This window comes from Vibrio sp. 10N.286.49.C3 (assembly GCF_041469545.1).
Classification (GTDB): Bacteria; Pseudomonadota; Gammaproteobacteria; order Enterobacterales; family Vibrionaceae; genus Vibrio; species Vibrio tasmaniensis_A.
On sequence record NZ_JBFRKT010000006.1, the window covers coordinates 1 to 57671 of the forward strand.

General features: G+C 44.0%; 48 protein-coding genes and 3 pseudogenes (1 of these 51 running past the window's edge). 26 read left to right on the top strand and 25 right to left on the bottom strand.

Going from position 1 to position 57671, the window contains the following annotated elements; translation table 11 throughout:
* Nucleotides 1–13 precede the first annotated feature (13 nt).
* Both AB4180_RS02340 and AB4180_RS02345 read right to left on the bottom strand, forming a co-directional pair.
* Nucleotides 14–139 (bottom strand): annotated as a pseudogene (locus AB4180_RS02340) (VOC family protein); the annotation flags it as partial.
* A 217-nt stretch (nt 140–356) separates the two neighbouring features.
* Nucleotides 357–1292, bottom strand: a complete 936-nt coding sequence (locus AB4180_RS02345; protein ID WP_012604424.1) for a LysR family transcriptional regulator — start codon at nt 1290–1292, stop codon at nt 357–359.
* A gap of 330 nt (nt 1293–1622) precedes the next feature.
* Between AB4180_RS02345 and AB4180_RS02350 the strand changes: the two genes are divergently transcribed.
* From AB4180_RS02350 to AB4180_RS02370, 5 genes and pseudogenes are all read left to right on the top strand, one after another.
* On the top strand, nt 1623–2552 hold the full coding sequence (locus AB4180_RS02350) for a hypothetical protein (RefSeq protein WP_065679598.1): 930 nt from the start codon (nt 1623–1625) through the stop codon (nt 2550–2552).
* Nucleotides 2553–3185: 633 nt separating this feature from the next.
* Entirely contained in the window at nt 3186–3827 is a 642-nt protein-coding gene (locus AB4180_RS02355) for a magnesium transporter (RefSeq protein ID WP_102249542.1), read from the top strand.
* The gene (locus tag AB4180_RS02360; protein ID WP_102249541.1) at nt 3827–4816 is read left to right on the top strand and encodes an HlyD family secretion protein; all 990 of its coding nucleotides are present in this window, start codon (nt 3827–3829) and stop codon (nt 4814–4816) included. The genes AB4180_RS02355 and AB4180_RS02360 overlap by 1 nt, the downstream gene beginning before the upstream one ends.
* Before the next feature lie 266 nt (nt 4817–5082).
* Nucleotides 5083–7058 (top strand): annotated as a pseudogene (locus AB4180_RS02365) (alkyl sulfatase dimerization domain-containing protein).
* A 168-nt stretch (nt 7059–7226) separates the two neighbouring features.
* Complete coding sequence (locus AB4180_RS02370) at nt 7227–7715, top strand: hypothetical protein (protein WP_012604429.1); 489 nt, start codon at nt 7227–7229, stop codon at nt 7713–7715.
* A 91-nt stretch (nt 7716–7806) separates the two neighbouring features.
* Here the strand turns inward: AB4180_RS02370 and AB4180_RS02375 are convergent, their stop codons facing one another.
* Together AB4180_RS02375 and AB4180_RS02380 are read right to left on the bottom strand one after the other, a co-directional pair.
* Nucleotides 7807–10905, bottom strand: coding sequence for an efflux RND transporter permease subunit (locus AB4180_RS02375; RefSeq protein WP_102249540.1), 3099 nt, complete (start codon nt 10903–10905; stop codon nt 7807–7809).
* An 8-nt stretch (nt 10906–10913) separates the two neighbouring features.
* Nucleotides 10914–12029 (bottom strand): efflux RND transporter periplasmic adaptor subunit, encoded by a 1116-nt coding sequence (locus tag AB4180_RS02380; protein WP_102249539.1) that lies wholly within the window; start codon nt 12027–12029, stop codon nt 10914–10916.
* Nucleotides 12030–12247: 218 nt separating this feature from the next.
* Between AB4180_RS02380 and AB4180_RS02385 the strand changes: the two genes are divergently transcribed.
* Nucleotides 12248–12862 (top strand): TetR/AcrR family transcriptional regulator, encoded by a 615-nt coding sequence (locus AB4180_RS02385; protein ID WP_004736309.1) that lies wholly within the window; start codon nt 12248–12250, stop codon nt 12860–12862.
* Nucleotides 12863–12905: 43 nt separating this feature from the next.
* Here the strand turns inward: AB4180_RS02385 and AB4180_RS02390 are convergent, their stop codons facing one another.
* Nucleotides 12906–13817, bottom strand: a complete 912-nt coding sequence (locus tag AB4180_RS02390) for a LysR family transcriptional regulator (RefSeq protein ID WP_102249538.1) — start codon at nt 13815–13817, stop codon at nt 12906–12908.
* Nucleotides 13818–13973: 156 nt separating this feature from the next.
* Between AB4180_RS02390 and AB4180_RS02395 the strand changes: the two genes are divergently transcribed.
* Together AB4180_RS02395 and AB4180_RS02400 are read left to right on the top strand one after the other, a co-directional pair.
* Nucleotides 13974–14279 (top strand): monooxygenase, encoded by a 306-nt coding sequence (locus tag AB4180_RS02395; protein ID WP_017101594.1) that lies wholly within the window; start codon nt 13974–13976, stop codon nt 14277–14279.
* A 70-nt stretch (nt 14280–14349) separates the two neighbouring features.
* Entirely contained in the window at nt 14350–14724 is a 375-nt protein-coding gene (locus AB4180_RS02400) for a hypothetical protein (protein WP_009847186.1), read from the top strand.
* A gap of 93 nt (nt 14725–14817) precedes the next feature.
* On the opposite strand, the gene AB4180_RS02405 is transcribed toward AB4180_RS02400, so the two are convergent.
* The gene (locus tag AB4180_RS02405) at nt 14818–15336 is read right to left on the bottom strand and encodes a lipocalin family protein (RefSeq protein ID WP_102249537.1); all 519 of its coding nucleotides are present in this window, start codon (nt 15334–15336) and stop codon (nt 14818–14820) included.
* Between the two features lie 322 nt (nt 15337–15658).
* On the opposite strand from AB4180_RS02405, the gene AB4180_RS02410 reads away from it, so the two are divergent.
* A complete protein-coding gene (locus AB4180_RS02410; RefSeq protein ID WP_102249536.1) occupies nt 15659–17374 on the top strand; it encodes an amidohydrolase in 1716 nt (571 codons plus the stop codon).
* 101 nt (nt 17375–17475) lie between these two features.
* On the opposite strand, the gene AB4180_RS02415 is transcribed toward AB4180_RS02410, so the two are convergent.
* Nucleotides 17476–18732, bottom strand: a complete 1257-nt coding sequence (locus AB4180_RS02415; RefSeq protein WP_102249535.1) for an MFS transporter — start codon at nt 18730–18732, stop codon at nt 17476–17478.
* A 101-nt stretch (nt 18733–18833) separates the two neighbouring features.
* Between AB4180_RS02415 and AB4180_RS02420 the strand changes: the two genes are divergently transcribed.
* The 5 genes from AB4180_RS02420 (at nt 18834) to AB4180_RS02440 (ending at nt 26707) form a co-directional block, all read left to right on the top strand.
* The gene (locus tag AB4180_RS02420; protein WP_017104133.1) at nt 18834–19601 is read left to right on the top strand and encodes an ABC transporter ATP-binding protein; all 768 of its coding nucleotides are present in this window, start codon (nt 18834–18836) and stop codon (nt 19599–19601) included.
* Between the two features lie 17 nt (nt 19602–19618).
* The gene (locus tag AB4180_RS02425; RefSeq protein WP_017096909.1) at nt 19619–20530 is read left to right on the top strand and encodes an iron-siderophore ABC transporter substrate-binding protein; all 912 of its coding nucleotides are present in this window, start codon (nt 19619–19621) and stop codon (nt 20528–20530) included.
* Nucleotides 20530–22527 (top strand): Fe(3+)-hydroxamate ABC transporter permease FhuB, encoded by a 1998-nt coding sequence (gene fhuB / locus AB4180_RS02430; RefSeq protein WP_102249534.1) that lies wholly within the window; start codon nt 20530–20532, stop codon nt 22525–22527. Before AB4180_RS02425 ends, fhuB begins: the two co-directional genes overlap by 1 nt.
* 465 nt (nt 22528–22992) lie before the next feature.
* On the top strand, nt 22993–23949 hold the full coding sequence (locus AB4180_RS02435; protein ID WP_102249533.1) for a GntR family transcriptional regulator: 957 nt from the start codon (nt 22993–22995) through the stop codon (nt 23947–23949).
* A 604-nt stretch (nt 23950–24553) separates the two neighbouring features.
* A complete protein-coding gene (locus tag AB4180_RS02440) occupies nt 24554–26707 on the top strand; it encodes a TonB-dependent receptor (RefSeq protein ID WP_102249532.1) in 2154 nt (717 codons plus the stop codon).
* 140 nt (nt 26708–26847) lie between these two features.
* On the opposite strand, the gene AB4180_RS02445 is transcribed toward AB4180_RS02440, so the two are convergent.
* Nucleotides 26848–27327: a hypothetical protein gene (locus AB4180_RS02445; RefSeq protein ID WP_009847195.1), complete on the bottom strand. Its 480-nt coding sequence runs from the start codon at nt 27325–27327 to the stop codon at nt 26848–26850.
* 261 nt (nt 27328–27588) lie between these two features.
* On the opposite strand from AB4180_RS02445, the gene AB4180_RS02450 reads away from it, so the two are divergent.
* Nucleotides 27589–27720 carry a hypothetical protein gene (locus tag AB4180_RS02450; RefSeq protein WP_017100407.1) on the top strand — a complete coding sequence of 44 codons (132 nt, stop codon included), beginning with the start codon at nt 27589–27591 and terminating at the stop codon, nt 27718–27720.
* A gap of 504 nt (nt 27721–28224) precedes the next feature.
* Here AB4180_RS02450 and AB4180_RS02455 read toward each other — a convergent pair.
* Genes AB4180_RS02455 through AB4180_RS02465 form a run of 3 tightly spaced genes read right to left on the bottom strand, consistent with a single transcriptional unit; the run spans nt 28225 to nt 31581 of the window.
* The gene (locus AB4180_RS02455; RefSeq protein WP_009847198.1) at nt 28225–28950 is read right to left on the bottom strand and encodes a DsbA family protein; all 726 of its coding nucleotides are present in this window, start codon (nt 28948–28950) and stop codon (nt 28225–28227) included.
* A 10-nt stretch (nt 28951–28960) separates the two neighbouring features.
* Entirely contained in the window at nt 28961–29488 is a 528-nt protein-coding gene (locus tag AB4180_RS02460) for a protein disulfide oxidoreductase (protein WP_102249531.1), read from the bottom strand.
* Complete coding sequence (locus tag AB4180_RS02465) at nt 29485–31581, bottom strand: protein-disulfide reductase DsbD (RefSeq protein ID WP_102249530.1); 2097 nt, start codon at nt 31579–31581, stop codon at nt 29485–29487. The genes AB4180_RS02460 and AB4180_RS02465 overlap by 4 nt, the downstream gene beginning before the upstream one ends.
* An 840-nt stretch (nt 31582–32421) precedes the next feature.
* On the opposite strand from AB4180_RS02465, the gene AB4180_RS02470 reads away from it, so the two are divergent.
* Complete coding sequence (locus AB4180_RS02470) at nt 32422–33693, top strand: alpha/beta fold hydrolase (RefSeq protein ID WP_102249529.1); 1272 nt, start codon at nt 32422–32424, stop codon at nt 33691–33693.
* 411 nt (nt 33694–34104) lie between these two features.
* Here AB4180_RS02470 and AB4180_RS02475 read toward each other — a convergent pair.
* From AB4180_RS02475 to AB4180_RS02485, 3 genes and pseudogenes are all read right to left on the bottom strand, one after another.
* Nucleotides 34105–34224, bottom strand: a pseudogene (locus AB4180_RS02475) (manganese-dependent inorganic pyrophosphatase); the annotation flags it as partial.
* 452 nt (nt 34225–34676) lie between these two features.
* Nucleotides 34677–35129, bottom strand: coding sequence for a septal ring lytic transglycosylase RlpA family protein (locus AB4180_RS02480; RefSeq protein WP_009847204.1), 453 nt, complete (start codon nt 35127–35129; stop codon nt 34677–34679).
* A gap of 307 nt (nt 35130–35436) precedes the next feature.
* A complete protein-coding gene (locus AB4180_RS02485) occupies nt 35437–35928 on the bottom strand; it encodes a VOC family protein (protein ID WP_029223140.1) in 492 nt (163 codons plus the stop codon).
* A gap of 478 nt (nt 35929–36406) precedes the next feature.
* Here AB4180_RS02485 and ahpC point away from each other — a divergent pair, with 478 nt between their 5' ends.
* The gene (ahpC, locus tag AB4180_RS02490; protein ID WP_004736364.1) at nt 36407–36964 is read left to right on the top strand and encodes an alkyl hydroperoxide reductase subunit C; all 558 of its coding nucleotides are present in this window, start codon (nt 36407–36409) and stop codon (nt 36962–36964) included.
* Nucleotides 36965–37191: 227 nt separating this feature from the next.
* Entirely contained in the window at nt 37192–38784 is a 1593-nt protein-coding gene (gene ahpF, locus AB4180_RS02495) for an alkyl hydroperoxide reductase subunit F (protein WP_102249527.1), read from the top strand.
* 159 nt (nt 38785–38943) lie between these two features.
* Here ahpF and AB4180_RS02500 read toward each other — a convergent pair whose 3' ends face one another.
* Nucleotides 38944–39543: a LysE family translocator gene (locus tag AB4180_RS02500; protein ID WP_012604451.1), complete on the bottom strand. Its 600-nt coding sequence runs from the start codon at nt 39541–39543 to the stop codon at nt 38944–38946.
* 122 nt (nt 39544–39665) lie between these two features.
* On the opposite strand from AB4180_RS02500, the gene AB4180_RS02505 reads away from it, so the two are divergent.
* Nucleotides 39666–40151 carry an Lrp/AsnC family transcriptional regulator gene (locus AB4180_RS02505; protein ID WP_017110015.1) on the top strand — a complete coding sequence of 162 codons (486 nt, stop codon included), beginning with the start codon at nt 39666–39668 and terminating at the stop codon, nt 40149–40151.
* Between the two features lie 135 nt (nt 40152–40286).
* Here the strand turns inward: AB4180_RS02505 and AB4180_RS02510 are convergent, their stop codons facing one another.
* Both AB4180_RS02510 and AB4180_RS02515 read right to left on the bottom strand, forming a co-directional pair.
* Nucleotides 40287–41657, bottom strand: coding sequence for an L-serine ammonia-lyase (locus tag AB4180_RS02510; RefSeq protein ID WP_102249526.1), 1371 nt, complete (start codon nt 41655–41657; stop codon nt 40287–40289).
* 26 nt (nt 41658–41683) lie between these two features.
* Complete coding sequence (locus tag AB4180_RS02515; protein WP_016788978.1) at nt 41684–43225, bottom strand: sodium:solute symporter family transporter; 1542 nt, start codon at nt 43223–43225, stop codon at nt 41684–41686.
* 347 nt (nt 43226–43572) lie between these two features.
* On the opposite strand from AB4180_RS02515, the gene AB4180_RS02520 reads away from it, so the two are divergent.
* From AB4180_RS02520 to AB4180_RS02535, 4 genes are all read left to right on the top strand, one after another.
* Complete coding sequence (locus tag AB4180_RS02520) at nt 43573–44868, top strand: MFS transporter (protein ID WP_010439698.1); 1296 nt, start codon at nt 43573–43575, stop codon at nt 44866–44868.
* A 143-nt stretch (nt 44869–45011) separates the two neighbouring features.
* Nucleotides 45012–46028: a nuclear transport factor 2 family protein gene (locus tag AB4180_RS02525; protein WP_016788980.1), complete on the top strand. Its 1017-nt coding sequence runs from the start codon at nt 45012–45014 to the stop codon at nt 46026–46028.
* Between the two features lie 248 nt (nt 46029–46276).
* Nucleotides 46277–47353, top strand: coding sequence for a porin (locus tag AB4180_RS02530; protein WP_016787964.1), 1077 nt, complete (start codon nt 46277–46279; stop codon nt 47351–47353).
* A gap of 196 nt (nt 47354–47549) precedes the next feature.
* On the top strand, nt 47550–48581 hold the full coding sequence (locus AB4180_RS02535) for a LacI family DNA-binding transcriptional regulator (protein WP_010439694.1): 1032 nt from the start codon (nt 47550–47552) through the stop codon (nt 48579–48581).
* A gap of 161 nt (nt 48582–48742) precedes the next feature.
* Here AB4180_RS02535 and AB4180_RS02540 read toward each other — a convergent pair whose 3' ends face one another.
* Together AB4180_RS02540 and AB4180_RS02545 are read right to left on the bottom strand one after the other, a co-directional pair.
* Nucleotides 48743–50245 (bottom strand): arylsulfatase, encoded by a 1503-nt coding sequence (locus tag AB4180_RS02540; RefSeq protein ID WP_102249525.1) that lies wholly within the window; start codon nt 50243–50245, stop codon nt 48743–48745.
* A gap of 9 nt (nt 50246–50254) precedes the next feature.
* Nucleotides 50255–50644 carry a DUF4345 domain-containing protein gene (locus tag AB4180_RS02545; protein ID WP_009847212.1) on the bottom strand — a complete coding sequence of 130 codons (390 nt, stop codon included), beginning with the start codon at nt 50642–50644 and terminating at the stop codon, nt 50255–50257.
* Between the two features lie 139 nt (nt 50645–50783).
* Between AB4180_RS02545 and AB4180_RS02550 the strand changes: the two genes are divergently transcribed.
* Nucleotides 50784–51551, top strand: coding sequence for a hypothetical protein (locus AB4180_RS02550; RefSeq protein WP_009847213.1), 768 nt, complete (start codon nt 50784–50786; stop codon nt 51549–51551).
* Nucleotides 51552–51918: 367 nt separating this feature from the next.
* On the top strand, nt 51919–52503 hold the full coding sequence (locus tag AB4180_RS02555) for a hypothetical protein (protein WP_017098731.1): 585 nt from the start codon (nt 51919–51921) through the stop codon (nt 52501–52503).
* 60 nt (nt 52504–52563) lie between these two features.
* Here the strand turns inward: AB4180_RS02555 and AB4180_RS02560 are convergent, their stop codons facing one another.
* The 6 genes from AB4180_RS02560 to AB4180_RS02585 all read right to left on the bottom strand — a co-directional run bounded on the left by AB4180_RS02560 (nt 52564) and on the right by AB4180_RS02585 (nt 57280).
* On the bottom strand, nt 52564–52965 hold the full coding sequence (locus AB4180_RS02560) for a globin (RefSeq protein ID WP_102249544.1): 402 nt from the start codon (nt 52963–52965) through the stop codon (nt 52564–52566).
* An 83-nt stretch (nt 52966–53048) separates the two neighbouring features.
* Nucleotides 53049–53429: a VOC family protein gene (locus tag AB4180_RS02565; RefSeq protein ID WP_009847216.1), complete on the bottom strand. Its 381-nt coding sequence runs from the start codon at nt 53427–53429 to the stop codon at nt 53049–53051.
* Between the two features lie 154 nt (nt 53430–53583).
* Nucleotides 53584–54024, bottom strand: coding sequence for a redox-sensitive transcriptional activator SoxR (gene soxR / locus AB4180_RS02570; protein ID WP_009847217.1), 441 nt, complete (start codon nt 54022–54024; stop codon nt 53584–53586).
* Nucleotides 54025–54188: 164 nt separating this feature from the next.
* On the bottom strand, nt 54189–54710 hold the full coding sequence (locus AB4180_RS02575; RefSeq protein ID WP_102249524.1) for an NADPH-dependent FMN reductase: 522 nt from the start codon (nt 54708–54710) through the stop codon (nt 54189–54191).
* Between the two features lie 247 nt (nt 54711–54957).
* Nucleotides 54958–56520, bottom strand: a complete 1563-nt coding sequence (locus AB4180_RS02580; RefSeq protein WP_102249523.1) for a glutamate synthase-related protein — start codon at nt 56518–56520, stop codon at nt 54958–54960.
* 202 nt (nt 56521–56722) lie between these two features.
* Nucleotides 56723–57280, bottom strand: coding sequence for a DUF1439 domain-containing protein (locus AB4180_RS02585; protein ID WP_102249522.1), 558 nt, complete (start codon nt 57278–57280; stop codon nt 56723–56725).
* Between the two features lie 285 nt (nt 57281–57565).
* Here AB4180_RS02585 and AB4180_RS02590 point away from each other — a divergent pair, with 285 nt between their 5' ends.
* Nucleotides 57566–57671 carry the 5' portion of a sigma-54-dependent Fis family transcriptional regulator gene (locus tag AB4180_RS02590; protein WP_102249521.1) on the top strand. It continues 1232 nt past the right edge of the window, so only the first 106 of its 1338 coding nucleotides appear in the window; the start codon lies at nt 57566–57568; its stop codon lies beyond the right edge, outside the window.

The window sequence follows — 57671 nt, forward strand, 5'->3', positions numbered from 1 at the left end:
CTTAAGTGAACGGCATTAATGTGTAGCGGTAGTCTTTGTTTTCATGGCGTTCAAGTTCCTTCATTCCCAATACCTTGGTGTAGAACTCGATAGACTTGTCTAAATCAGCAACTCGGATCATTGTGTGTAGGAATTTCATATTTCACCCTTATTGGCACCACAAGCATGGCGCCGTTATGATTTTGAGTGGAGGTTATCCACTAATCTCTGAGTGAAATAATACGATTCATCGAGGAATCAAGGAAATTATCAAAAATTCTCAATGTGATAATTTTTTGTTATGAAATTTATGACTAGCACGAACTCAATGACACAAAAAAGGGAAGCCAATGCTTCCCTTCGAGTTAGACTCTCAATTAAAACCGCAAACGCCTATCTTTAAGCGTCTTCGACATCGCATCTGATGTACTGATGACTTGTTCTCGGAACCATTTATGAGCAGGGTCATTATTCTGCTTCTTTAACCAAATCAAATAGTGAGATATAGGCTGATATTCAAAAGGTGGCTTAAACAACTGTAAACCTAGCCTTTCTTGAAACTGCACAGCCATAGATAAAGGCACTACGGTGATGTAATCCGATTGGCTACATAGCAAGATATTACTGAACAGTGATCGGCCGTGAAACACGATTTTACGCTTAGATAAATCCAATGATGTGTAGTGATTTAAACTGCGAACTTTACGCCGTGTTCTATCTAATACGGCATGCTTTTCATTCATGAATTGCGCTTCGCTGATTTCACCTTGGATTCTCGGGTGATCCTCTCTACACACGATCACAAACTCGCCTTCATATAGAGTTTCACTAACGATGCTTGGGTGTTCAGGTACCACAATATCGATCATTGCATCGAACTCTTGAGTCAAAAGGTCTTCGTAAATACGCTCATCACTGTCTGGTTGGTCAAAGACTTCTAGCGATAGATTTTGATTAGGAAGCGCAGCAAAACTATTGAGTAAAATCCACTGTAAGTGCTCAGGTGAAGAAATCACAAACTTACGTTCAGAGGATTGCTCATCAAAATTAGCCATCGACTGAAATACATCATTCAATTCATGAATCGGCGTTTTGATTTGTTCATACAAACTTTGAGCATAAGAAGTAGGCGTAACACCTCTTCCTTTACGAACAAAAAGCTCTTGGCCAATCTCTTTTTTTAGGCGGGCTAACGCGGTACTGATGGTCGATTGGTTGGTACTGAGTTGATCCGCAGCCTTACTTAAACTGCCCTGCTCCATCACCGCAGAAAACACAGCAAGTAGGTTGAAATTGGGGATTTCGTTGCTCATATATCATTACTCGTTAGGCGACCATAAACACCATGCTATCGTAAAAACGATTAAATATCGTCAATAAAAACATTTATTAAAGGTATAACGCATCGATTATTTTGCTAATAAATAGCATATTAACCAGACTTTACTCACACTCATCAACCCTCAATAAATCTTCATATATTGAGACAATAAAGCCCTCCCTTCTCCGTAAGCCCTTTAATAATGGGGCGTACTTCATGCAACGCGCTTTGAAACCACAACATTGTCTCAAATTACATGACACTGAGTTTCCGTTCGGTACATATACATTCCTTTTGTGAATACTACAATGGCACCAAAATAATGACCCTCGGTATCAATATGAAAAACACTAAAATAATTTCCCTACTCTTAAGCGGTGCGGCTATCGCTTACTCTGGTTCTGCGCTGGCTGAAAAGGAACAACTCTCAGTTCAAGAAGCGGCAAAAAAATCAGCAAACCCAGTATCAGATGTATGGATGCTAATTACTCAAAATGATTACACTTTTCTAGAAAAAGAAGATGGTCACCATGAGATGCAAAACCGCTTCAGCTTTCAACCAGTAATGCCGGTTCCTATAATGGATGGTGAATGGAACTTGGTGAACCGTTTGGTTGCCAACCACTACAGTTCACCAGGCGATCGTGAAAACGGTGATTTCTTTGAAGGACGTACAAACGGTATGGGAGACACTGTCTTTCTATCAATGGCAGCGCCTAACCGTGATGACGGCTGGATTTGGGGTGTTGGTCCAACGGTGATCATGCCAACTGGTACTGATGGTTTAACCCAAGATAAATGGCAAGTAGGCCCTGCGGCAATGGTCGCTCGCCTTGGTAAAGAAACCGGTAACCCAGCAAGTATTGAAAGCTGGAACGTTGGTTTCTTAGCTCAGCAATGGTGGGATGTAGGCGGTAGCGACAGCGTTACTGAATCAACCAATCAAGCGGACATCCAGTACTTCTTAAACTATCGTGTCAGCAACACCGCGTTAATTGGTATGACGCCTAATATTCAAATTGATTGGACAAAAGATGGTTCCGACCAATTTACTGTACCTGTCGGGTTAGGCTATATCGATATGTTTAAGATTGGACCGATGCCTGTTCGTTGGGGTGTAGAACTTCAATATTACGTAATGAAACCAGACGCAAATGTTAATACGACCAATCCAGCTGAGTATGTGCCATATGCACCAGATTGGAACCTAAAATTCTTTATTGCTCCTGTTACATTAAACCCGTTCAAATAATCGATTAAAATCCTCCCTAGAGCTGGTCTAATTTATTCAATATTTTAGGCCAGTCTTTTTAGTACTTTTCATCGACTTCTATGATCCAAACCAAGTTAATGAACAATGTTTTCTATCTGTATATGAGCCTTTTCAAATAAATCACTTTACCGATTTAGAGTTATAACTACTAATCGTAATTACGATATTATCAAATCGTAATTCTGGGTAGATACTGGTCAAAACTCTTCCTATTATCCTGCTAACAAATCAATCACCAGCCCAAATAGAAAACTGACAAATGTTTTACTTTGGTATGTCAATTGTCATGGAAGAGCCCCTCGATTGTCGAGGTAATACACGTAATAAAAACAGTCGCTAGAAAGCCGCGCGAATATTAATTCGAACGCTTCATAGCCATTTCATTTACGTCTGCTGACAAATAATAAAGATTGATTTGTAGAGAAGCATATTCGCTTCTTGATACCGAGAATCGGTTGTCTGGACTGTGCAATATCATTTTAAATATCATCTATTACTTTTGTTTATTATGGGCACTAATCTACCCACATAATAGACATCTACTTTTTAAGATGTCATTAAAGGTGACTTCTAGGCTGCAAATTCTCTCTTCTTATTGATGTAGGTTGAGATATGAACTTTATAAAAATCATTTTCCAGAAAATCTGGGCCGTTGTGATGGTCTTGATTAAATTCTGCCTGTTTATGGCGGTAATGTTTGCTGGTGCATGGGCTCTTGCACCGTTAGGCACTATCCATTCTAAAGACATCGACATGTCTCAATTCAACAATCATCCTAATGAAATGATGATGAACTTCTTCCAGATGGAGTACTTCTCTGGTTACTTGTTCTCGGTGACCATTGCTGTGGTATTAGCCGGTGTTTACGGCATGTGGCAGTTGCATGAACTGGGTGTGCATAAAGCAAAAGAACACAAAAGCGCTCACGTACAGATCGTGTTTGCACTGTCACTTTGCGGGCTCTTCATCAGCAAAACATTCTGGGTTATCGCCTTGGTTATCGCGCTAGCGAACTGGAAACATATTGGTCAATCACTGAGTGATGTCATTCGCCGTGGTGTGCAGCCTAAACAAGACGCGACCAATTCAGAGGCAGCCGCAGTCCACGTATCACCTGAAAAATCGGCAACAGAGCCGTCTCAAACACAACAGTCTCCAGTAGAACCGTCTTCAGAAGCTCAGCCTTCAAAAGAACAGGCTTCAGAAGAAAAGACTCCAAAAAAACCATCCTCTACAGAAAAAGAGGTCGCATAATGAAAGAGATGATGATTCCATACATCCTAATTGTATGGTCACTGTTTGCGACAGGCGCACTGAAGAAGAACTTCAAAAACTACACTTGGGCTGCCATTGGCGGCGTAACGATTCTTGCGGTATTGGCGGTTATCTCTCGCTTGTGGGCACCCGTTGATTTAACCAACTCAACCACAGTGAAAGCACCACACGCGGTGATGTCACCAATCTTTGGCCAGCAGATCGACCAAGTGCTTGTTGAGCACAACCAAATGGTTAAAGAAGGCGACGTAATTTACACACTCGTCGACATTGACTCAGCCGCAGACAAAGCAAAGATCGAATCTTCAATTGTTCAGAAAGAAGAAGAAATCAAGCAAATGACTCGCGACTTAGAGCGTGCTGAAACGTCACCAGAAATCTTCAATATGCGTGACGTAGAAAAATACGACTCTGATCTTCGAGTGCTGCACGCTGAACTTGTGTCGTTAAAAGCTGATCTACAAAAAGTGAACTGGGCGCAAGAGAAGAAAACCATTAGGGCTGAATTTGATGGTCAGGTTTCGATAGTGAATATTGCTGAAGGTTCTGTAATGGGTAACATGCACCTCTACAACACCAACAAAAAGTTCCTTGAGATGCGCATTTCAGACCAAACTTACGGCTATGTTCAAGTAGGAGACTTCGCTGAGTTCTTCGTTGATGCATACCCAGGCCACGTGTTCCGAGCAAAAGTACACAGCTTTAACGCAGGTACCGGTGAGTCGAGTATTTCTCCACTTCAGGGGCCACAAAGTGTCGGTCAACACGTAGTAAGAAACGGTAATGCTTTAGGTCGTACTATCGTTCTTGAGATCATCGAACCAGAAGGTTACAACATCCCTATTGGTTCAACTGGCGCGGCTTGGATCTCGGCTGAGAAGCCGCATCCGTTCTGGGGCTTCATCGATGTAATCGGCGCAGCAACGGTTCGCCTACAATCTTACAAGTCTTACTTAGGTGCTTGGTAAGTACTCAGATTCTCGGTAAACACTTATATAACAGCCATTAGTTCCAAATTAGATGCCCTGAATTTCAGGGCATTCTTGTGTCTATCACAAGCCCCACTTACTAATTGATTTAGATCAAGATAAATCGCCAATACAATCATTAAATAAATAAATCATTGAAAAAACGATATATCGATATCCTATTAGCGCGTAGATAGCGATCTCTCCCACCTCTATTATTTGACTCAAGAAATCCAATTCCTGTATCCAAACATAAGGTCACGACCATGACTAATACATTCAAAAAAATGGCGCTTCCTGTTGCTATCGCGAGCGCTCTATTTGCTTCTGGTTTTGCATCTGCAACGCCAACTGTAGAAGCGACATCGAAAGTAGGCCAAGAACTTCAGACAGCAAATGCTGCGCAATACCAAAACATTGACCTTGATGCTCGCTACAAGAGCGAGGTTCTATTCGAACACAAGTCAAACATGTTCTGGGGCAAAGGCGAGCGCATCCAAGTTGTTTCGAAAACGGGCGACTCACTGGCTTACACTGAAGAATCTGATCACGTTCATCCAATCCTCACCAAGCATGGTCGTAAAATGGACCAAGCAATCATTAAAGTGGATGACAACGTTTACCTTGGTTACGGTTTCGGCCTAGATACACCAGTAATGATCGAAGGTACGGACGGCATCATCATTGTTGATCCAGGCGAGTCGGTAGAAATGGCTCAATCGGTTAAAGAGCAGTTCCGTCAAATCACAGACAAACCGGTTAAAGCAATCATCTACTCTCACAACCACATCGACCACATCTCTGGCGTGCGTGCATGGGTTACTGACGAAGAAGTAGCATCAGGTGAAGTAAAAATCATCGCTGAAGAAGGCCTAACAGCTGCAGTGGCTAACTGGCTTCAAACCTAGGTACTCTATTTGGTCACCGCACTTCTTACACAGGTGCTAAGCACGTAGAAGAAGGTGAGCACGGTACAGTAAATGACGGCCTTGGCCCACGCTTCATGCAAGGTGCAATTTCGTTCATCGAACCAAACCTGCTTGTACCAAGTCAAAGCCACATCGAAATCGAAATCGCTGGCGTGAAAATGCACATTGAGAACGTGCCATCTGAAACGAAAGATGAGTTAGTGGTTTACTTCCCAGATCAGAAAATCCTGCACGCTGCGGAAGTACTTCAAGGAGAGAACTTCCCTAATCTTCACACTATTCGTGGTACTAAATTCCGTGACCCATCAATGTGGTTCAAGGGCATCGACGTAATGCGTAAGTTCGACACTGAGATCATGATTAACTCTCACGGTCGTCCAGTTGAAGGTAAAGAAGCGGTAGCTGACGTACTAACGGCTTACCGTGATGCGATTCAATACACGCATGACCAAACTATCCGTTACATGAACAAAGGTATGACGCCGGACGAGCTAGTTGAAGTCGTTAAACTTCCTAAGCACCTTGCTGAGCACCCTTGGTTAGGAGAGCACTACGGTACCGTTGCACATGCTGTTCGTCAGATCTACGTTGGTTACAACGGTTTCTTCGAAGCAGATCCATGGCAATTAGAGCCAATGGCTTACGAGCAACGTGCTAAAGCGTTCGTAGAGATCATGGGCGGCCGTGAGAACATCCTTACGACTGCACAAGCAGCAATTAAGGCTGAAAACTACACATTTGCAGCAGAAATTCTTTCTTACCCAATCACGGTAAACAAGCAAGATATGGAAGCTCGCGAGATGAAAGCACAAGCTTACAAAGCATGGGCTGCAGACCAAGTGAACATCAACTGGCGTAACTGGGCGCTTAACGCGGCGGCTGAACTAGAGAACAAACGTGACTTCTCTAACATGATCAGCTTCGCTTCTGTTGACGTGCTTACTGCGCTACCAAGTAAGCAGATCTTCGACATGATGACTTCAACGCTTATCGCAGAAAACTCGTTAGACGTGAACATGATGCTAACGTACAACTTCTCTGATACGAACGAAGCATTCACTATCGAAATCCGTAACGGTATTGCTCAGTTACACGAAGAAGCAGTAAAAGGCGCAGACGTTCAAATCGACACCACTCGTGCAGTACTGAACCAAATCTTGATTGCGGGTCCAAACGCTCAACAAGTGATTGGTAGCAACCTACAGTCTGGTACATTCAAGTTCTCGAACGGCGACATCAAAGGCTTCGGTCAATTCATGAGCTACTTCGATAAGCCAATGACTCCAGAAGAGATCATGCTAATCGTTCGTTAATTAGATATACACCAAGCAAAGGCATGCTAAGGATGGCGAGCCGATAACTTAGGGACCTATTATGGTCCCTTTATCGTTTATTTATTGGTACAGTTCGCAACCTTCACTCAACAATCTCGATCTATTGTTGAAGTAAGAAAACTGCCCTAGTTCGTTTAAGGTTCACACATGCTAAAACGATTTGCTCTCATTCTTTCACTCACATCTTCCCTAACTTTCGCTTGTGGTCTTCACCAAGATACAGGATTTAGTTTAGTGACAGAGCCCGGTTCACTAGAAGTCTTTGGCAACGTCATCACAGCCAGACAAGACGATGAATTCAACAACCTCAATAAACCGGATCATTTTCGACTCTTTGCCATCAAGGCTGCGCTTGCGAAACCCCACCCAAGCAAAATTGAGTTCAACTTATTCGAAGCAATTAAAGGTCATTACAGCCAAGTTAAACTTGAGAAAGGTGTCGATGTGTCAGGTCGAGATACTTTGCCTACAGAGGAAGATCTATTACTGATTACGGAACTCGATGTGTTCGATGCGCTAGCTACTGGCACCATATCTTGGGATCACGCGACACTAAACGGTTTGGTGATCATCAATGGCCCACAAGATAAACGAGAGCAACTTGAAGATTGGCTTAGTGATATTTTTGAAGGGTAGTTGGAATGAATTTAGTGAGAGAACAACGCCATAATCGAACCAGATACGGCTCGATTATGGGTAATTGAAGAGCAGTTAAATTGAAAAACAGTTACGCAGCTTGAGTCACTATGTTTTTACGCTGATTTTTAGTCATTAAGTGATAAACCACAGGCACAAAGTAGAAAGAAATAAGCGTGGTTAATACCGTTCCGCCAACAATCGCGACCGCGAACGGAGGCCAAAAACCGCCACCAGCAATAATCAATGGCATAAAGCCACCAACGGTTGTAATCGTTGTCGAGCTGATATGGCGAGTACACGACATCACTGCCTCAACGACCGCGTCCACATTGCCTGATGAGGCTTGCTTATCGAGTTTCAATTCCGTCAGAATCACAATGGCCGCGTTAATCGCTAAGCCTGCAATCCCAAGCATGGCGATGATCACCGTAAAGCCGAACGGATAACCGAAGATCCACACCGATAACAGCCCTAGCCCACCAGCCAATCCTGCTACCATGAAGATAATGCTACTCATTCGGAACGAGTTGAACGACATCACCACCACCAACACCATCAATACCACCACAACGGCGACATTCGAGATAAGGCTGTTGACTGAATTATCTCGTTCAGCGGATTCACCACCAAAACCAATCGTGTAACCCGATGGCATCTGATAGCTTTCTAGGCGTTTTTGGAATTCATTGAGCACCGTTTGAGGCAAGACACCCGCTTCAATGTAGCCCTCAATGGTATTCACACGTTGCCCATTTCGGCGGGTTATCGCGCCGCGACTGGTCGTCAATTCAAGTTCGGCCAGTGTCGATACGTTAATACCTGTCGAGTAGACATCTGAACTGATTGGCAAACGAATATTGCTTAAGTGAGCCAAGTTTTCACGCGCCTCATCTGCCACACGAACACGGATTGGTACCGACTCACTGCCTTCAATCACAGAACCACTTTCACGACCTGTCAGCGTAGTTTGCAGCATACCTGCGAACTGGTTCAATGAAATACCATTCAGCTTTGCGGTGTCTTCATCAACCTTCAACCACACCTTCGGCGTACCTGGTTGCAGCGTTTCCCTTGTGTGCGTCACATGAGGAACACCCGCCAAAATCAATCGCACATCCTCACCAATCGCTTTTAACGTATCGAGGTTTTCACCATACACCCGCAGTTCAACGGGCGCGGTAAATGGAGGCCCTTGATTAAGCTTACGTACCAAGATTTGTGCTTCCGGCACCTCTTCATCCAACACCTTTTGCAACTGTGGAATTAGCGCATTGGCTTGGTCAAAGTTCTCTGTTTTCACCATGGCTTGCGAGAAGTATGGCGCATTATTTTGCCTTGCTTGCAGGTTGTAATAGAAGGATGGGAAGTTTGCACCCACGAGCCAATCGATACGCTCCACTTCAGGGTAACGATGAATGATATCGTCGATTTTTTCAGAGGTGTTTTTAGTGGCATAAATGCTCGCTTGCGGCGGCATATAAACCTGAATCTCAAACATGTCTCGGTCTGATGGCGGGAAGAATTGCTCAGTCAGCTGAGACATACTCCAGTAACCGGTAAACGGAACCAACAACACCAAAGCAATCGTGATGATTGGATGCGTGACACCAAAGCGGACAGAAGATGAGAACCAGCGCGTCAAAGCCGGGATTCTCAAACCCGTCATGTACCAATGGTGCTGTCCTTTCTTGTCGACATCACTGAGTTGCTTGGGCAGTAGCTTGGTCGCCAATCCTGCGATTAAGGTGTGCGAGATAATGTAAGAGCCGATCAATGAGAAAGAAACGGTAATCGCAATTCCCCCCACAAACTCACCCGATGCACCCGGCATCAAGATAATCGGAGCAAACGCCAACACGGTAGTTAAGGTTGAGCCTAATAACGGCACCCATAAATGCTTCAATGCATTCATGGTCGCTTCAGCGCGCTGTTGTCCTTTCAAGCGATAAGCTTGAATGGTATCGACCATCACCACCGCATTATCAACCATGATACCGAGCGCCACAATTAGGCCTGTCACCGACATTTGGTTAATCGGTACACCAGTCATTTTCATGATCGACAGGGTCAATAATGAGGTTAACGGCAGAGAAATGGCGACTAAGATCGCGGCACGTACGCCTAAAGTGACAAACAGCACAATCAAAATCAGACCGAAACCGATCATCAAGCTTTTGCCTAAATCGTCTAAGCGAGTCTCGGTATAACCTTGCTGATTAAACAGCACTGTCACCTTAACGTTACTTGGTAACTCTTGCTCAAATTTACCAATCAGAGCATTAGCTCGCGACGTCCAATTATCAACTCGCAGATCAGGATGCATTCTTGCCGCTACAATCACACCCGGCTCACCATCAATAATGGCAATCTGGTCTTGCGGGGTTTTCTCACCACGCCTCACAGAAGCAATGTCTTCCATACGGATGATGTGACCTTTGCTATCAGTGGCTATTGGCACTTGCTTAATACGTTCAATAGAATCGAGTTCAGATTTAATTTCTAAGCCAAAGCGAGAATAAGCACTCACTAACTCGCCGGCGGAGTTCTTGGCGTCTGCCCCTTCGAGCGACTCAGCAATATTGGCACTTGAACGCCCTAAGGCAGCGGCATCGGCCGTACGTAAACTGATTTGAATCTCTTCTTGTGGCATCCCGTATTCATCAACGAATTCAGTACCCGACAAAGTTCTTAGTCGCTTAGCAAGTTCTTTGGCATAGCGCCCGAGTGTTAATCGGTCAGGTTCACCTGCACCAGACCAGGTTAGAGATGCGATAGTTGTGAAAGCATAGGTATGATCACTGTCGAGATCGGGAGAATGAGAGCCCGCAGGCAAAATGGATTCGATGTCAGATAGCTTGTCGCGAGCTTGAGACCAAACTGGCTCAGGCTCGGTGATGGTGTCATTCAATTCTAAGGTGACAATAGACACGCCCGGCCTTGAGGTTGAGCTCACGAGTTTAACTTCACTCAGCTCACGCAGCTTGTTCTCGATAACTTCTGTTACCAAGGTTTCAACACGCTCGGCACTGGCTCCGGGGAAACTGGTTGTGATGTTCGCGTAACGGTTGATGATTACTGGGTCTTCTGCACGTGGCAACGTCATGAACGCAGAAATACCACTCACCATCAGCAGTGCTGTCATTAAGATAAGCAGTCGAGTGTTGGAAATAGTCTCTATGATTTTCATGCTATTTCCTATTCAGCAGTCACGCTTGCTGGCTTCACGGTTTGTCCAGGAACTAAACGATGTAAGCCACTGGCAATCACTTGTTCACCGTCTTCAATCGCCCCACTCACGTACGCTTGTTGATTGTTGGCAAACAACACCTGAACACTTCGGCGCTCAACTTTGTTGTCTTCACCAATCACAAAGATGTTCCACACACCGCGCAATCCATCAATCAAACCCGTTAATGGCACCCAGTAGCCTTGGTCATCAATCTGCTCATCAAATTTCAAATAGGCAAGTTGCCCTTCTAACACCGACGATTGTTCAGGAAACAAGTAACGCAAACCGACACTGCGAGACTGTGTGTCGACCATTGCGCCCGGATTCAACAGGCTCACAGCGAATTCATCTCGCCCGACGCGAATACTTGGGGCGGAAAGTGAAGTAACCTTTTTCATTTGATGGGCAGGAATACCGATCAAGGCTTCTTTCCCTTCAGAGGCAAGCAGTGTAAGAGTTGGATTCCCTACATTCACTACATCTCCAAGCGAGACAAAGCGTGTTGCGATGGTCCCTGAATATGGCGCACGAACTGTCGATTTCACCAGCTTCAATTGATTGCCTTTTACCGAGGCATCAATACGCAGCAAGTTCGCCTGCAATACGCGTTGCTCACTGGTCAACGAATCAATCTCAGCTTCGGCACTGAAGCCTTTCGCTTTCAATGAACGTTGACGTTTAAGGTTCGCTGCTACCAAACTCAATTGGGCTTTGACTTCTTCAGCCTGCGCTTTCAGTTGGCTAGACTCGGTTTCCAAAAGTTGGTTATCCAGTCTGATCAACGGCTGACCCGTTGTGACTGTGTCACCGACATCCACCAGAATCTCGTTTACTTTTCCCGCCAGTTCGAAACCTAAATTAGCCTGCTGACCCGCCTTAACCACACCCACATATTCACGCTGCACTGCATAAGAGGAAGAGAGCGCCAAGGCCATCGTTTCCACGGTTAAAATGGTTTGGACGCTCGATGCCGTTTCAGCGGTTGAATCAACCCACTCTTGGGCTTGTTCCTTTTCGCCACATCCAACAAGAAAAGCCGACAACGCCACTGCCACTGCGCTTCCCTTCATCAATTTATACATACGTACTGTTCCTATGCGGTACTCAATTATGTTCTTTTTTTAGACTAACCAAATCAAACTAGACTGTCTAGTTTGATTGTGTTAAAAATAAGTTTCATCGTTAATGATTGATAAAAGCATCACAAAAAGCATAATGCTTAGCGTAAAACGAGACACATAGAACTGAGCACCAACAGGCGCTAAGCAACGAGACAAACTAGGTAACGAGAAGCAAGCACGTGACTAAAATCATCAAGAGTGAACAGAAGAGATCGCAGATCTTAACCGCAGCCAGCCAACTTTTCTCTGAACATGGCTTCAAGATCAATATGGATCAGATAGCCAAAGCAGCGAACGTTTCTAAGCAAACGGTCTACTCTCACTTTAAAAACAAAGACGAACTTTTCGAAACCTGCATGCAAACCAAGTGTGCGGAGCGAGAACTCAGTCCTGCAGCCTTTGATATGGATGCTGCGGTGGGTGATGAGTTGGTGAAGTTTGGTGTGAAGTTTCAGGATTTATTACTTGATGAACAATCTAGACAAACCTTTCAAAATGCCATTAGCCAAGCGAATACGCATCCAGAGATCGCCTCTATCTATTTAGAAACTGGGCCTCAGAAAACCACCAAATTACTTGCTGATTATTTGCAGTCGAAAATAGATTCTGGTGATCTCACACTGTCGACATCAAGCTCGCCAGTTATTGCAGCACGCCAACTGTTGCTGATGTTTCACGGCAAATCGGCATATTGGGGATTCTTCGGACACGATAGCGGAGAATCTGAAGAAGAAAGACTTCACTACACTCGCGAATGTGTCGCGCTGTTCTTAAACGGCAATCAGCCTCGTTAATCGTTCAAGGCCCCTAGTTAATCGTTCAAGGTTCATGTCGCCGTTAGCTCACATTAGAAGCTGACTCAAGAAGTAACTCATAGAAACGTTTAGCAGCTGGGCCTGTCTTGGCTCCTTTTGGTAAAGTCAGGTGCAGCGGAACGTGATACCCACTGCCATTTTCGACATTCAACACGGTGAGCTTGTCACTTCCTCGGCTTTCAACAATGTGCTTTGGTAGTCGACAATACCCGACTCCCTGCTCTACCGCGCCAAACGCATGGTCGAAATTGTCCACCGTAATACGCTGACTCGACTTCAACCAGCCCACATCCTGTTTGTTCCCTTGCTTTTTGCTGCCTTGACTAGTTTGAGCACCTAAATCTCGCACCACAATTTGCGGCAAAGACGACAGTTGATTCAACGACACTGAAACGGCACTTGCTAACGGATGTGAGCTAGCAACTACTGGCTCCATCATCGTAAAACCAAAGGCTTCGGCTGAGTAATTAGTAATAGGCAAGTTGATGATAGCCACATCAGCCAGTTCTTGAGTCACCAGTTCGGTTGTTTTAGACAGAGACGTTTCAATCACTTGTATCGATGTGGTGTTGTTCTCCGTCAAAAATGCAGCCATCGGTTGATAAAGGCGTTCAAGGCAGCACAAGTGATCAACAGCAACCACAATTTCAGACTCAACACCTTTCGCTAGCTGTTCACTGATCAACTCTAGCTCGCGAGCTTGTTCCAACATACTGCTTGCACGCCGCAACAGTGATTTCCCATCCTCCGACAATACCGCCCGACGCCCTTCAACCTGCACTAAAGTCACGCCTAATTGGTCCTCCAATTTTCTCAGCGCATAAATCAGCGTGGTATGGCTCTTGTTCAATTGCACTGCCGCCGCCTGAATGCTGCCTGCACGGTCAATTTCGTAAAGCGTTTGCCATTGGTCGAGGGTGGTTTTCAATCTCATCGGTCTAAAATCCTGACAGTTAATAACTATATTATGAACTTTTCTGTCTGTTTTTTACAGGTAATATCTATTTCAACAGGCAATCAAGCCTCCTATGTTTTGCGAAATGACCATGAGTCTCAGCGCAATACCAAGTAACTGTTTGGAGAAATAACCATGAAATTATTACAAGTCGATTTTGAATTTAGCGGCCCATTTGGTGAAGAGATGTCAAACGCACTCGTTGACCTAGCAAAGTCTATTAACAACGAACCGGGCATGATCTGGAAAATTTGGACAGAGAACGAAGCAGAAAAACTGGGCGGTGGTGTCTACCTTTTTGAAGACCAACTCAGTGCAGAGACGTACCTAGCGATGCATAGCGCTCGCTTAAAAGAGATGGGGGTTGAAGAAGTGCGTGGTGTGATTTTTGACGTCAATCAGCCATTAACTACCATTAATAAAGGCCCAATCAACGGTTAATCAAACTTGTTCATTCGCTGAATGACAACAAAGATACTGAATAGCTAAGTAATAAATAGAGAGATACGTAATGAACAACAAAACTTTTCTTAGCCTACACGGCATTATTTACGCAGGGTTTGCCATCGCACTGTTTTTTATCCCAACGGTAATGTGGCCCATGTACGGCGTAGAGATCAATGATAAGTACGCGTACTTTCTCTCTCAACACACCAGTATATTTTTGGGTGGTATCGCTGCAATAAGCTGGCTGCTTAGAGACATTGAACCTGGCTTGTCCGCTAAAAAGCTCATCCAAGGCTTGGTGGTTACAAATATGCTCGGCGCCATCATCACATTGTATGCGGCATTTACAGGAATATTTGTTGGCTTCGGCTGGAGTGATCCGGCGTTCTTCCTTTCACTATCGGTGCTCAGCGTGTTGCAGGTTCGTCGACAAGGCTAGTTCATACAAAACCAAACCAATAAAAAAGGAACAGATGCACTCATCATCTGTTCCTTTTTCTCAATCAACTGTCGTTAACCTAGCGCGCTCAGCTTATTTACCGTGCTCAACGTAAATCAATTCATCAGTATTGAAGCCACGCTCTTTAGACATCGCTTTGAACTTCTCCATCACTCCTGGTGCAACCTCTGGTGTTCTTGAAAGTAACCACAAGTAGTCGGTATCTGGGCCCGAAACAAACGCGTATTGGTAATTCTCTTTGTCCAACTCAAACACCACATAAGCGCCGTAGAAAGGGCCAAAGAAAGACACTTTCAAATAGCCTTGTTCGCTGCCTTCAACAAAGTACGCCTTGCCTTCCGCTTCGTTCCATTCGCCATCTTCCGCCGAATAGCCGCGGTTAATCACCTTAACGCCACCATCATCACGCAAGCTGTATTCCGCGCTGATGTTATCTAAGCCACGCTCAAACGAGTGGTCTAAACGAGCCACTTCGTACCATTTCCCTAAGTATCTATCCAACTCGAACTGTTGAACGGGCTTAACCGTTTCGGGCATGCCGACACAACCACCCAATAAGATCACGCTAAGCAGCAATAATATTTTTTTCATCCTAACCTCGACTTGTTTTTATTAGTAATGCGAGTAAACCTTGTGAAAACATAAACTTACATCCTTGGTAATACGTTAAATCCATTTTTAAAGTTCACCTAACTGTAATTTATTCAGAATCTTATGTGAATTGTTTAGTCTGCGAATGAATCAATGGTGTTTCATTGATGTTCGATATTGAGTCGGAGTCACCACAAAATATACGGCAAGTTAACTTAATCAGGAGAGCAACTATGGACACTTTATTATTAAAAATCCGCGATATGATTCTTACCACTCGCTTTCTATACTTACTAAACAGTGGAACATGGAATAAATAACAATGAACAATAAGCTCACTTTGCCACGCACTGCATGGATTGCATTATTCGCTAGCCTAGTCTCTGTGCCATCGGCTTTTTCTCAAAGCCTAACCGCAGACCAGATCTTTACCAATGCCGACATATATGGGCATCGCGAGTCAGACTCGATCGTTACCCATAAAGGCAAGATCATCTTCATCGGTGACCACGCTCAGGCGCAATCTTTTCAAGGTCAGAGTACCGATGTCATCGACTTGGAGAATGCCTTTGTTTTGCCGGGGTTCATTGATAATCATAACCATGTGTTTGAAGCCGCCTCAGAGCTGGGTGGCAATTGCGAACTAGACTCTGAAGCCACATTAGAAGAGCAAATCCATTACTTAGAAGCGTGTAAAATCAATGCCGAAACCAATGGTCGAGGCTGGCTGATGGGTTATGGCTTTTCTTTGGAATCGACACTCGACAGCGACTCTGAATACACACCACTTGAGATCATCGACAGCATCTTCCCTGATCGCCCCGTGGTGTTTATGGAGCAAACTTCTCACTCGATGTGGGTCAACTCGAAAGCCTTAAAAATAGCCAGAATCAGCCAACAATCTCCTGACCCACAAGGTGGCGCTTATTTAAAAGACCAAGACAGCGGCAAGCTCAATGGCATCTTATTAGATAACGCTGGCGACCAAATTATGGAGATGGCGTGGAACAGCCAAAGCGAGCTCTTTGAACAAAGCTACCAAGGGTTAATGTTCGGTCTTGAAGAAGCCGCTGCGCACGGCATTACCACCATTGGTGACGGCCGGATGTATTGGAAACGAGGTTGGTACGACGTTTGGCTAGAAGCGGAACAAAACCAAGATTTGACGGCTCGCGTGTCATTACGCCCTTGGGTTTACCCATCAATGGCGATACCCTCTCAATTAGAAGTCTTCGAGAAGATGTATTCCGATGATAAAAGCCGTCTGTTGCTCGTTGATCAGGTAAAAATGTACAGCGATGGCATCTTCATTAACGGTACAGCAAAAACACTCGCGCCCTATTTAGATACCTATCTGCCACAGTCTCCCAATGGCCTAAACTATATTCCACCAGCACAGATGAAAGAGTGGCTAACCGCGCTCGATAAAATCGGTTTTAGTGCGCACATTCATGCGATTGGTGATGGTGCCGTTCGTGAATCTCTTGATGCGATAGAAAGCGTGCGTAAACAAGGTTCGCAAAAGCCTTATACCCTAACTCACATAGAGTTAATCAATGATGAAGACGTTCCCCGCTTCAAGCAGCTCAATGCCTCGGCGGACTTCCAAGTCGGTTCCGATGACGTAGCCAAACATCAACACCAATGGGCCGAAGCTTTCCTTGGTGCTCGCCGCGCCAAAGCCATGATGAACTTAGACGCGATACTTAAGACTGATGCCAATATCACCTTGAGCAGTGACTGGAACGTACACGACATCAACCCTCTAGTTGGAATCGCAAATAGCTTAATCATGGGTAAAACAGGCCTAACTGATATCTACACAGCTATCGACGCTTACACGCTCAATGCAGCAAAGAGCCTTGGTATCGAAGACGTCACGGGGTCTATTGAGGTTGGGAAATCAGCGGACTTCGCGATTCTCAACAAAGACATCACTACAGTATCGGCAAGACAAATAGCCAAGACTCAGGTGTTGATGACAGTGTTAAGAGGGGATGTGGTTTTCGAAGACGCTGCTTTCAAAGACATAAATTAGCAAACCAACGTTCGACACAAAGCCGTTTGCTACCAGTTAATTTGCTATCCGTTAGCTCACTTCCAATTGATTCACTAAAAAGTATCAGGGGAAATATAAGATTAAGCTTGCTCAGCGAGCTTGGTATTTCCCTTTATTTTTACAACATAAGTCGTCGCGAAAATCAGTAGAGAAAATAGCCCACATAAGTAGATGGGATACTGAGGGTTCAAGGTTGAAGTAAACGCAAGTAATGAAGCGACGCCATAGCCTAGAGTATGAGACATAGCGATGTACCCTGCGGCTGCGCCCAGAGCCTCACTTTGCTTTTCGGTGGCGAATAACGTGTAAGCAGGAACAAGCAACGCTGCGCCAATCGCTGTCAGTACCATCGCCACAGCTAACGCCCACATACTGGGAATCAAGAACACTCCAAAGCCGACAAGCAAACCCAATGCCCCCCAACGGTACATAACAAACGGTGTCAGCTTTTCTTTTTTGATAACCAAGAGTTGAGTAGCAAAAGTACAGGCAGCACTGATAGTCAAAAGAATCCCGATCGTGTCACTTATTTGATCGGTAGGCCAACGGGTGATCGAATAGATCAGTGGAGAAAAACTGTATTGCAACAACGCGACTGCGGCACACAACAACATCCCGCAAGATAAAAAAGGCAGTAATGTTTTATTCGGTAACCAAGGTGCTTGCCCTATTCCTTCTGCCTTCCGAGTTTCTTCTTTAGGGGTTGGTAACAACATCGTGACAAGTAAAGCAACACACGGCAAAAAGATCATCACGATCAGGGGAGCAAAAGGCGATAACTTTAACGCTAAAATGGAGACCAAAGGCCCAATTAATCGACCAACACTTAGGCCAAGACTCACCGAAGTAATAGCCTGTAAACGGTTTCTCTCACCACACAACAATATCGCCCAATGTTGACTCGCGGGCACCATTCCAGACACCGTACAACCATAAATTATTCGCGCCACCACCAGTCCGATCAAACAAAACACTAGCGCCTTTTCTTGGTCACTATTCATCGCAAAAAAACACAAAAAAGCAAAGCTGACGGCCATGCCTACCAATGCCTGAATGACGACTTGTTTAGGTCCATATTTGTCGCTCTGCCTTCCCCAAAAAGGCGCAGACGGCAGAAATAATATGCTTCCTATTGCGATAAGAATCGACCACGTAGGCAAGCTGAATGCAGACTGTTCCACAAGAAAAGGCAGGGAAACGAGTAAGCCGTTTTGCCCAATTCCCATAAGAGCCGAAGCAAGACCAATAGCCAATAGTTGAAATTTTTTATTTTGTATCACAGACATAATATCGAAGGCGCTAGATAAGGTTGGTAGGTTCGTAGTGGGCACGAGCATATTACAATGATAAATAGATTGATTTAGCGAATAATTATCATTTTGATTTCACTGTGTTACATTAGCGGCTAGCAGCCCATAACTCAACTTCATATTGCATTATGTACACACTTACCAATGCCTCGTTCGAAATCGACGGTAAGAAAATCCTTTCGCCAACGACTTTGACCTTTGAACCAAAGAAGATCACCACCTTGCTTGGTCATAATGGATGTGGCAAATCGACACTAATTAAACTGTTAAGTCGACAAAATACGCCAACAGAAGGTGACGTTTTCTTCAATGAGCAACCACTCGCCTCATACAGTAACCTTGAATTTGCACACCAAGTCGCCTACCTGCCGCAGCACCCACCGATTACTGATGGCGTAACCGTTCGTGAACTGGTTTGCTTTGGCCGTTACCCATGGAAAGGCGCATTTGGACGTTACAGCAAAGATGATTATGCCATCGTAGACGAAGCGATTGAGAAAGTTGGCCTTAACGCCTTTTCTGACCGATTTGTCGCAACACTTTCCGGCGGAGAAAGACAAAGAGCTTGGGTCGCCATGCTACTTGCTCAGCAAAGCCAATGTATTTTGCTTGATGAACCAACCTCAGCACTCGATGTCGCGCACCAGCATGAATTGCTCGCTTTAATCAGAGAGCTTAATCAGTCACTCGGCTTAACCGTGATCATGGTGCTTCATGATGTGAACATGGCCGCCAAATTCAGTGATCATTTGATTGCGCTTCATTCTGGGAAAGTGATTGCTTCCGGTTCGCCTAAAGATTTGATGACGCCAGAAACACTAATGCAAATCTACGGAATGGAGCTTGCGCTCTTTAAACACCCTGAGACAGGGCAACCTATCAGCTACATCCCTTAAATCAAAAGGAACCTGTTGTGAAAAAGTTCATCACCATGCTGTTCACAGTATTAGCTTTCAACGCCCTTGCTCTAGAGAGCGTTCACGCACTAGAAATCAAACATGAAATGGGCAGTGTCTCTTTCGATGCTACACCTAAAAAAGTGGTGGCTTTAGATTGGGCACTCACCGAAACCGTATTAAGCCTAGGCGTTGAGTTGCAAGGTGTGGCAGACGCACAAGGTTATCAGCAATGGGTGGTAAAACCTGCGTTAAATGCAGACGTGACAGATGTGGGATCTCGAAGAGAACCAAACCTAGAGCTACTAACAGAACTCAAACCTGACGTCATTTTAATCAGTGAGCATATGGCGGCGGCCTACCACCAGCTCAATAAAATCGCACCTGTCTTGGTTTACAGTGTCTACAGCAAAAAGAAACAACCTCTTGAATCCGCAACTTCGGTTACCCTCTCTTTAGGCAAGCTATTTAACAAAGCACAACGCGCCCAACAAGTGATTGATGAGACAAACAAGAGATTAAGCGATAATGGTGAAAAAATACGTGCCGCAGGCAACTCAGACAAACCACTGATTTTTGCACGCTTTATCAACGACAAAACCTTACGCATTCATAGCCAAGGTTCATTAGCGCAAGCCACCATAAGCAGCATGGGTCTTAAAAACGACTGGCAAGAGCAGACAAACCTCTGGGGTTTTACCACTACAGGTACTGAAAGGCTCGCTGAACACCAACAGACGAATGTGATGATCTTTGGCCCGCTAACGGAAGAAGAGCATAAGAAACTGACTCAATCCCCTCTTTGGCAAGCGATGGCGTTTACGCGTACAGACTCCGTTTACGAACTTCCTACCATCTGGACCTTCGGTGGGCTAATCGCCGCTCAAAGGTTTAGTGACCACATTACCGAACTGCTTATCCAAAAATAATGGCTACCGCAAAGATCGAAAAAACCGTCACCGGGCGATTCAGTATCAAGGCAGCGGCACTACCTGTCGCTGCTGTTTTGTTGATCAGCTCGCTACTGCAAATTACCGCTCCTTACTCGCAAGGGGTTGGCTTGATTTGGGATACGCTGTTTCACTTTGATTCTTCAAATTATCAGCATCTGATTACTCACCTCACCTATTTACCTAGGCTTACCGTCGCTCTCATTTGTGGTTTTGCACTGGCAGTCGCTGGGTGTGTGATGCAATTTGTACTGCGTAACCCCATTGCCTCACCTACCACATTGGGTGTTGCTGCGGGCGCAGAACTCGGCATGGTATTAGGGATCCTTTTAATTCCTGCTAACCTAGCTATCCCAGGGTTTATTCCCGCTTTCATTGGGGGCTGCCTTGCAACAGGCTTAGTTTTTACCTTAAGTTCTGCACGAGGCTTTTCACCATTACACATGGTGTTAGCCGGTATGGTGGTCAGCCTATTTTTAGGCTCACTCAACACCATGTTGCTCATGCTGCATGAACAACGGCTTACCAGTATTTTTGTTTGGGGTGCAGGTGTACTGAATCAGAATGATTGGTCGAGCGTGCAGGTTCTCATACCTTTAGTCTCGATCCCGACGCTGTTATTACTGGTTTTACAGCGTCCATTATCAGCGCTGCAATTTGGCGATAATGTCGCCACTTCGCTTGGTGTAAACATCAAACAAATCAAATTGCTTTGCTTATCGTTGGCGATCTTTATTACTGCAGCCGTAGTCAGTGAAGTAGGCTTAATCGGATTCGTTGGCATTGTGGCTCCTGCTATCGCTAGGCTTATCGGTGTAAGAGCACTCGCGAAACAGATTCTGGTCAGCGGGTTGGTAGGCAGCTTCATTCTATTGATTGTGGATTTAGTGATTCAGCCCTTCTCTGGCTTCGGTGGCGAACTGCTCCCTACCGGCGCAATGACGGCGCTACTGGGTGCTCCTTTCTTATTGTGGTTACTGCAACGTACCAAGCTGCAGTCCGATCTCAAAAACCGCAGTGAAACCATTGAGCACTACAAATTCGTCAGTACGCGTAAAGTACTGGCCGCGATGTCAGTACTATTGATGGCAATGTGTGTTCTTGCCCTTACAGTAGGTAAAAACCAGTTCGGTTGGAATGTTGAACTCAACCCATCGCTATTCGATCTACGTCTACCGCGTGTATTAGTCGCGCTATTGGCAGGGATCGGGCTTGCGTTTGCAGGCACGATTATTCAACGCATCTCAAACAACCCAATGGCGAGCCCCGAAGTATTGGGGATCAGCTCAGGGGCTGCTCTGGCGTTAGTGCTCGGCACACTATTTGGCACTGCAGTCGGCCGAGAAGAGCAAATGCTGCTTGGTACACTCGGTGCAACTTCAGTGACTGCCGTGGTTTGGTTAATGGGAAGAAAACACAATTTCGCCCCAACGCAAACCTTGTTAACAGGCATCGCGCTAAGTGCAGGGCTCGACGCTCTATTGCGCATCACAATGAGCTCGGGTAATGAGAATGCAACCGCGCTCCTCACTTGGCTTTCAGGCTCGACTTATTTAGTCGCTAATCAAGATGTCATTTTGCTCGCCGTTGGGGTTGCCATCATCAGTGCAGTGGCGCTGTCTTTGAATCGCTGGATAGAGCTGATTAACTTAGGCGACGTCACCACAAGCAGCCTAGGTATGAACACAACCGCTGTTCGATTGGCTTTGCTTTTGCTAGTCGCGGCACTAACAACTCTGTGCACCATCGTCATTGGGCCATTAAGTTTCATTGGATTATTGGCGCCACACATGGCGCGTTCGCTTCACCAATATCGCGCGATTCCTCAAATGCTCACAGCAGCATTATTAGGCGCTATCATCATGGTGGCTGCAGACTGGATTGGTCGTACGCTATGGTTCCCTTGGCAGTTCCCGGCAGGTCTATTAGCCTCTCTGATTGGTGGCGGCTACTTCCTCTATCTAATGAGAAAATAAGCACACACGAGAAGTCACTTTCTCCGGTTAAAGCCCCCGTTTGAAGCCTCCATTTGCAGTCGAGGCTTTAAGCGGGCTCTCTTCTTACCCACTCATTAATACCAATCGTAGTAAATAACTGGTCACCCTAGCTGGTTAAAACGCTCGATAACTGTGTTAGAATTTTTGATTGTAGAATAACTACTTATCGAAACTTCTTGTCGAAAAGAGCAGCCTTGCTCTCAAGCCTTTTTCCTGCGCTATTTTTGAACACTTACTTACTGTGATTGGTATGGCACACTTGCCAACAAAGCTATCAATAACCGCCAACCATTCAATTCCCAACGAACCGCTAAATTACCAACCAACCTATCCATTGCAACAGGTCGATTAACATTGTCTTTTGGTTACAAAAACACAATTTATGGTATTTAAGCCTTTTTGTGTTTACCATGGAATCAAGATTAAACACATACTCTGAGCGTCATGGACATAACGACAATTACAAAGCTCCAACAAAATTTGTTATTCAAGGTCATCGCGAGGCTAAAAGCCGACAACGCGAAAGCGGGAAGCAGCCTAAACGAATCATCTTTGGCGCAGCAATTCGAAGTATCAAGAAGCCCTATTCGAGCGGTATTAAAGCACTTGTCAGCGCAAGGCATCACTAAAGTCGTCCCTTATAAAGGGTCTGTATTACAAACCGATGCGGCAGATATCGAAATTTCAGGCCAAGACAACGACCAACAACCTCGCCAAGAACAATTATACCTGCGCGTACTCATGGATTTATTTTTTAGTGAGTTAGGTCAGTCGTTTTCCGAGAAAGACCTGCAACAACGTTATGATGCCAACCGTGGTGAGATGCAAAGCGTACTGCGTCTGTTAGAAAGCGATGGTATTTTTCGTCGCAGTCCAGGATACAAATGGCAGCTTGATGGTGTGTTGAACACCCTAGAAAGACACACCGAAAGTTATCGCTGTCGACTCATTTTCGAGCCTGCTGGCCTACTCGAACCAACATGGACACTTGATAACAGTGCAATTGAAAGCTGCCGAGATCGCCATGCTCAAGCGATTAACGCCCCAGAATCTGTCAACGCCAGTCAACTCTTTAGCCTCAGTGCTGAGTTTCACGAGCAACTTGCCGCATGTTCAGGAAATCGCTTCTTATTGAGCACCATGCAACAACATAATCGCCTACGTAAAGCGACCGATCTCGTCTCGATGCACATTCAATCTTCGGTCACTAAATCGTGCCAGCGTCGCCTAGAGATCATCGAATTGGTGCTCGAAGGTGACAACCAAACGGCCTCGACAAAATTAGCTCTGCTACTGGAAAATGACATTCGAGTCATGAAACGCACCTACAACGACGTAATGACGGTCTCTATGGAGCAGCGAGAAAGCTTAATCAACAGCATCATGGCAAAAAACAGTTAACTACGTGAGCAGTCAAATCATGGCTGCCCTTATCGTGTCCTTCTACCATCGAAAATACCATTCTGACTTCACGAACACACGAGGGCCTGTTTACCTTTCGTTGTTAAATTTTGTTCAAAAGATCAACAGGCCCTAATACCTGCACTTTCACACCTTCTGAATTATATGGTTCACACCCGCTTAAACACTTGCGGAACAAGGCACTGGCTCTGTTCAGCCCGAGTGACTAACCCCCTCGGCAAACAAGTGTTTCCAAATCTATAAAATAAAATTGCATTTTCACATTGTATTTTCGCAACAAAAACACAATAATAATGATTCTTATTTAGAATTGATAAAGTAAACGATAATACTTCGTACTTTAACTATAGAAGTAGTAACCGCTTAGGTGGCGTGAATGCGAACGTATACAAGCTTGAAAGATATCGAGATGAGTATGTTTGGGGCCATAAGTAAGTGACCACTGTTAACCTCTTTTCTAATTTAGGAGGCTTCATTTATTACTAACCAGTAAAGATGAACGCTTGTTTACTTATAAAAAACAAAGTCATCGCACAAATATGAGTCTTTGTGCAGCCTTTTATTGATCAAGATTGAGAACAAAATGAAAACCGAAAAAGGAAGTTTCAAGCTTTCCACCGTTACGCTAGCGATTGTCGCAGCAAGCACAGTGTTTACAGCCCAAGCACAAGAATACACAACCGAAGAAAACATGGTGGTTGTCGCAAGCCGAACGCCTAAAGCGATCAGCGATATTCCGGGAACAGTTTGGTACATCGACGCAGATAAAATCGAACAGGAATACCGTGGCGGTAAATCATTAGGTGAAATTCTATCGGCGAGCATTCCCTCTTTAGATGTAAGCAGCGGCGCTCGTACTAACTATGGTCAGAATCTACGTGGCCGTAAGATGCTCGTTATGATCGATGGCGTATCACTGCAATCCTCTCGCCAAATCAGCCGCCACTTAGATTCAATCGACCCATTTAACATTGATCGCATCGAAGTGTTATCGGGTGCAACATCTATCTACGGTGCCGGTGCTTCTGGTGGTGTCATCAACATCATCACCAAAAAAGCACAAGGTGAAGAATTAGAATTCGAATCTTATGTCGGTGGTTCATCGGGCTTTAATTCAGGTGAAGATTTCGATTACAAAGTCGGTCAATCTATCTCTGGCGGTAACGACAAAGTTCAAGCTCGCTCTTCTGTGGTTTACACCGAGACACAAGGTGTATTCGATGCAGATGGCGATATTGTTACTCCTGACATTTCACAAGGCTCACTGCAGTTCAACAAGACGGTAGATTTCCTGACAACTGTCGGCGTGAACCTGTCTGAGACCAAAAAGCTCAACTTCCTAGCACAATATTACGATAGCCAGCAAAACTCTCCTTACGGTCTATACATCACCGGGCGCGATTTTGTTGACGTACGTAAAGGGTTTTACTCGGATCGCGAACACGGAACTGAGCGCATCATGCTGAGTGCCTCTTACGTCGATGATCAATTCCTTGGGCATCAGTTTATTGCTGAAGCTTCATACCGTAAAGAAGACCAAACTTACACGCCTTACTTCCAATCTTCTGGTCAACAAATTACCGATGTTATTTCATTAAAAACAGCACTGGCTAAGAGCTTCAATAAGTTCAATATTGTTTATGGTATCGATGCGTATCAAGATCAGCTTGATAGCAATCAAGCGCTTTACGATCGCACCATTGCGAACAATTCAGGCAACTTAGTCAACAAGACCTATGCACAAGTGGGTCGCTATGCAGGTGTTAAAGTCAGCTCTATCGCAGGCTTTATACAATCTGACTATGCGATCACCGATGATTGGACGGTGGAAGGTGGATTCCGCTACCAATACATCTCTAACAAGATTGATGATTTTGTCGGCTACAGCCAGCAGAAGAAAATTGCTGCTGGTAAAGGCAAAACAGCAGACGCAGTACCAGGTGGTGAAACTGATTACGGTGTTGGCTTATTTAACCTAGGTACGATCTACCACCTTAATAACGAGTCTCAAGTTTGGGCAAACTTCTCGCAAGGTTTCGACCTTGCAGACCCAGCTAAATACTACGGACAAGGCAGCTACAAGCTCGTTGGTGATCACTGGAAACTCAACGACAGCATCAACGTTAATGACTCAAAAATGTCTGGTATCAAAACCAACAGTTTCGAGTTAGGTTACCGCCTTGATACTGGCGAGCTAAGCTTGCAAACCGCGGCTTATTACTCACAATCTGACAAATCAGTGAAGTACAACAGAAAGACATTGCTGATTGAAAACATCAATGACAAAAAGCGAGTGTACGGGCTAGAGGCGATGGCTTCTTACTGGGTACATGACAACATTCAACTGGGCGCTTCTGGTCACTACGTCACCTCTGAAGTGAAAGGTAACGACGGTTGGAAAGATGTATCTGCAGGAAGTGCAAGTACTTCTAAAGCAAGTGCTTGGGCAGGTTGGTATGACACAGACCTATCTGTAAAAGTACAAAGCCAAACTATGTTTGATTACGAAGACGACAAAAACAAACTTGATGGCTACACCGTGTTTGATCTAGTGAGTACGTATCAGCTTCCTGTCGGTAGTCTAGGTTTTGGTATTCAAAACTTACTGAACAAAGACTACACCACTGTTTGGGGTCAACGTGCTCAAATCCTTTACTCGTCTCATTACGACTCAGCAGCGTATGACTACAAAGGCCGCGGCCGTACTTACACTCTGAACTACCAAGTTAAGTACTAATTAATCGGTCTGCATAAGCTGAATTAGTCGCTTACTCTAAAGTGTGGGATAGCTAAAAGACAAAAAGGGTTGGCAAACATGCCAACCCTTTTCAATTGAGGGTTCATTCCGAACTCCCCTATGTTTAACTCTACTTATGCTTAAGCTGTCTTTTCTTTCAAGTTTGATTCTTGTTTATCATCAAGCGCAAAGTAGATCTTCGATACAATTACTTCAGCAATGAGAATCGTAAATACCACGGCGAAGAACGCCACTACACCATTCCAAGGGCCTGTAAAGCTCACCTTCTCGCCGAACAATAAGTTAATCGCTTCTAGCATCACGAACTTTGAACCCACCAAGATGATGTAAGTAGTGATGGCGCGATAAACCTTAGGCCCGGTACCCGGTTTACTTTTGAAGTGCTCAGCAATCTTGTGCTCTAAGCCAATAGAGAGCTTCAACAATAACTGCAGTAATAACGCTGCTATCAAAGAAATAGTGAAAGACTCAATGTTGACGAAGTCCCAGTACTCATCGAAAAAGTTAAGTACCACTAAGTCCACCAGCACAGCTAACGTGTAACCTACAAATAGACGTTGTGGTGTGTTGAACCCGTAAACTTTGTCTGATTTAGTCATTCTGTCTCTCTCTAATTTGATAAGTCGCCTTGATTTGAAATACATCTTAGCGCTCGAAAAGGAGCAAAACTTACCATTTTGTGACACCACCAATAATCATTATTCAAATTAATGATTCGACAGAAATCCCCCTTCCTTCTCTTATAGCAATAGCAAAAACACACCCAATTCATCACTGTCACCAAATGGCCATTCTTCAAATGCTGCCCCCATATGATGACTCCATCAGCGACACACACTCATTTCCAAAAGGTGCAGACTATGAAAAAGCTAATCACTAACGTGAACGTATTTAACGGTGTTGATAACAACTTAATCGAGAGCGTATCAGTCCTCATCGAGGATAACTTGATCACCCAGATTAGAGAAATTAACTTCCATTCTACGAGTTAGTTTCCGTTTTTCGAGTTAATTCCCACTCTATGAATTAATTTACATTCACGTATTACCCACCCAAATAACAACCACACAAGAAATAAAATAGAATAGCAACCTGTAAAAATTAAACATAAACAACCTCTAATTACTTTGTAAAAAACACAGAGTAAAGGGAATTATTTCAGCATGGGAAACTCTAACTAAATGTTAAATGATAATTTATCTGGAGGTGCTATTTTAATATAACCTTGTCAACCCCTCGCCCTTAAATTGCACATAAGACAATTTATAAAGTAAATACTATTAATCATTTTTTGTAATCAGGAATTAACAATGAGACTGTTGTTGTACTCGACATGTGGTGTTCTGAGTTTTCTAGGCATATTTGGACTAGCTGCGTTGTATATTGTTTATTAATTTGCAATCTACTTTTACAATTAATATTTAAATGATAGAAAGCCCTAATCAATAGGGCTTTTTATCCATCAAAGATAATAATTAAGTTATCGTAAATTTATTCTATTTACTTTTCTCTTCTAGCTTAGCCTTTACTATTGGATATAGTTTTTCGTATGGCAAGTAGCCGGGGAGCAATGTTCCATCAATTAGCATCGCTGGTGTACCCCGAACACCCAGCCTCGTAAATAAGTTATAGTTTTCAGCAACTTCAATCGCTATTTCACTGTCTGAAGAAACATAATCGGTGGCTTTGTTCTTCTTCGCTACTTTCATTATCGAACGAACGTTGTGAATACCAGGCTTACTGATCAACATCTCTTCAACTGCTTTGTATTTTTCTTTGTCATTGTTCCAGACATTGAGTCCAAAAGTTGCTGAGTTCAATGGCGAATCTCTCTCCTTTAGAGGGATATAAATATTTATCACCTTGATGTCATTAGGGAACTCATCCGCTATTTTTCGAAGAACAGGGTCTAATTTTTTACACCACGGGCAACTAAAATCAGTCATATTTACGATCGTCAGTTTTGGATGTTCGGAACCATACCAAGGGTGATGTGGGTTGTTATAAATAAAGTCATGACTCTCAACTAACGTTTTATCAAAGCTACTTTGTTGATCTATGTAAGCAGCTAGACTGTCGTGAACTGAATCGATAATACCTTCGTTCGTTTCTAGCATTTGCGTTATCTCGGCAATTTTTTCTTGTTTTGTCATTGCGAAAGTGACGGGTGAGAAAGCCAGAGTAACCAATAGTGTGATGATGCTTTTTGTAATGAATTTCATATTTTTCCCATTAATACTTAGCTAACCAAAGTCGGGCTGCGATACCTATTGGCGTAGTAATTCCTGAAGTAACACTTGTTACTTTTCCATCATTAATAACAATGAGTGTTGGCGTTAAGGAGATTCCCCAATCGCGTGCAATTTTACCTTGAGTGTCATTAATGTTGTCGTAGCTATACCCTTTAGCATTCATATAGCGTTGAACTCTTTCATCTTTACCCGAAGTCAGTGATACACCAACGACGGGATAGCTTGATGAAAACCAATCAACCACTGGCGTCACAAATTTGCAGGCGACGCACCATGTCGTCCAAAAATAAACTAATACCGGCTCTTTCTTACTCATCTCTATTACATCTATCGGTTTACCGGATAACGACATCCCAACCATTGGCGGAACGTTCTGCATTGGAACGTCTTTTGTACGCCAATAATCAACACCAAAGACCACGACCAATGCAAACAAGGTATACAGTAATGCCGATCTCAACTTCTGCTTTTTGGCCTGAGGTTTTGCCTTAGCTTTTTTTCTCATCATTCGTCACCACCTTTTGCTTTCTCAATGGCTTCCATAACCGCATCACTGGTTAAGATGACAGGAAGCTCAATACCTTCCGGAGCGTTAGGGCCATAAACCATATTGAACGGAACACCGAAACGGTTGTGATCTTGTAGGTATGACGTGACGCTATCACTCGGTACAGTCCAATCGCCCTCCATCGGCACTACATCACCTTCAGTCAATACGCTGTAAACAGGATCTTGTAAGAGAACCCCGATCTTGTTTGCTTTACAAGTCACGCACCAATCAGCGGTAACATCAACGAAAACTACTTTGTCGTTAGCAACATGATCATCAATGGCTACGGTCGACAAAGCTTCCCACTCAGGTTCTGGTGGCAGAATTTTGGATGTTGCCTTCTCGACAAATAACGAGGCAGAGATAACACTCAACAGCAGCAAGGCAACAGCACCCGCAGTCTTGATTCCATGCACTTGAACCAACCTGACAAGCAATAGGCAAACACTGACCGCCAGTATTGCGTATAGCCACAATTGAGGGACATGAGGTCGAAGCAAGCTAAAGAGCCAAACGCTAGTGATTAGCATCATTCCGCCGAACAGGTATTTAACACGGTTCATCCATGCTCCTGGTTTAGGCAGCGCCAAAGCTATCGATGGGAATGCAGCAACGATGATCCATGGAAGTGCCATACCAACGGCAAGTGCGGTGAAAATACCAAACATCGTCGGGATAGTCGTGGCAAGAGCAAATGCAACGGCTGTCCCAAGAAATGGAGCAGAACATGGCGTAGCCAATAGCGTTGCGAACATGCCTTGAGTAAAGTGTCCGACGTAACTACTGTCTCCCTTGGTTGCCATCCACGTACTTGTATTCGATGAAAGACGGATCTCGAAAAGCCCTAACATGTTGGCGCTGAAAAGGGCTGTGACGATAAACATCCCACCGATAAACCAACCATTTTGGAACTGAATTCCCCAACCGATAACGCTGCCTGATATTTTTAACACAGCCAAGAAAGTGGCGATTAACCAGAAGGATGCGAGGATGCCACTCGCAGATGCAAGGAATTGGAACCTAACCTGTTTTCTTGCCATGCCTTGAGCAGAAATAACCCCACTCAGTTTCATTCCAAGTACAGGGAATACACAGGGCATGATATTGAGAATCAACCCTCCTAATAGCGCCAAAAGCACCATACTTATCATAGAGCTATTACCCACTATGCCGTTGGTAACGGTGGCTGGGTATTCTGTGATGAAGTCTTTGTCTTTGATGCTTACACGAATGTGTTGGTTGTTGAGATCGGGTGTGCCCATCCAGCTGCTTACGTCATAAGTCGCAATGGCTTGGTTACCTTCAATTTCAATGTGAGGAATACCAAATTCAGCATCTTGAATTTCATCTGAATCACCATCCACGATTATATCGGGTGCAGTCCAACCAATTTGATGTGTAGCAATAACTTGAAGTTGCGACTTGTGAGCATCCCAAATCGTAGATGTGCCCTCTACAAGCGGTGAGTCTTTCGGCACTTCGCTCATTGCTTTTGCGTAGACAAGCATCGCGTCGTTATTCACGGTCATCTCACTTGGGTTAAACACCAAGTTGATGTCAAAATCCGTGAGAATACATATGGTGGTGCATGAAGACATCGTCAGCACTGCATGGAGCTCAACAGGTTTGTTCATATCATCAATATGAAGATTCATCGGAAAGATGATGTTGTGCTTGTAGCCCAGCGTATCTATGCCGAGCAAGTTGAAGCGTTGAGGAAACTTCCAAAACCATTGCAGTTGCGAAACGTTCTTAGAGTCGGCCCATTTAATTTTGGGCGCAATGCCTCCTTCGCCAGGACTTCTCCAGTAAGTTTTCCATTCATCAGAAAGGTTCACTTCCAGATAACCCGCCGCGGTTTTATCTTCTTTATTAATTTGTCCTGTCATGACAAAACGCGTTTCTACATACGGATGTAACTTGTCTTGCATCCAACCCGTTGTAACAGGAGTCATCGATTCGCTCGCACTTGCGTTCACAGTGAATGTTGAACACAGCGCAACGAATAGCCAAAGCACAACAAAGCGCAATGACATTTTGCTTTTAGGCATGTCTAATTTTTCCTTAAAAAATGAATAATATGAGTGTTAGTTAAACGCTCTTATTCTCATTCTTTAAAGACACAGACCTTGAGATGGATGCGCCTACCTTTGTGGAGGATTAGCTCAGTGAAGGGAGGGAAATACGGGACAGTACTTAGCAGCCACAATACGACGACAACGAGTATGAAGTACGTGAATATTGCTTGATCATTGACTTGGTGGTGATCAAAATTTATCAGATGTTCTGATAACTCACATTTTTGGACGGATTGGCCGTCTTGGGATTGAGATGCCCCATCAATAAAAACGCCACCATCGCTAATCTTGTTTGCCTGCACGGCAGTAGAAATAGCAGAATCACTGTTGTCATAATTTACTTTGCAGCCTTGGATAAAACTCATATTACTGGCGAGACAGAAACAGATAACCCAACCCACTAATAATAGTGCGCTACGAGTTAGCTGATGTGTGTTTCGACTTGAGATCATATCTAAACTGCAGATGTCTTGTTATGGTAAACGTAGCAATACGACTTAACTAAAATAATAAAGTTCAATTTTTTTCTTAATGTCGATAATTTTCATGAATAAAAGCGATTGAGAATCGTAAAAATCATATACCAACAATCAGGGTCGGAAAGACAATCAGTATCGAAAAGACAATCGACATCAGCCATACCGCGGTCGAGCAGCGTGAACTAAGTAAACTCGGACCAAGACAATACATGCTCAAGAACAACGTATGACCTAACTCTCTGTTTTCTTGCTAGTATTAAACTCATGCTGTTTGTTTATGTATAAAAATTATTGATTGAATGACGAAGCTTGTTGATATGGGGATGAAATTAGAATGAGGCGATTACTTACTGCAATATTTTTCAGTTCAGCATTGTTACTCAGTTCAGTGCTATCAGGGTGCAGTAATTTTAGAAATCTATCTAACGAGATAAACGCAATTGATGCCTATACCGATCAGTACCAAATCATTTTGACCGAACCAGCGTCGGGCTCAGCCGTCGTTATTCAACAGATAAAAGATATCAATAAAAGCGAAGTTGATGGCTACGACGGCATAATAGATAGCGACAGTATTCAATTGCAGCTATCTAGAAAAATACACTACCTACTTGTCTTTGATGATAAAAACCAAGATTTAACCCTACAAGCTGACGAACCATTCAGTGTCGTTAATCTGCACGATCACCAAGACAATTCTACAGTAAGAATTTCACTCGCCATTGACGAAAACAAAGCGCCCAGAGCCTTTGTTAATCACTCACTGTCCTCTTTACTGAAAGTGGAATTGGATCTTGTCGATATAGGCACTGTTGTGAGTTTAACGGATCCGCCCTTTAAGCGAGAAAACGCTAAGCTCGGCATGTGGCAGCCAGTAACATTCTTTTTTGAAGGGAATGCTGGACTCTACTTTTTGTCGGAATACGACCCAACTAAAATCCCTATCCTATTTGTACATGGTATCAACGCAACCGCTTTAGATTTTGCTCCATTAATCGAAAAAATCGATCAATCTAAATACCAAATATGGGTATTCAACTACCCTTCTGGCTTATCTCTGGTTTTAAGTTCGAAAGGCTTAAATAACCTGCTGCATACCATAGTGACGGAATACAAGATCCAACAATTACACGTGGTGGCACACAGCATGGGTGGGCTTATCGTGACAAACAGTGTTCGTCAGTGCCAAATCGGGCAGTTGTGCAATTTTGTCAGTAGCATCACCACCATATCTTCCCCGTTTGGGGGTGTGGCATCCGCCAAGCAAGGAGTTGAATACTCCCCTATCGTGATGCCAGCCTGGGTAGATTTAAATCCAGACGGAAAATTTATCGCCGAGTTATTTGGTAGTAAAACTAAAAACCATACCCCGCACTTTTTAGCGTTTGGATACAATTCAGGGGAGTTATTTAATACCAACAGTAATGATGGCGTCATTGACCTATCAAGCCAGCTTTCGCGTCCAGCTCAATTAAACGCCGACCAAATTTTCGGGTACGACGAAAATCATTTAAGTATCTTAGACAACGACGACCTATTTGAAGATCTTTCTGAGTTTTGGTTGAGAACCGAACAAGGCTATAATTCTAATGGAAATAATTTTTAAGATTAATTGACTATTGGTTGTCCACTATTGATATTGTTTATTTAGACACCACTACCACAGTAAATACTAACTCCTGTAGGAATGCAGACAGCACCGTTGGTTGCACAGCCAGATATATAAAGACAAAGAGCGGTTATTATTAGTTTTCTCATACAGAATAAAATCCTTTAGGTAGAAACATTGTGTGTTTTGGACAACAGAAAATGCATTTCTACTCAAATAAAAAGAAATTTTTATTTATACACTTCATATAAACAACCAAACTCTACTTTTTACCATATTTATACAATGCGAGTATTAGTATTTTGCCAACGAAAACACTGGTGAATTTAGTCCTAAAGTCCAAGTTAATTAGCTTATCAAAAAAAGGGGGGGTTCTCTACCAATCCCTTTCCCAAACTCTCTTTCTACTTACAAGCTCTCAATTGCCTTTTGCACTGCAGGGCCAATCTGGCGCTTACGAGAAGTGACGCCTTCCAGAGTTAACATGTCGCTTGTTGGTTCAGCATTGAAAGCCGATTTTTTAATCTCCTTCATTCACCTAAGTTCACTTATTCTTAGTCCTAATCATCCTCATCCTATATGTAGATTTTCGACGGAAGAATATAGACATAGCGAATCAACTCATGCCTCCAACGCACTTGTCAATTGCATTAAAACCGAACATATATGAACACTGAGTGATATTGCTAGGTAATGCTTGGTTTGGCGGTTTTAAAGGGATGGACCGTATTGATGCAGGCTCACAATCCAAAAGAAATACAGCTCTTGAAATGAGAGGCAATTCGCAAGGCCTACCTGGCGGAGCGACTCAATTCTATATTCCCAACTTAACCGTCGGCCATTTTATGTCTCACAAGTTTAGTAAGATGTGAGCCTGCTTAACGAATACAATTTCACTTTTGATTACTAACCAGTACCGGCCTAGCTCTTAGCACCGTTTATAGTAGTGGTTGACAATTCAAAGGAATACTTGAAGTTGGTTAGTGCTTATACCTAAAGGTATTACTGTCATCAACTATCTCGATTTTGACAGGCACAGTACCTTGCTTAACGTTACCTATTTGTGCAAATGCCTTGTGCGAAAGGTCGATAACTCGGCCTTTTACGTAAGGGCCTCGATCGTTAATTTTCACATCGACCGACTTGCCATTGTCTGTATTGGTCACTCTCACGATCGTCCCAAAGGGCAAGGTTTTATGAGCCGCTGTGTAGGCATTCATGTTGTATGTCTCACCACTTGCTGTGAGTTTTCCATGGAATTTATCGCCATACCAAGAAGCTTTACCCACAAGAGCATGTGACTTGGCATAGTCCTTTGTTTTAGAACTGCCGACAGCCGACGTTGAGGTGCATCCAGCTAATATCATAAGAATAAGAGCGGTAAAGATGATATGTCGTTTTTTCATGTGATTTGGGAACGCTAATCTCTGCATGTTTCTCTATTTTCGTTGTTGTTGGTTAGCAATATTGTGCTGAGTATAGTCACAACTCAATCAAGGCTACCATTCGGTATGATGGCGCAATGTTTTCATGAACAACGCTTTATTCCGTCATATTCATGAAAGGTTTTATCTTCAAAACGTCAACTTTAACAACGCCTTAAATCTGTACCTTTCTTAATCACTTCATATAGATAAGTCACTCAACCAAACATCCAAACACAAAAAAAGGATTGGTATCTCTACCAATCCTCTTTAGGGGTGTTTCGGTTTTCTACCTTATGACAGGCAGGTAACGCGATTACTCGTAATCAGTCGCGTACGTGTCTTCGTATGTGTGCGAGTAGAATTCGAATAGGTTGCCAAACGGGTCTTCTAGATAAACCATTTGCGCTTGTTTTAGTTCGTCTTCTGGGTGGTAACGCATGATGTCCATACGAACCTTACCGCCATACTCTTCAACACGCTTAATCGCTGAATGAAACTGCTCTTTTGGAAGTTGCAGACAGAAGTGGAAGATACCTAGGCGAGAGAAATCAACTTCGTGACGCTCTTGGCGATCTTTCATTTCGAACAGCTCAACACCAATACCATCAGAAGTTACTAGGTGTGCAATGTTGAAGCCTTTAAAGCCTTCACCGAACACAGCGATACACATACGGCCGATTGCTGATTCGCGCTCTTCCATCACTTTAGTGTTGTTCATTACGATTCTTAGACCCAGCGCTTTCGTGTAAAACTCGACTGCTTGATCCATGTCACCCACCATGATGCCTACGTGATTCATTTTCATAACTTACTCCAAATTCGTTTTTAATTCTGTGCGTTTCGAAGACTGGCTTCGATGTTTCGTTTCGATGGAGAGAGTATATGGAGATGTAACGATTAACTGAAATTATCATTAATTATATTAATGATAATTTTTTGTTATTTAAAGATTTAGCATCAAATCCCAGCTCGCTTAAAGAAGCCACGCCTGCCCTTGCCTACTTAGATACTTACCTACTACTTAGATACATAGATACTTACGTGGATAGAGATAAGCCGAAATAGAGCACAACCTAAAGAGCATAGCTACCCAAATAAAACGTAGCCCTAGTTTGATAACTTTTATCGATAGCTTTTGTCGATAGTTCTCTTCTTACGAAGATAGGATTTGCCTATTGAATCTATAGAAATGTCCGATTTCACTAATTTCCGGTGCGAATGCAATATAGCTCCATCGACGCGGGATAGCGTTAAACACTACAAATTAGAAAGAGAGTCGAATCATGATCAACACAGAAATCAAACCATTCAACGCAACAGCATTCAAAAACGGCGAATTCGTAGAAATCACTGAGCAAGACGTTAAAGGCAAGTGGGCTGTATTCTTCTTCTACCCAGCAGACTTCACGTTTGTATGTCCAACTGAGCTAGTTGACCTACAAGACAAATACGCAGAGCTTCAATCTCGCGGCGTAGAAGTTTTCTCAGTATCAACTGACACGCACTTCTCTCACAAAGCATGGCACGATACTTCTGACAAAATCGGCACTATCGAATACTTCATGGTCGGCGACCAAACAGGCAACATCACAAACAACTTCAACGTTATGCGTGAAGGTCAAGGCCTTGCAGACCGTGCAACGTTCCTAATCGACCCTGAAGGCGTTATCCAAGCAATGGAAATCACAGCTGAAGGCATCGGCCGTGACGCTGAAGACCTACTACGCAAGGTTAAAGCAGCACAATACGTAGCCGCTCACCCAGGTGAAGTTTGCCCAGCTAAATGGAAAGAAGGCGAAGAGACTCTAGCGCCATCTCTAGACCTAGTAGGCAAGATTTAATCTAAGCCTAGCTAAACAAGAATAGCCAAGAAAGAACGAGTAAAACAGAACAGTTAAACGGTTCTACAGGCGCGCTTCGGCCCCCCTCCTAAAGGGCAGTCGCGCGCCACCCTTTCAAAACATCAACACCACAATATTTGCCGACTTGCGCCCCCTTTTTATTTCCCTTTTTCAGCAAGAAGGTATTGGTCAATACCAAGACACCGAATTTAAGAGCAGGCACGATTATGTTAGATCAAGCAATGAAGCAGCAGCTAAAAGCATACCTAGAAAACCTAAAAACCAATGTTCAGTTAGTGCTGAGCCTTGATAGCAGCGACACCGCAAACAAACTTCAAGATCTGGCGAATGACATCGCGTCTTTAACCGACAAAATTGAAGTAACTCGTGATGATAGCGCAAGCACGCGCAGCCCAATCATGCAGGTAGTGAACCAAGAGAAAGGCACAGCGATCGGTTTTGCCGGTTTGCCAATGGGTCACGAATTTACGTCACTGGTTCTAGCACTGCTTCATAGCGGTGGTCACCCTATCAAGCTTGAAGCGGACGTAATCGAGCAAATTAAAGAACTCGATCAAGAGCTTAATGTAGAGATTTTTATCTCGCTCTCATGCCAAAACTGTCCAGAAGTGGTTCAGGCATTCAACATGATGTCGGCGATTAACCCTCTGGTTAAGACAACCATGATTGATGGCGCAGCATTCCAAGATGAAGTGAAGTCTCGCGACATCATGGCAGTACCAAGCGTATTCGTTAATGGTGAGCTATTTGGTCAAGGCCGTATGTCACTGGCAGAGATCCTTAACAAAGTTGATTCAGGCGCTGCAGAAAAGAAAGCGGCAAACCTAAACCAACAAGCACCGTTTGATGTATTGGTTGTCGGCGGTGGCCCAGCAGGTTCTTCAGCAGCAATTTATGCGGCACGTAAAGGCATTCGCACTGGTGTGGTTGCTGACCGATTCGGTGGCCAAGTGATGGATACGATGGCGATTGAAAACTTTATCTCTGTGAAAGCGACAACTGGCCCTAAGTTAGTGGCAAGCCTTGAAGAGCACGTAAAAGAGTACGGTGTTGAAGTAATGACTGAGCAGCGCGCGGCTAACATCATTGCGGCTGAAGATACAGAAGACGGTTACATCCACGTTGAGCTAGAGAGCGGCGCAACATTACGATCTCGCACGGTCATCACAAGTACTGGTGCTCGCTGGCGTGAAATGAACGTTCCGGGTGAGCAAGACTACCGCAACAAAGGCGTCGCTTACTGCCCACACTGTGACGGCCCTTTATTCAAAGGTAAGAAAACAGCGGTTATTGGTGGCGGTAACTCCGGTATCGAAGCGGCGATTGATTTAGCGGGTCTTGTTGAACACGTAACCGTACTTGAATTTGCAGACACACTGCGTGCCGACCAAGTGCTTATCGACAAAGCAAACGCAACACCAAACATCGAAATCATCAAGATGGCACAAACAACGCAGGTGATTGGTGATGGCAACCGTGTAACCGGTTTGGAATACAAAGACCGCAACACCGATGAACTTAAACAGATTGAACTAGCAGGTATCTTTGTTCAAATCGGCCTGATGCCAAACAGCGAATGGTTGAAGGGTTCGAAGGTAGAGCTTTCACCACGCGGTGAAATTGAAATTAACGCTCATGGCGCAACATCGATGAAAGGTGTATTCGCAGCGGGTGACGTAACAACCGTACCTTACAAACAGATCATCATTGCAATGGGTGAAGGTGCAAAAGCAAGCTTAGGTGCATTTGACCACCTAATCCGTAACTCAGCTCCAGTTAAAGAGGCTGAAACGGCTTAATCTTTAAACTTAAAACTTAAAACTTAAAAGCTTCTAGGCATAAAAGCTTTTAGCTCAAGTTCCTTAAATATTTGTTAACTTATTTCTTTACTGTTAACGACTTAGTCGACATTTAGACACCACTCCTATGGATTTAGGAGTGGTTTTTTTCTTTGTGATTTATGCCGGTTGATAAAGCATAAAGGCAACCACCATCGCTAAGCTTCCACCCAAGCAACGGTTCACAAACATCATCTGTTTTGGTGATTGCAGTAATTTCTTCAGCATGGTGCCGCAATACGCCCACACCAACATGCACGGCACACCGGTAATAACCATACCCGCGATAATAGTCACTACTTGGATCAAGTAATCTGCATTCGGGGTGATGAACTGCGAAAACACGGTTAATGAAGCAATCCAACCTTTAGGGTTCAACACCTGCACTAACACGCCTGACATAAAGCCCGAGCGATTATCAGTCGTGCTTTCTTCGATTTGCATGTTCGCAATCGACCACGCCATAAACAGCAAGTAAGCCGCACCCGCGTATTTCAAAATGTTATAAAGATCTGGGTAAAGGGTAAATAGACTCACCAATCCGACACTGGATCCTGCCAGTACGATGATGATGCCAACAGCGTTCCCAGAGATAAAAGGTAAAGTCGCAGCAAATCCATAACGACTTGAAATCCCAAGTAATGCGATATTGCCTGCCCCAGGTGTAATTGCAATTGATGTTGAAAATAGCAAGAACGCCAGCATTAATTGAGAGCTCATTTCCTCTCACTCCTAATAAGTAAAGTATTTATACGGAGAGAGTTTACAGATTCGACTAGGAATTAAATTGCTATATAGGCTAATATTAATGCAAATTTGAGCAAGACTTTCCTAAAAACACCATGAAACAGAAAGAATCCACCAAAGAAGTGTTAGATGACACAGATATCGCCATCTTAGAACATATCCAACAAGACGGACGCATGAGCAACAGCAAGCTCGCGGAAAAAGTTAACCTCAGCGAAACCCCATGCTGGCGCCGTTGGAAACGCATGGAAGAAACTGGCTATATCGATGGTTACGCCGCTAAGCTGAATCGCAAGAAATTAGGCTTTCATGTTGCAGGCTTTACGCTAGTGACACTGGGCAACCACGAGGTTGAAAACACGGAACCGTTTGAAGAGTTTGTCGAAGTAACCGATTGGATTCCTATGTGTCACTGTATTGCAGGCGGCGCCGACTATATGATTCAAGTGCTAGCGAAAGATTTAGAAGAGTACTTTGAGCGTATTAGCTCGATCAGACGAGTAAAAGGTGTAAGTGCGATTCAGTCGAATATCTCGGTTAAAGAGTTGAAAAACAGCTATAAGCTCCCTCTTGGAGAATAATCTTGCTCTCAGTTAATAAGCAGTCGTCTTGCAACAAAAAATGATACTTAAAAGCCCAGCCACCTTAAAATCTTAAAATCTTAAAATCTAACGATGCTGGGCTTTGATATTGAGCCTAATTGATCTGTTTGATAGCTACTCACATGGCGCTGCAAGGTGAATTAGGGCAAGGCCACCGAGTGAGGTTTCTCGGTATTTCTTGTTCATGTCTTTGCCCGTTTGATACATGGTCGCAATAACCTTATCTAACGAGATCAAAGATTTACTATTACGCTTCAAAGCCATGCGTGATGCGTTGATAGCTTTCATCGCGCCCATCGCATTTCGCTCGATACACGGCACTTGAACTAAGCCGCCAATCGGGTCACAGGTCATACCCAACGAATGTTCCATCGCGATTTCCGCCGCGATACAGATCTGCTCGTTACTGCCACCGCGTAGTGCCGTTAATCCCGCAGCCGCCATAGAAGACGACACGCCTACTTCACCTTGGCACCCTACTTCCGCGCCGGAAATAGAAGCGTTGGTTTTGTATAAAATACCAATCGCGCCCGATACGGCTAAAAAGTCTTTTAATTGCTTAGTATCGAGCTCTTTAATAAAGCGATGGTAATACATCAACACGGCAGGAATAACACCCGCCGCCCCATTGGTTGGTGATGTTACCACTTGGCCACCAGCCGCATTTTCTTCACTCACCGCAAAGGCGAACAAGTTAATCCAATCCATGATTTCCATTGGATCGTTTTCAACCGCCGCATTCGCTTCAAGCTTCTTCAACAAGTTTGGAGCACGACGAGTGACGTTCAAGCCACCATCAAGAATGCCCTCAGTTTCAAAGCCTCGTTCCATGCAACGACTCATCACTCGCCAGATTTGATCCGCTTTCTCTGAAATAATGTCAGATCCTTCGAACTGCGCTTCATTTCTTAGAATCATGCCACCCAAGCTCATCCCACTATTATCGGCTTGTTGCAGCATTTCATCGGCATTTTTAAATGGAAAAGGGACTTCTACTGCTTGGATTTGAGTGCCATTTTGCAGTTCGTCAGCAGTTGCGATAAAACCACCGCCAATCGAATAATAAGTTTCATCAACGATTACGTTTCCAGTCTGATCGAATGCAGTAATCATCATGCCATTTTCATGTAAAGGCAGGTTGTCTTCGTGGAATAACATGTCGGTTTGGTAGTTGAAGACAATACGCTTCGTGCCCGCAAGATCCATCTCACCATTATCCACTGCATGACGCATAGCTTGGTTGGCACTGGTAATTTTGATGGTGTCTGGCTTATTACCGAGCAACCCCAAGATGGTTGCTCTATCTGTGTGGTGACCTATGCCAGTCAATGACAAAGAACCGTATAAATCCACCTGAACACGCGTCACTTCTGCGATTTCATCAGCGATTAACTGTGTGAAATGGAAACCCGCAATCATTGGGCCGTTGGTGTGAGAGCTCGATGGCCCCACACCAATTTTGTAGATATCAAAGATCGATAACATAGATATACCAGTAAAAAATCGGTCAATTAAGAAAGAGCGGCATAAAGCCAATCAGGGATAACAGTACAAGCAGCAATCGTCACAACAGCGAACACCAACAAGCCGTAATGACTCGCGGTAGGCTTTGCAAACAAATGCTTTTGCTTGGCTATAAATTCATTCTGTTGCTCGGTTACCTCTCCCCAGAAGCGACTGACGACAACGCCTAACACTAAGAAAACCACGGTGCCAATCAAGGCAAACCAAGGCCAAGCTATTCCACTGTATTTAGCGATGAATACGACGGCCACACTGCCAATACTGCCCGCAATCACCCCTTTCTCGTTCGCTTGTTTGAAGAACAAACCAAGAATGAAAGAACCAAGGCGAATACCAACAAAAATGGAGGTCAGGCTAGCAATGGTTTTAAGTACGGATTCATTTGAAACCGCAAGCAGTGCAGGAACAACAACCGACGCCGCTGCAACAAGGCTCATTTTTCTAGCAACCGATTCATAGTGCGCGTCAGAGGCTTTCTTACGGAAAAAGCGCTTGTAGAAATCGAACGTTGCCACAGTCGCCATTGAGTTATAAGTGGAATCCAATGTCGACATTGCCGCTGCAGATAAAGCCGAGATCACCAAACCAACAATGATCGGGTTAGTATGATTAAACACAAAATCGAGAATTACTTCATTGCTGTTTTCAAAACTGCTGTCCTGATAAAAGACACTTAACAGCACCCCCATCACAGCAAAAAACAGATAAACAAAGAATGCGCCGTAACCACAAAGCAACATCGACTTTTGCGCTGTTTTAACACACTTAGTTGCTAATGTTCGCTGAATAATCAATTGATTAGTTCCATACACACTCAGGTGCAGGAAGCTCACAGCCACTACGCCTGCCCACAATGTGGTATCAACGCCTAAGTCAAAATCAAGGTTGATGATATTCAGATGTTCAGGAGACAACACCTCGCCCGCATCAATTTTCATCAACAATAAAACAAAGATCGCAATGCTGCCGATAATCAACACTGCTGACTGCAGCATATCAGTCCATATTACTGTCGAGATACCGCCCGCATAGGTGTACAACGCGGTAAATAAGCTGATGTAGATGATCGCCTCAGAGATACTGACCGGCAGCACTTGCACTAAGATCAGAGCAACCGCATACAAAATAACTCCTGCCGAAATACACTGAACCACAATAAACACGATGGAATTGATCGTGCGAGCAACAACGCCAAAGCGGTGCTCCAAGTATTCATAGATCGAAGTTAAGCCGAGCTTGTAAAACACCGGAACAAAGAAAATCACAGTGAAAAAGATCACAACTGGGTAGTTCAGGTGAACACTCATCGCTTCCATGCCCGAGCTGTAAACCCAACCCGGCATGCCCACGAACGTCATTGCACTGATGTAGGTCGCAAGAATCGACACACCTGCCGTAAACCAACCAAACTGTTTACCACCAGTCGAAAAGTCGCCACCAACGCTATAGCGTCTATTAACTAAGTAGCTGATAAATAGGGTAGTTAGCACATAAAGAGCAATAACCAAAAAACTTGAGTACGTAACCATTTCTAGATTCCGTTTATTATATTGTGCAATCAATTCGCCGCTAATATTACTCAAAAATGGATAACTTCCCTCAAAAACCCATAGTAAGTGTGAGTATTGTCACTAATATAGATGATTAAACGCTCAAAACGCTTTCAAAAGCGCAAAAATACGATCTAATGAGATCAAGATCACTAAAACACACAAAATGGGTACGCACTCATTTTAAAGTTGACTTTGATCACGGATCTAATAACCACAAAAATTCTATCATCTCTCCCGAAATGAAGACTGTGTGATGAAGATTGATAATCACCACACAAAAATCAAAACTACAAACACCCTATAAAAATAAAGGTTTATCGGTCATGACTACTAAAAAACACATGAGCGAAGTTCCTATGATTCAAAGGGTAGCTGCTTATCTTGCAATTCTAGTTGGCTACTTTTTCTATTGTTATAACTTTGTAATTATTGACTACGTACGCCCATATATCGTTGATGCGTATGATGGTATTAACTTGGCGGATACCGCTCAGTTCTATACATGGCAGTCGGTTGGTGCACTTATTGGTGCTCTAAGCTGTGCATGGGTGGCATCAAACTTTGGTAAGAAATCAACTCTTATTGTCATCACGGCACTGAACGGCGGCGCAACCATCATCAATATGATGTTTACTGACTACGCAATGTGGGCAGCGATGCGTTTCATTATCGGTATATCTTTGGGTGGTTACTTCACAGTAGCGGTAAGCCTGATGATCGGTCTCTTCACACCAAGCGTTCGCGGTAAGTTAACCGCATTCGCTTCTTCTATGTTCTCGGTTGCCCTAATGGCAATGGGTGCATACGCAGCGTTCATTTCTAGCATCGATGCACCTTGGCAGAGCCTAATGTGGGTAGGTGGTATTCCTCCTCTAGTCGCTGCTGCACTGATGATCTTTATCCTGCCTAGCGACAAAAAAGTGATCGCCTACGGGGAAGAAGATCAAGCCGCGGCTGAAGCATCTAACGCACCAGCAAAGAAAGGTTCTTGGGGTGAAATGCTAAGCGCGCCTTACCGCAAACTCACCATCACTTGTCTATTACTGGCTGGCCTTAACTTCTACGGCTACCAATTCTTCTCAGGCTTCGTGACAACGTACCTGAAAGAAGTTCGCCAATTTGACGGTTCAACTATCGGTATCATCTTCTCTATCTCAGCATTCGGTTCTCTATTCGGTGCTTGGGTATGGGGTGCAATCGCCGACAAATACGGCCGTAAAGTGAACGCGTTTGGTTTCATCCTTGCAGGTGTCATGGCTTCAGTATTCTTCGTGGCACCAAGCGACGTGATGATCGGCAGCCTAAACATGCTGGCTATCCTAGGCCTTATCTACAACTTCGGCCTCTCTGCTTCTGCGGTATGGGGTGGTTACTTCTCTGAGTTGTTCCCTGCTCACCTACGTAGCTTCGGTGCAGCACTATTCCACGGCGGTCGTATCATCGGTATGTGGGCACCAATGGTGTTGGTATTCATCCAAGAGCGCAGCGACCTTGCAACAGCAATGTGGGGTTCACCAATCGTATGGATTCTGGCTGGTCTACTGTGGCTATCTCTACCAGAAACATTGAAAGGCGGCATTTTCGACAAGAGTAAAAAAGCGGAAACAGCAAAAGCTTAATCCCCTTTAGTTAAAACCTCTAAAAGTTGAAACCTCTAAAGGCACGAAATAAACATCAATCCGGCTGAGAAGTCAGCCGGTAACAAAATCCAAATCGAGTCCTGTTCCGAATGTTGGCTCGACAACACAAAAGAGAATTTACTATGTCTAAATATCAAGAAGCTAAACGCATTGTTCGTGACTACTTTGACGCAATGGAAAACGCTACCCACGAAAACGTTGCTGAAGTTTTAAAAGCACACACTTCTGAAGATTACTTGTGGCGTGGTGTTTACCCATTCCGTGAGCAAGAAGGCGCACAAGCAGCGGCTGACGTATTCTGGGCACCAATGATGAAATCAATGACACGCATGCAGCGTCGTCAAGATATCTTCATCGGTGGTAACAACGAAGTTAACCCAGATGAAATTTGGGTAATGAGCATGGGTCACTTCATGGGTCTGTTCGACGCTGAATACCTAGGCATGCGCCCTACTGGCAAGATCATGAACGTTCGCTACGCAGAGTTTAACTGTGTTGTTGATGGCAAAATCACTAAGACAGGCCTGTTCCTAGACCTACTAGGCATGATGGATCAAGCGGGTTGCTACCCACTTCCACCATCAACTGGTAAGCACTTCGTATACCCTGGTCCACGTAACCACGATGGTCTGTTGTTTGAAGATGCAGCTCCAGAAGAAGGCGTTGCGACACTTGCTCTAGTGAACAAGATGGTTGATGACCTTTCTGCACTTAACGACAGCGGCGCAATGGGTTGCCCACCAGAAGTACTCGCGAAGAGCTGGTCAAAAGACATGATTTGGTACGGTCCTTGTGGTATCGGCGCGTCTTACACGATTCCTCGTTACCAACAACAGCACCAACTTCCTTTCCGTAACAACTTGAAAGACAAGAAATTTAACGGCCATGTTTGTCGTTTCGCTGAAGGTAACTTCTCTTGTTTCTTCGGTTGGCCAAACCTATCAAACACACCAACGGGTGGCTTCCTAGGTATGACTGGCGGCGAAGTACGCGCAAACATGCAAGTGGTTGACGTGTACTACCGTGACGGTGACAAGCTATCTGAGAACTGGGTTCTTATCGACCTTCCTTACTGGCTACAACAGCAAGGTCTAGACGTGTTCGAACGCACTTCAACCATCATGAACCCAACACTGTAATCGAAACGCTTTAATCCAAAAGATTGAAACGAAATAGTGGCAACCTAAATAGACATCTGATTTAGGTTTCCACGCTTGCTGGGAGATCCTTCTCGCTCCTAGTAGGTGCTCCAACCAATTCATTATTGCTCCACTAATAACTGAATCTACTAGTGCCTCATGGATGGGGTACACCCTGCCAAACCATTACCAATATAACGGGCTTGAAAGCACGGTGGCTTTCTACGGCCTGAATAAAGAGAATTACAATGAAAAAGTCGATTCTTTCTGCAGTGATCCTGACAGCACTTACCTCGGGTTCTGCTTTTGCTGCACACACTTTCACCAATGACGCGGGCGATAGCCTTACTTTAGACGGTCGTTTCGACGTTCGTTACCAAGATAAAGGCGGCGACCACAACGGTGAGTGGAACAGCGGTAGCTCTCGTTTCGGCCTAAAAGGCCAAATGGGATTTGATAACGGCTGGACTGGCTTTGGCCATGCTGAATGGGGTTACAACTCGGGTGCTAACGGCGACAATATTTACGACCGACTTCTATACGCAGGCGTAGAGCACGACAAATATGGCAAGATTGCTGCCGGTACTAAGCAGTGGTCTACCTTCTACGATGTGGCTTGGTTTACCGATATGGGTCGTGTATTTGGTTCGCGTGGTTCAGGCTACTACAATTTATCTGACTGGGGTATTGCGTCTGGTACAGGCCGAGCTGAGAATTCGATTACTTACCGCAACAGCATTAACGACAGCTGGAAATACGGCTTCACTTACCAAACTACCCGTGAAGATGTTGGCCTTGCTGACGGTTTAACAGCAACGCTGAAAAACGGTATGGGCGCATCAACGCTGTACACGGTTATGGATGGCCTAACAATTGGTTTAGCTTACCACCAGAATGAGTTTGATGATGTCGATGCGGGCGTTAAAAACATCAAAGATGGTGATACACAACGTATTGGTTTATTGGGTGTGAACTACACCAATAATAGCCTATTCGTTGGTTTCACTTACAGCCAAGGCTCAAATTGGGAAACCACCAGCAAAGCAGAATTTTACGACCACCGTGGTGCTGAATTCTTCACTTACTACCACTTTGAAAATGGTTTGCGTCCAACCTTTAACGTTAACTACTTAATAGACACAGACGACAACGCTAATGGCTACGATCGTCAGTTGATTATCCCTGGCCTTGAATACCACTTTAAGAAGAACAAGTTCTTAGTATGGACTGAATACCAATTTGATAATGGCAACGACAAATCTGTTGGTAACCATTATGAAAATAGCGATGACCAATTCGCTGCGGGTATCCGTTACTACTTCTAACGCCCAGTTAGTCGAGTCATAAATTCGCTAAACAAAGCTCTGCTATTAATGCAGAGCTTTTTGGGTCGTACCCAGAATAATATCCAACATTCTCTATTACCCCTTATTTTCATCCTATCATGGCATATTGTATTTTTGAGTACGTACCTAATTATGTTACTCTATGCACAATCAATTTGGTTCAAAAGTATGGTCTATGAACTCTCCAAAACACTCTTCGCTGTCCAAAACAACCGTAACATCTAAAGATGTCGCTAGACTTGCTGGCGTTTCTCAATCAACTGTATCTCGCGTATTTGTACCGGGAAGTTCAGTGTCTGAAAAGACCAAGCAGAAAGTGTTCGATGCCGCGAAATCGTTGAATTATCGTCCCAATGCTTTTGCCCGTAGCCTTACGACAAATGAATCAAAATTGATTGGCTTAGTTTTCCCTGATGCCGACTACCCTATTCACATGAAAACGCTGCAGCTTATCTCCACTGAACTACAAAAACAGGGATATTCTGCGGTATTGATCCCTTGGCAAGTTGATGGCAACGATAACCACTCAATTCCCAATATCTTCCAATACCGAGTTGATGGCGTGATTGCTGCTTCTGCGACCTTTAACAAGTCGCTTTATGAAGAGTGTGAAGAATTCGACATTCCTATCGTTCAGTTCGCACGTGTTGTTGAAGGGACTAAGAGTAGCCATGTGGTGAGCGACAACTACGCCGCTGGCCAAGTTGCCGCTCAGCATTTGCATAGCGTAGGGACAAAGTCAGCGGTTTACCTGACAGGTAATGTTCCAACCTACACTAACGGCGAACGTGAAGCAGGGTTCTGCTCAGAATTTGAAGAACTTACCGGTGAACAAGCTCGAGTTATTGAAGCCGACTATGACTACCTTGATGCACTAGAAACCATTAGGACTCTGTTTTCTGAACCCACACATCCTCAAGCTATTTTCTGCGCGACAGATAACCTAGCGATGGCCGTCATGGATGTGGCGCGCTTAGAGTTCAATCTGCGTATTCCTGAAGATCTTCAAGTGATTGGTTTTGATGATATTCCACAAACTCAGTGGTTGAACTATCAACTCACTACCTTTAAGCAAGATTTCAGACGCCTTGCACGTGAGTCTGTGAAAATTGTGGTTAGTCAGATTCAAGAGCAAGACACGAGCTTGGTCAAGTTGATGGTGCCAGTGAAGTTCATTGAAAGAAACACCACGTTGAAAGCGAAATAGTGTTGTTTTTCAGCCTTTTTTGAATGATTAAAATACGCTTTTAAACGACCAAAATACAAAAATCCCGTTCGGCGCCTTATATCAAGAATATATAAGATGTCTAACGGGATTTTTTCTACTAGTTTTTATTTTGTCTCTAGATGTTTTTTATTAGTTGCCAACTAATTACCCACACCACCTACTTTCTCTGCTGGTGTTTCAGGCGTTATTGGAGGCCATTCTTGGAATGTCGCTAAGTGTTGTTGAATAGCAGCTTGTGCAGGCCCAAATGCCCACATTTTTTCGCCCATCCATTTCAAGTACATACCTGACTCTTCTGCCGCTCTTTCATAAGGGTCACGACGTAGATTGAAGAGTAACGGCGCATTCAATTCATCTTTCGGACCACCCCATCCGCGATTTTGTACAATGAAGTGAGCCTTCCAATCGCCTACGCGAACAGCTTGTAGTTTATCTCGTTCATAATAGTAAATTTCGTTACGATTAGATTCGCCTTTTTCCGTCAGCATATCGACTTGATTGTAACCATCTAGGTGTGCTTTAAAGCCATCGTGGCCCTTGAGCATTTTCTCTTTTAAATCTGTTGGACCACCTGCGGCTGCAACCAATGTTGGTAACCAATCCATACCATCGAAGATGCCATTACCGACACTACCCGCAGGGATTTTACCCGGCCAGCTAACCAGTGCAGGAGCTCTAACTCCCCCTTCCCATGTTGTCCCTTTCTCACCGTGGAATGGTGTCATACCACCATCTGGCCACGTCATAATTTCAGGGCCGTTGTCGGACGTGAAAATAATAATCGTGTTATCGGCGATGCCAAGTTCATCTATTTTCGCCAACATTTCACCGACATGATCATCCAGATCTTTCATCACGACTTCTTGAAGCCCCCAACCATTTTGGCCAAGCATTGCCTCATATTCAGGAGAAAGGTGCGTCCACACATGCCCTCTAGATGGACAGTACCAAGTAAAGAACGGTTTATCCGCTTCTACGGCTCGTTCAATGAAGTTAATCGCATGTTTGTTTACTTCATCATCTAGTGTTCTCATACGCTCGATATTCAGCGCACCATCGTCTTCAATGCTTTGGCCACCTTTACCATCAGATTTAGAGTAAATCACGTTTCGAGGAGCAAAGGCATCTAACGATCCATCTTTCGGCCAATCTGGATCTTCGGTGTATTCCATGGCATTCAAGTGATATAACCAACCCCAATATTCATCAAAACCATGCATCGTTGGCAAATACTCATCTCGGTCACCCAAATGATTTTTGCCAAATTGCCCAGTCACGTAGCCCATGGTTTTTAATACCTCGGGAAGTGTTGGTGTATCTGCGCTTAAACCCACAGGGCCACCCGGCAGTCCAACCGTATGCATTCCGGTTCTAACTGGTAATTGCCCGGTTAAGAAAGCTGAACGACCCGCGGTACAAGATGGCTGCGCATAGTAGTCTGTCAGAAGCATTCCCTTCTCAGCAATACTATCAATGTTTGGTGTTTGGCTACTCATCACGCCATTGTGATAAGCACTCAAGTTTGAGATCCCAATATCATCAGTAAAAATAACAAATATATTAGGTTGTTCTTGTGCAGACCATGCTGATAGCGAAAAGCTACTCAACACACTCATCACAACAAGGTGGAAAATCCTTTTCATAGAATGTCCTTATACTGTTTCAGATTGCTCTTTGTGAACCATTTTTATTCCTACCAAACCAAAGCCAAGCTCCAATAGTAGATAGACGACAAGTAGCCAGTGAGGCATGCCATCTATCAACAAGCTAATGACTCGGCCGGCAGCCAAACCCAACATGAAGACCACCAAACTGTAGAGTGCTGGCAGTCGGTATTTCTTTAGTAACGCCCCTACTATCCAAAACAGAGCCAACGCTAAGTACAACCCCATCACAGCACGAAAGATATGAGTGACATTGATAGGGCTAGCATCAATTCCGAAAAGATAATCAAGGGAGACAACGGGGGCATAACCGTACGACAACGCAATCGGTGTTAAACCCAAAACAGCAACGAACAAAAAAATGCTTTGTGGCTTCATATCCTTACTCTTTTAATTTGGCTCTTTTCAAAAAACATAGTCTACAATCAGCAATATACAAGTTGCATATGTGAAAGATGGATAGTTAAAACACACATTCACATTCGTGCTATTTCACATCGAAGATAAGGATATCAATATGGCTAAATGGCATTACCTACTCGCATCAGCGTTGGCTGTTAGTTCAACCGTAAATGCACAAGAAGCAAGTTCACAATCGGACACGAAAAAGTGGCAACACAGCATAGAAATTTATGCGCTTGCTTTAAATATCCGTGGTAATACAACAATTGGTGATATTTCTAGCGATGTTGATGTCGACCCTGCATTCATCATGGGTCATTTGGATATGGGAGCGATGCTTCGACTAGAGGGGATCTATAACAATCAGTGGGGTTATTACGTTGACTACAGCTACATGAAACTGAGCGGAAAGTCAGATTCAATCATCGGCAACACAGGTATTCTTAATGGCAAGCTTGAGATCAGACAAGGCGTTTTAGAAGCAAAAGGCTTTAAACGCTACCAATACGACATTGGTGCCATTGATTATATGGTTGGATTACGCTGGTGGGATAACGATATTGATTCCAAACTCTATACAAACAGCGGGACAACCCTGAATTCAAGATCTTTAGAAGAAGATTGGATTGATTATCTGATAGGCGTTCGTTGGACCAAGGAACTCAACAAAAATTGGACTGTGCACACGAGCTTAGATATGGGCCTTGGAAGCGATACCGACTTTACCTCATCTCTGTTAACCGGCGCACGCTATCAAATTAACGACTGGTCGGATTTAAATCTGGCGTATAAATCCACTTGGGTTGATTACGAAAACAAAGGTACCTTTGAATACGATACCGCATCGCAAGGGTTCCTGATTGGTTGGGCTGCTCACTTTTAATCCGATTATCGTAACGTGTTAGAACCCTCGGCCAATCCAATGCCAACCCAACATTGGTCATTTGGATTTAATTTCAATTAAAACGTAAGCCTCGAATGATTCTTATTTCTGGTGATGACCTCCGTCGCCAGAGGTTTTTCTGCGTGAAACATGCACCGCCCTCCCTCATAGAAAACCCATTAAATCATAGACTAACTCTCGCACACCGCGCATTTGATCCATCTAAAAAATTGTAATTTTAGGTCATGGAAATACAGGCTTATGTTTTGAGATATTTAATCTTACCACCGCCCATTCGAACAGTGTTTTTTATTTTGAAAATGCCGCTAAAATCCTCTCCCGAAATTTACAAACCAGAGTAAAAACAATGAAAAAATTAGTCTTAGCGGCTCTTACGATTGCCTCAGTTACGGGGATCGCATCAACTTCAGCTTTCGCATCAAACGAAATGTACACATTAGGTGGTGTAGGTATGGATAGCGGTGACGTTGGCGCTCAATTCACGTTAGGTAGCCAGATCGTTCAAAGCAATTGGTATATTGAATCGACGTTACTTGTTATCAGCACTGACGATAAGTCTACTAGCTATAATGGTGACAAGGTGCTTCAAACAGAGCAAGAGTTCGATTCTTTAATGCTCTCATTAACACCTATGTATAAGCACAGCTTCAGCGAAAACTTCGCTGTTTATGGTAAGGCGGGCGCGTTTTACGCACACTCAGATACCAAATTGGTGTTCCGATCTAGCGATAATAATGAAGTCCACAAAGGGTCCCATGGTGATTTTGGCTTAACTTACGGCATCGGCGCAGAATACAAGTCACTAAAACCAGTTTTCGGCCACTCCAAGTTTGTGACTCGAGCTGGATTTGATTGGTATGAGTTCGGCGGAAGTACTGGTTGGTATACCGCTGAGTCGGTACTGAGTATCCAAGCAGGCTTTACCTTTTAATTGAGTCGATAAAAAAGTAAGCCTCTTGTTGTGTGGGGCTTACTTTGTACATTTTTTGATTCAGACTACACACTCTTTCTTCATGATAGCAAGTCCTGTTTCCAAGGTATGTGCCCAAGCTTGTTCGACATTTTCATCATAAAGTGGATCGTATTTTTTAACCGTATTGAGCAAGGAATTAAACCACTCGTTGAGCTCTTGCTCAGAAATATCCATGCCTAAATCTTTATGTCGCTTCCCAAGCTTTCTCACCGAGTTTCGTACGCTCGGCAGACCTGCAGAGTTATAGATAAGGATGATTGAAGCTTTAAGCATCTTGGTTTGTTGCTCTAACCCTATGTTTTCAAATCGCTCTGAAAACCTAGGGTTGTGTTCGCAGAAGTCCGCCAAAAATGTTTCTAGAAATTCTTCATCGATCCTGCAACGCTCAAAGCTTTCATAAAACAGTTCATTAGGTGTCATTTTGTTGGTTCTTCGCATTCGCCAGCGATCCTTAACAGTCCATGTCATCTAAGTATAAGCCATTATGGTATAAGTATACGCCACTATGGCATAAAGTGAGTTGCACAGATCTTGTTTCCATCAGGATCTCGCAAATAAGCCATGTACAAGCGACGCTCGTCAGAACCTCTCGCTCCGGGGCCATTTTCAATACTGGTACCGCCATTTTCGACGCCAACACGATGCCACTCATCTACAACTTCTGGGGAGGATGCAAGAAAACCCACCGTCATACCGTTGCCGTGAGTCGCAGGCTGACCATCAATCGGCTTCGTTAAACCCAACACACCCGTTTGGCTAACGTAAACACAGCGCCCTTTGGGATCAACAGAACCTTCGCTATAACCAAGCACTTTCATGATTGGGTCATAAAAAGCCTTCGCGCGTTCAATATCTTTGGTACCGAGAAAAACATGGCTGAACATAACTAACCTCTTCTTTTATTGAAAGAACCACATAAACTAGACCTATAATTCGTGATTGTCTAGGCACGCTATTCGGCCACAACTGTTGCTTAACCCATTGAGTAAAAGCTAAAACTTAGCCCGTTGCTCCATGTCTTTCAGGAACTCAGTTAGTCTAATCAACAATGCGTTGTGCGCCCTGTCCTTGGTCATGCAGAATATCTTCAGGGTTCAACAATTGGCATTTCTGCATACTCAAACACCCGCAACCAATACAACCAGTTAGGTTTTCTTGTAGCGATTTAATCTGCGCCATCTTGCTGTCCAGTTGCCCCTGCCATTTCTTCGCAACGCGTTCCCAATCTCGCTTAGTCGCGGTATGGTTCATTGGCAGTGTTGATAACTCTTCGGTGATCTCTTCGAGCGTGAAGCCTATCGACTGCGCGACTTGTATCAACGCAATTCGTCTCAACATCGCCGACTGATACCGGCGTTGATTTCCGTTAGTACGAATCGAAGCAATCAACCCTTTGGTTTCATAAAAGCGCAGCGCTGAAGGTGCCACACCACTTCGCTCCGCCAATTGGCCTATGGTGAGATATACGATGTTTCTCATTGTTACACTATCCTTGAGATCATAAATATTTAAAGCTTACTTTAACTTTAGAATAACGACCTATTGTTACCTTAACCAGTTAATGTCCTTAAACTTTGACAACGGGCGCAATGAAAAGAAACCACGCAAATTGCTGCTTTGTTTTATTGTCGTGTTCTCGCTCTCTAAATCTGACTCATGATCGATTTCAAGTTCTCGGCCATCTCGGCATTGATGATCTCACCCGTTTCTACATTAAAGTTGTCGTAGAAACTTGGCACCGACATCGACCCCTTCACATCAGCATCAAAGTAAGGTGCAGAATGTACCGCAGACGACAACACAGAGCTTGCGCCGCCTGGGCCTGGTGATGTGGAGAGCATAACAACAGGTTTGCCTTGATACACTTTCATGTCGATTCGTGATGTCCAATCAAACACATTCTTAAAGGCTGCGGTGTATGAACCGTTGTATTCTGCAAACGAAATGACGACAGCATCTGCTTCGCCAATCTTGCTAAAAAAGCGCTGCGCGTGCTGGTGAATACCCGACGCCTTTTCTCTGTCTTCACTGTAAATCGGCATTTCAAAATCATTAAGATCAAGCACTTCAACTTGCGCGTTGTTCGCAAGGCTTGCGGTATAAGCCGCCAATTGTTGGTTAATCGATACTTTACTGTTGGTCGCGCCAATCGCTAATACTTTCATTATTTGCCCTCGAATTCGGTTAGAAACATTTCTTTAAAAATGACAAGGTGATACTTGATGTTTTTGGATTGGAGAGGATGATAAAACCTCAAGTTAACTTGAGGTAAAGTGATATTTTCAAGAAATAGGAAATAATTTAAAAACGCTAATAAAGCAGTGCATTACAGCAGGTGTAATATGGATTGGTATTGCATGGCAAAAATAAGCACACCCAAAATACAGTGAGTGTGCTTTATCGAAATACTATTTACTTAAGTTGATTTAATGGACTGACACCAGAGTAAGCGACTCCGGATAGCTCGGCCATTTCGCGATTCCATGTTGCTAGATCGTGAGGATTAAACTGATTTAAATGATCATGGCCACACGCTCTCGCCATCACTTGCATCAATTCATTCGAAGCTTCGAAGAAGTTCTTGAGTTGATTCGATGCCTTCTCGACATTTAACCGTTGGCGTAAATCGGCTTTTTGAGTCGCGATGCCCGCCGGGCAATTATTGGTGTTACACATTCTCGCTGCAACACAACCTATCGACTGCATGGCACTGTTCGAGATAGCGACCCCATCTGCACCAAGCGCCATCGCTTTTACGAAGTCCATCGGAACACGAAGCCCACCAGTAATGATTAAGGTGACTCTGTCACTTACGCCTTGTTTGTCTAGATAGGCTCTGGCACGAGCAAGCGCTGGAATAGTTGGCACACTGATATGGGCACGGAACATTTCTGGCGCCGCACCTGTGCCACCGCCTCGACCATCCAAGATGATGTAATCGGCACTGGCATCCAATGCGAACTGAATATCCTCTTCAATATGATTGGCACTCAACTTGAAGCCAATTGGGATTCCGCCTGTCACTTCTCGAACTCGGTCGGCAAAATTTTTGAAATCCTCGACGGTTTTTAGATCAACAAAGGTGGGTGGAGAAATCGCGGCTGTACCTGCTTCAATACCGCGCACCTCAGCTATCTTGCCAATGTTCTTCGCCCCAGGTAGGTGACCACCTGTTCCGGTTTTAGCACCCTGCCCACCCTTAAAATGGAAGGCTTGGACATTTTTGAGCTTAGATTCATCGTAACCAAACTGAGCACTGGCCAGTTCATAAAAGTAACGTGAGTTCGCGGCTTGCTCTTCGGGTAACATACCGCCCTCACCAGAACAGATACCTGTCTCTGCGAGTTCCGCGCCTGTCGCTAAAGAAATTTTCGCTTCTTCAGATAACGAACCAAAACTCATATCAGACACAAATAAAGAGATGTTCAATTTAAGCGGCTTTTTCGCTTTTGGCCCAATAATCAGCTCAGTACCGACGGGCACATTTTCCAATAACGGTTTAGTCGCCATTTGTGCGACCATCACTTGAATATCATCCCAGTGAGGTAATAGATATCTTGGAACGCCCATTGAAGTCATTGGTCCATGGTGACCCACTTTGGATAAACCATCGCGCGCCAGTTGATGGATAAACTCGACGGTAGGTTCTTCTTTGGTTGCGCTCGCAGCAGGAGACAAGTCTGGCGCAGCCGCTTGGATGTGAACCTCTGGGCCTTCTTGCCCCACTTGTTCCGCCGTAAACTGTTTATGAGTGCCATCACAAAAAGGGAGGTTGTTTGAATATTTACAGCGGCATAGGTACGCGTCGCCGTTTTCTTCGGCCACAAAACTCTTAGGTTTAAAGCCAGTTCCGGCATGAGAACCATCACAAAACGGTTGGTTTTTCGATTTACCACAGGTACAGAAGTAATACTCCTCCCCTTCTGTTAGTTCCACTTTGATTGGCTTGTTATCCGCTATTACTGGATTATTCATAGTTCGTTCACCTTTTCTTTCTTATGATTTGATGACTGAAGCGATGACTTGCTCACAAGAGTAAAGTAAAGGTGAGATGCCTGGCGAATTCAATAAATGAGATAGATTGATAAGTTAGTGAACCGAATCAACACAAACAAAAATGGCCACCTAATCGGTAGCCATTGTGTTTTAAATATGAGTCTAAGCTAAACGTGAAAGGTTAATCGAATAACTCGATGACCAGCTTATTGTCTTTAATCACTAGATTGGGTTCCGATGATTTAATCAACGACTCTTGCACTTTATTGCTGTCGAGCTTGTAAACTGGAGACTGGGACAAAGCAAAACCAATCATAGAAACGGCAGGCTTAAGTAGTTTGGCAATCTCTGGCGAAAGCTGTTTATCTTTTTCTTCAAAGCGCTCTAAACGCAGTGATTTCAAATAAATCTCGCCGCTCTCTTTGTCGTATTCAGGAATCGCACTGAACTCGATATCCAAGTCCAACCCCATATTCGGCATATTGAACACCTGAACTTTTGCATTGGTGTTCGCTAAAACAGACACACGCTCGGTATCAGCTCTACCAATCTGCACCGCTAAATCATCAACAGCGACTTGCGCATACATAACGTTTTGCACACCGACTTCTTGTTCTAACATCACCGAATCTTGCAGGTAGTTCGTCATTTCTTGTTCAGTCACACTGTAGCTAACACAACCGCCGAGCATCAGCGCAGAAGCTGCTAAAATGAACTTTTTTGCTACGTTAATTATCATCAATATCAGCTCTTTATCGTTAGTGATTAGCGCGGGGTTTACTGTGTGTTCATCAGCAAACAAAAAGTAAAAACACGATATCCGTGAATATATTTACTAATAGCATGAATATCAGTAAGTAAAGCACCAGATTGGCTTTCCCGCTTGAGATAATGACACTTGTCAGCCAAACGCCATCAGATTTGTGTGCTCGAATTAATTGAATTTTGCTTCTAAGCTTATAGGATATTTAGGGGGCTTACTGAAGGTTTCATCATGGATATCGAAACATGAAGAGTGAGCACAATGCCATCAAAAAGAGTATCACCTGAGCCAATAACTCGTTCTGTGATTTTGTTATGCAACACCGCATGCCTGCACCATAGTCAGTGGGTTGGAGAACTGCGTCTCC

Excerpts from the sequence above, each read along its gene's own strand:
- AB4180_RS02510 (WP_102249526.1), bottom strand. The coding sequence starts at position 41,657 with ATGTTATCGATCTTTGATATCTACAAAATTGGTGTGGGGCCATCGAGC.
- ahpC (WP_004736364.1), top strand. The coding sequence starts at position 36,407 with ATGATCAACACAGAAATCAAACCATTCAACGCAACAGCATTCAAAAAC.
- AB4180_RS02555 (WP_017098731.1), top strand. The coding sequence starts at position 51,919 with ATGAAAAAATTAGTCTTAGCGGCTCTTACGATTGCCTCAGTTACGGGG.
- AB4180_RS02455 (WP_009847198.1), bottom strand. The coding sequence starts at position 28,950 with ATGAAATTCATTACAAAAAGCATCATCACACTATTGGTTACTCTGGCT.
- AB4180_RS02390 (WP_102249538.1), bottom strand. The coding sequence starts at position 13,817 with ATGAGATTGAAAACCACCCTCGACCAATGGCAAACGCTTTACGAAATT.
- AB4180_RS02355 (WP_102249542.1), top strand. The coding sequence starts at position 3,186 with ATGAACTTTATAAAAATCATTTTCCAGAAAATCTGGGCCGTTGTGATG.
- AB4180_RS02445 (WP_009847195.1), bottom strand. The coding sequence starts at position 27,327 with ATGACTAAATCAGACAAAGTTTACGGGTTCAACACACCACAACGTCTA.
- AB4180_RS02415 (WP_102249535.1), bottom strand. The coding sequence starts at position 18,732 with ATGCTCGTGCCCACTACGAACCTACCAACCTTATCTAGCGCCTTCGAT.
- ahpF (WP_102249527.1), top strand. The coding sequence starts at position 37,192 with ATGTTAGATCAAGCAATGAAGCAGCAGCTAAAAGCATACCTAGAAAAC.
- AB4180_RS02370 (WP_012604429.1), top strand. The coding sequence starts at position 7,227 with ATGCTAAAACGATTTGCTCTCATTCTTTCACTCACATCTTCCCTAACT.
- AB4180_RS02410 (WP_102249536.1), top strand. The coding sequence starts at position 15,659 with ATGAACAATAAGCTCACTTTGCCACGCACTGCATGGATTGCATTATTC.
- AB4180_RS02585 (WP_102249522.1), bottom strand. The coding sequence starts at position 57,280 with ATGATAATTAACGTAGCAAAAAAGTTCATTTTAGCAGCTTCTGCGCTG.
- AB4180_RS02405 (WP_102249537.1), bottom strand. The coding sequence starts at position 15,336 with ATGAAAAAAATATTATTGCTGCTTAGCGTGATCTTATTGGGTGGTTGT.
- AB4180_RS02525 (WP_016788980.1), top strand. The coding sequence starts at position 45,012 with ATGTCTAAATATCAAGAAGCTAAACGCATTGTTCGTGACTACTTTGAC.
- AB4180_RS02560 (WP_102249544.1), bottom strand. The coding sequence starts at position 52,965 with ATGACACCTAATGAACTGTTTTATGAAAGCTTTGAGCGTTGCAGGATC.
- AB4180_RS02530 (WP_016787964.1), top strand. The coding sequence starts at position 46,277 with ATGAAAAAGTCGATTCTTTCTGCAGTGATCCTGACAGCACTTACCTCG.
- AB4180_RS02535 (WP_010439694.1), top strand. The coding sequence starts at position 47,550 with ATGAACTCTCCAAAACACTCTTCGCTGTCCAAAACAACCGTAACATCT.
- AB4180_RS02440 (WP_102249532.1), top strand. The coding sequence starts at position 24,554 with ATGAAAACCGAAAAAGGAAGTTTCAAGCTTTCCACCGTTACGCTAGCG.
- AB4180_RS02500 (WP_012604451.1), bottom strand. The coding sequence starts at position 39,543 with ATGAGCTCTCAATTAATGCTGGCGTTCTTGCTATTTTCAACATCAATT.
- AB4180_RS02420 (WP_017104133.1), top strand. The coding sequence starts at position 18,834 with ATGTACACACTTACCAATGCCTCGTTCGAAATCGACGGTAAGAAAATC.
- AB4180_RS02575 (WP_102249524.1), bottom strand. The coding sequence starts at position 54,710 with ATGAAAGTATTAGCGATTGGCGCGACCAACAGTAAAGTATCGATTAAC.
- AB4180_RS02360 (WP_102249541.1), top strand. The coding sequence starts at position 3,827 with ATGAAAGAGATGATGATTCCATACATCCTAATTGTATGGTCACTGTTT.
- AB4180_RS02400 (WP_009847186.1), top strand. The coding sequence starts at position 14,350 with ATGAACAACAAAACTTTTCTTAGCCTACACGGCATTATTTACGCAGGG.
- AB4180_RS02395 (WP_017101594.1), top strand. The coding sequence starts at position 13,974 with ATGAAATTATTACAAGTCGATTTTGAATTTAGCGGCCCATTTGGTGAA.
- AB4180_RS02520 (WP_010439698.1), top strand. The coding sequence starts at position 43,573 with ATGACTACTAAAAAACACATGAGCGAAGTTCCTATGATTCAAAGGGTA.
- AB4180_RS02550 (WP_009847213.1), top strand. The coding sequence starts at position 50,784 with ATGGCTAAATGGCATTACCTACTCGCATCAGCGTTGGCTGTTAGTTCA.
- AB4180_RS02450 (WP_017100407.1), top strand. The coding sequence starts at position 27,589 with ATGAAAAAGCTAATCACTAACGTGAACGTATTTAACGGTGTTGATAAC.
- AB4180_RS02540 (WP_102249525.1), bottom strand. The coding sequence starts at position 50,245 with ATGAAAAGGATTTTCCACCTTGTTGTGATGAGTGTGTTGAGTAGCTTT.
- AB4180_RS02580 (WP_102249523.1), bottom strand. The coding sequence starts at position 56,520 with ATGAATAATCCAGTAATAGCGGATAACAAGCCAATCAAAGTGGAACTA.
- AB4180_RS02480 (WP_009847204.1), bottom strand. The coding sequence starts at position 35,129 with ATGCAGAGATTAGCGTTCCCAAATCACATGAAAAAACGACATATCATC.
- AB4180_RS02485 (WP_029223140.1), bottom strand. The coding sequence starts at position 35,928 with ATGAAAATGAATCACGTAGGCATCATGGTGGGTGACATGGATCAAGCA.
- AB4180_RS02470 (WP_102249529.1), top strand. The coding sequence starts at position 32,422 with ATGAGGCGATTACTTACTGCAATATTTTTCAGTTCAGCATTGTTACTC.
- AB4180_RS02515 (WP_016788978.1), bottom strand. The coding sequence starts at position 43,225 with ATGGTTACGTACTCAAGTTTTTTGGTTATTGCTCTTTATGTGCTAACT.
- AB4180_RS02565 (WP_009847216.1), bottom strand. The coding sequence starts at position 53,429 with ATGTTCAGCCATGTTTTTCTCGGTACCAAAGATATTGAACGCGCGAAG.
- AB4180_RS02345 (WP_012604424.1), bottom strand. The coding sequence starts at position 1,292 with ATGAGCAACGAAATCCCCAATTTCAACCTACTTGCTGTGTTTTCTGCG.
- AB4180_RS02465 (WP_102249530.1), bottom strand. The coding sequence starts at position 31,581 with ATGCCTAAAAGCAAAATGTCATTGCGCTTTGTTGTGCTTTGGCTATTC.
- soxR (WP_009847217.1), bottom strand. The coding sequence starts at position 54,024 with ATGAGAAACATCGTATATCTCACCATAGGCCAATTGGCGGAGCGAAGT.
- AB4180_RS02380 (WP_102249539.1), bottom strand. The coding sequence starts at position 12,029 with ATGTATAAATTGATGAAGGGAAGCGCAGTGGCAGTGGCGTTGTCGGCT.
- AB4180_RS02460 (WP_102249531.1), bottom strand. The coding sequence starts at position 29,488 with ATGATGAGAAAAAAAGCTAAGGCAAAACCTCAGGCCAAAAAGCAGAAG.
- AB4180_RS02505 (WP_017110015.1), top strand. The coding sequence starts at position 39,666 with ATGAAACAGAAAGAATCCACCAAAGAAGTGTTAGATGACACAGATATC.
- AB4180_RS02545 (WP_009847212.1), bottom strand. The coding sequence starts at position 50,644 with ATGAAGCCACAAAGCATTTTTTTGTTCGTTGCTGTTTTGGGTTTAACA.
- AB4180_RS02350 (WP_065679598.1), top strand. The coding sequence starts at position 1,623 with ATGACCCTCGGTATCAATATGAAAAACACTAAAATAATTTCCCTACTC.
- AB4180_RS02375 (WP_102249540.1), bottom strand. The coding sequence starts at position 10,905 with ATGAAAATCATAGAGACTATTTCCAACACTCGACTGCTTATCTTAATG.
- fhuB (WP_102249534.1), top strand. The coding sequence starts at position 20,530 with ATGGCTACCGCAAAGATCGAAAAAACCGTCACCGGGCGATTCAGTATC.
- AB4180_RS02435 (WP_102249533.1), top strand. The coding sequence starts at position 22,993 with ATGGACATAACGACAATTACAAAGCTCCAACAAAATTTGTTATTCAAG.